Source organism: Rhodophyticola sp. SM2404, from assembly GCF_053570515.1.
Window position 1 is genome coordinate 110253 of record NZ_JBSEDL010000004.1, and the last position, 55781, is coordinate 166033.

Here is a 55781-nt window from a genome sequence, read left to right on the forward strand (position 1 = left end):
CGGGCGCTGGCTCTTGTGGACAGCGCCCGAGTTTTCGTATTTTTGGAAAGATGAAGGGCAGGGTCCCTTCAGGAGGAAAACGAGATGTATGATTTCGAATTCGTGAAACCCTCGAGCATCAGTGAGGCGGTTGCCGCTTTGGGCGGCGAGGAGGCGCAGGCTTTGGGCGGCGGGCAGACGCTTTTGCCCACGATGAAGCAGCGCCTTGCACAGCCCGGTGTTCTGGTGAGCCTCAATGGCATCGCCGAGATGCAAGGGGTTTGCGTCAATGATGCGGGCCATTTGTGCATTGGAGGCGCGACCACCCATGGGACGGTTGTGGCGGAGGCTGCGGCCCATTACCCCGCTTTGGCAGAGCTTGCAGGCCATATCGGTGACCCTGCGGTGCGCAACCGTGGCACGATTGGCGGCAGCCTTGCCAATAACGACCCCTCTGCCTGCTATCCAGCGGCGGCACTTGGGTCGGGGGCGATCATCAAGACCAATGCGAGAGAGATCGCAGCCGATGATTTCTTTGAGGGCATGTTCACTACGGCTTTGGAAGAAGGGGAGATTATCACGGAAGTGAAATTCCCGATCCCCGAGGCGGCGAATTATCAGAAATTCGTGCAACCCGCTTCGCGCTTTGCGCTGGTTGGCGTCTATGTTGCGAAATTTGCAGATGGCGTTCGGGTTGCGGTGACAGGCGCCTCCTCGGATGGGGTGTTCCGTTGGAGCGAGGCGGAAGCCGCTTTGTCGGCCGATTTCTCGGAAGCGGCTGTGGCGGGGCTGGCGGCCCCTTCGGCGGATGGCATGATTGCCGATCTACATGGCTCGGGCGCGTATCGGGCGCATCTGGTCAAGGTGATGACAGGCCGCGCGGTGGCGGCTGCTGGCTGAGCCTTTGGAACGACTTGAAAGAAGGGCCGCCGGAGAGGATCCGGCGGCCCTTTTTTATGCCTGTTTGCGGGCCTCCAGCGCATCAAGGGCCGCATTGAAGTTTTGCGCGCTTTGACCCTCGGCGAGGAAGCGGCGCATTAGGCCCGCTTGGGTTTCAGGGGCGAGGCCGCCAATCGGGGGATCGGTGTCGAGATTGGTGGGGAAGGAATATCCCTCAGCGGCGGCGGCAATCGCGGCATCAAGGGCGGCTCCCTGCAGCAGGCCTTGCGCCAAGACGGGGTAGAGCGCCTTGCACATGGCCGCGCGGTCAATCGTTTCCATCGCGCGCCCGAAGGGGGAGGAAATCTGCAACAGGTTTACAAAACGCTGCACATCCGTGGTGCGGTTCTCGCCTGCGGCATGGAACAGCGCGGGGCTGAAAAATAGCGCATCCCCTTTCTTCAGAGGCAGCTGGATATGGGCCTGCTCAAAGAAGGCGCGGAAATCGGGGCGACGCCATGCGGCATAGCCTGGCTTAAAGGCTTGGCTGAAGGGCAGGAGCTTGGTCGGGCCGCTTTCAAGCCGCATATCGCAATGCGCGATCCCGCCCTGTAGCGTCATCAGGGGCGATAGCTCATGCACATGGGCAGGGTATTGGGCCGAGACCTCGGCGCTTTGAAACCCCAGATGATAATCGCGATGCGCCTGCTGTGCCTGACCGCCCGGATGAACAAGATTGACCTGTGCGGTCATCTGGTAATTGGGGCCGAGCCATGCCTCGCAGATTGCATCAACCGCGGGGTTTGCAAAGCTGCGGGCGAAAATCTCGGGGGCTTCAAGGCACAGCTTTTGCAGCGAATTCCAGATGCGGTCATTGGCCCCTGCAGCGGCGAAATGATCGGCCTTGGTGGCGTTGGCGGCTTTTTCCTCGGCGATAATCTCGAGGTAATGGGCGGTGGCGGCATCAATTGCGGCCAGATCGGTGACGGCCTGTTTGATCACCACGATGCCTGCGCCCGAGAGCAAAACCTCGGCCCATTCGGCCATCAAGGCGCGGCGCGCGGCCTCATCTGCAAGGGCTGGCGCAATCGCGGCTGCGTCATAGATCGGCACATTCTTTTCGATCCGCGCGGCCTGTGGGACATCCCGCGCGCGCGTGGTTTGGGCGCAAAGCGTTTGGAAATCCGCAAGGTCGCAGGCCTGTTCCGAATAATAGCCTTTGGTGCTGTGAGACATATCTTTCATGGTGAACCCTCCCGTTCTTGAGGAACAGATTAGCGGCCAGCGGGCTTGCGGTCTGCCTTAAAACACATCAAAAACACCTCAATGACGCATCGCTTTCCAATCAAGGAGATTGCCGCCCAATCGGGGTTGGCGGCCGCCACGGTGGACCGTGTTTTGCACGCACGCCCCAATGTCAGCGCGCGGGCGCGGGCGCGGGTGGAAGCCGCCATAGAGGAGTTGAAAGCGCAAGAGGCTATGTTGGCCGCCAAGGGGCGCAGGCTGTTTGTCGATGTGGTGATCGAAGCGCCACGGCGCTTCTCGCGCGAGGTGCATCATGCAAGTCTGGCGGCTTTGCCCCAGATCAATGCCGCTGTGATCCGTCTGCATTTCACCGAAGCCGAGGTGATGGCACCTGCGCAAATTCTGGCGCATCTGGCGCGGATCGCCAAACGTGGCTCGCATGGGGTTTGCCTCAAATCCCGCGATCTACCTGAAATCCGTGCCGCGATTGCCGATCTGGAAAGGCGCGGCATCCCCGTGGTCACCATTTTCACCGATATCCCGAACTCGGCTCGGGTGGCTTATGCGGGGCTAGACAATACCGCGGCAGGGCGGACGGCGGGGTGGTTCATGGCGCGGATGCTTGGCGGGCCTGCGCGCGGCGTGGTGCTGACCACTAAAAGCAATGACCTTTTTGAGGGCGAAGATGCGCGGTTTCGCGGATTTTGCGAGGTGATGGAGCAGGATGCACCCCATCTGCAGATAAGGGATGTCTCGGGCGGGCAGGGGTTGAACGCCGATACGGCCCGCATGTTCGAGGCCATGATCGCCCCCGATGTGGTGGGCATTTATTCGATGGGGGGCGGGAACCGCGCCATTTTACAGGTGCTCGAGCGGGCGGGACTGCGCCCCGAGGTCTTCATTGCCCATGATCTGGATGAGGATAACCGCGCGCTGCTGCAATCGGGCGGGCTGACGCTGGTATTGGAACATGACCTGACCGAGGATATGCGCCGCGCCTTTTTGCACCTTCTGGCCTATCACCGACTGCTGCCCGATCAGGTGGCGCTGCCGGGCATGAGTGCAGTGCAGATTATCACACCGCGCAATATTCCAAAGGAGTGACGCGGCTGGAGGCATCAGGCGGGCGCGGGGCGAAAGAAAAAGGGCGCTTGGCCAGATGCCAGCGCCCCTTTTGGGATAGGTCAAATCGCTGTGGCTTACTTGGACGGCCCGATCATCATGATCATCTGGCGGCCTTCCATCTTCGGCATATTCTCGATCTTGCCGATGCCTTCGATCTCGGTCGCGACCCGCTCAAGCAGGTTGCGGCCCAATTCCTGATGCGCCATTTCGCGGCCACGGAAGCGCAAGGTGACCTTCACCTTATCGCCATTCTCGAGGAATTTCTTGGCATCGCGGACTTTGCGTTCAAAGTCATGATCATCGGTACCAGGCCGCATCTTGACCTCTTTGACCTCAATGATCTTTTGCTTCTTGCGGGCTTCGGCTTCGCGCTTTTGCTGTTCATATTTGAACTTGCCGAAATCCATGATCTTACACACGGGAGGTTCCGCATTCGGCGAAATCTCAACCAGATCAAGACCTGCTTCTTCGGCCATTTCCATGGCGCGGGCGGGTGTCACAACACCTACATTCTCGCCTTCTGCGCCGATCAGGCGAATTTCATTGGAACGAATGCGGTCGTTTACGCGCGGGCCAGTGTCACGAGGGGGCGGCGCGTTATGAGGTCTGCGGGCTATGGGTTTTGTCCTTTGATAGCTTTGCTTAACAAGTGCGCAACTTACGCGCGCAAGCCTGCTCTTTCAAGGCATTTGAAGCGGATAAATGCTGCATGGCAGCTATCTGCGCGTTTTCGGTTGTAGCAAGCCGTAAAGGCCGCTATCGCGCCTTTATTCATGAAATATTCCGTTGGGGGAAATATGGTACGTATTATCGTCTTCATCATCGCATTCGTCGCATTGGCCGTGGGGTTTGTTTATCTCAACCAATCGCCCGACGAGATGCCCGAGGCCGCAGCGTCCGAAGCACCAGCCGTCGAAGAGGCCGCGGAAGACGCGGTCGAAGAGGCCACAGACGTGGTTGAAGAAGCAACTGAGGCCGTTGAGGCCGCCGCTGATGCAGCATCTGAAGCGGTTGAAGAGGCCGTTGAAGCCACCGAAGAGGTCGCCTCTGACGCAATGGACGCGGTAGAGTCTGCGGCATCCGATGCCGTTGATGCTGCTACGGATGCGGCTGAAGAAGCGGTTGACGCCGCCACGGACGCGGTCAGTGGCGCAATAGATGCAGCCACCGAGACGGCAACTGACGCGATGGACAGCGCAACAGAAGCCGCGACCGACGCAACTGATGCAGCAGTCGAAGCAGGCGCGGAAGCGGCTGACACCGCTGCGGAAACGACTGAAGCCGCGACGGATGCCGCAACAGATGCCGCGACCGAGGCCACTGAGGCTGCAACTGAAACAGCAACCGAGGCCACCGAAGCCGCAACCGAGACCGCAACCGAAGCCGCTGATGCCACCGCCGATATGGCGACGGACGCGGTGGCAGAGGCGGGCCTTGGCGATATCCTGACCGTTGACGGCTTCAACGCTGATGCAGCGCTGGAAGCAATCGACGCCTCGGATCTGAGCCTGATGGTCAAAACAACCCTGCGCGGCGCGATCGAGCAAGCCCGCTCCAACCCCGATATGGTTGAAACGGTTGTCACGCAAGTTCGCGAGGCGCTTGGCCTCTAAGCCTCGAGCCACCCCGAAAACGAAAACCCGCGCCGGTCAGACCAGCGCGGGTTTTTCTTTTGGTGCGGCTGTTTTTTGGTTGGTTTTGAAATTCGGAGCGATCATTCGGCCTGTGAGGGGCGGTGACAAGCGGCTGCTTGAAAAACCATCCCATCCGCATCGAAGTAAAGTGTTTCGGTTGCCAGAATGCCTCTGCGATTCATATATGAGATCACAACCATTTCATAACCTTCGAACACATCCTGCACCGAAAATTTTAGATCTGGTTGTCGCTCCAAAGCTGCTGCCCAGTATTCTCTAAGCGCCTGCTTTCCATGGATTTCTCCGGAGCCAACCACCGGAATTGCCTTCAAGGACCGGAAAACAATATCGTCCCGGTAATGTCTCATAATGTCGTCAAGGTCGTGGCTATTCCACCCTTGCTCCCAGATTGTCGCGAAAGCCTCGCAGTTCATCTATGCACCACATTTTAAGGTCAATCTTGTTGACCTTAATGGCGGCAAAGGAAAATGCAACAAAGGGTGTTTCGGGCTTGCACGGCCAAACCAGATATCAGGCGATGGCTTTTCTCGGACGCAAATGGCCCTATCGGGCCTCAATCCAGAAACGCCTTTTCCACAACGTAATGCTGCGGGTTGGAATTGGCCCCTTCCACGAGCCCATAGGCTTCCAGCAGCTCTTTCAGTTCAAGGTTGAAGGCCAGATTGCCGCAAATCATTGCGCGATCTGTCTCGGGCGACAGGGCTGGCAGGCCGAGATCCTCAAACACCTCGCCCGAGCGCATCAAATCGGTGATCCGTCCCATTTTCGCGCTCTGCTCGCGCGTCGTGGTGGGGTAATAGCGCAGCTTATCGGCAAAGCCCGCCCCCATCAGCTCCGCCAACATCTCATCCTTGCGGATGCTTTCGATCAGATCATGCCCATAGGCCAGCTCGCCCGCCTCACGGCAGGTATGGGTGATGATGATTTCGTCATAATCCTCATAGGTCTGAGGGTCCCGCAACAGGCTGGCAAAGGGCGCAAACCCCGTTCCCGTGGCAAAAAACCAGATCCGCTTGCCGGGCAGCAGTGCATCATGCACCAGCGTGCCGACAGGTTTGGGGCGCAGGATAATCTCGTCCCCCTCCAAGATATTTTGCAATTTCGAAGTCAAAGGCCCGTCTGGCACCTTGATCGAATAAAACTCCAATTCGTCATCCCATGAGGGCGAGGCGATGGAATAGGCCCGCAAAAGCGGCTTGCCGTTATCGCCCATCAACCCGATCATCACAAACTCGCCCGACCGAAAGCGCATAGATGCGGGGCGCGTCACGCGGAAACTGAATAGCCGATCCGTCCAATGTTTTACAGAGGTGACCTTTTGCGCATCAGGCAGGGTCGGCGTGGCTTTCGGGGAGGGGGCGGATGTATCTGTCAAAATTCTCTGCTCGGTCATATCTGTCACTCTGCCCGCTTTGGGGCTGGTCTATCCATAGGCCCTGATCTCCTTCAGGGGAAGGGCGCGCTTAGCCGCGCAGTCGCGCTTGGTAGTCGTGATCCTGCCAATCGGCGCGCGCCAGCCATTGCGCCTCGCCCTGCCGCGCGGCCAATTCACCCGAGATTTCCACCTCGTCAAAGCCCGCCCGCCGCGCCATCGCATATTGATCCGCAATCACATGGCCCTTGGCCCGCAGCCGCCCCTGATAGCCCAGATTGCGCAAGCGTTTGGCTAGGGTAAAGCCGCGGCCATCGGCAAAACTGGGGAAATCAATGCGGATCATCGCGATCTCTCCCAAATGCTCCGCCAGCTGCGCCACATCTCCATCGGACGCCAGATCAAGCCCTGCAGCCGATCCCGCCTCAAACTCGGCCTGAAAACCGCCAAGCCAATCCTCGCGCGCAAAGCCCGCATCGCGGATGATCACAATCTCTGACATAACCGCTCCTTCATCTTTCCAAAAATACGAATATCCCGACCCGAGCCATCTCTCACGACGCTTTTGTCAGGGGGCCGCGCACCAGCTTGCCATCGATAAAATGGATGCCGCATTCCTCTTTCTCGGATCCACGCCACCGCCCCGAGCGGGCATCCTCGCCCTCGGCCACAGGCGAGGTGCAAGGCGCACAGCCGATCGAGGGGTACCCCTTGGCTACCAGTGGATGGCGGGGCAGGCGGTTATTGATCATATAGTCTTGCACATCGCGCGGGGCCCAATGGGCCAGCGGATTGATCTTGATGCGCAAATCCTCTTCCGCCTCGAAAAACTCCAACTCAGACCGCGTTTGCCCCTGAAAGCGTTTGCGCCCTGTAATCCAAGCATCAAAAGGGGCCAGCGCATGGTTCAGCGGCACGGTTTTGCGCAGGGCGCAGCAGGCATCGGTATCGCGTTTATGCAGGCCTCCATCACCGTCATGTTTGGCAATCAGCGTTTGGCTGGCCTGAACAATCCGCAGATCCTCCAGCCCCAGCCGTTCCGAGACCTCGCGCTGATATTCCAGCGTCTCGGGGAAGAGCATTTCGGTATCAATAAACAAGACAGGCGTACGCCGGTCGATCACCGAGACCATATGCAACAACACCACCGATTCCGCCCCGAAGGACGAGACCAGCGCCACCCGCCCCGTATCCTCATCGCGCAATGCATGTTCCAAAACAGCGGTTGCCGAATGATGGTGATACCGCGCGTTCAGCGCATCAACGCGCTGTGCAACGGGGCCGAAATTGTCACGCGGCATCACGCTTGGCCTCATCGGGGTAAAGGGCATGTTTGAAGGGCGTCATGCCAAGGCGGCGATAGGCGTCCAGAAAGCTCTCCTCGGGCCCCTCACGCAGAGCCAGATAGGCCTTCACGATCCGCTCAATGGCGGGAATGATCTGGTCATAGGCAAATCCCGGGCCTGTCCGCTCACCGATTACTGCATCTTCGCTACCAGTGCCGCCAAGGGTGATCTGGTAGTTTTCCACACCCGCGCGGTCGAGGCCCAAAATCCCGATATGGCCGACATGGTGATGCCCGCAGGCATTGATGCAGCCCGATATCTTGATCTTGAGCGGCCCGATATCATGCTCCAGCTTCAGCGCTTCGAAATGCGTGGCAATCTCTTGCGCCACGGGGATGGAGCGCGCGGTTGCCAAGGCGCAATAATCCATGCCGGGGCAGGCGATGATATCCGAGATCAGCCCGATATTGGCCGTAGCCAGATCGGCGGCGCGCAGCCTTTGATACAGATCGGGCAAGAAGGCGCGGGGGATATGGGGCAGGATGACATTCTGCTCATGGCTGATGCGCAATTCATCATGGCCGAATTCCTCCGCCAAATCCGCCATGACCCGCATCTGCTCGGCCGTTGCATCACCGGGGGTGGCCCCATGTTTTTTCAGCGAAATCGACACAATCGCGTAATCTTCGCGCTGGTGCTTATCCACATTTCTATCCACAAATGACCTGAAGGCGGGGTTTGTCGCATAAGTCTTATCAAAGCGGTCTGACTTTATCGATAGATAGTTAGGGCTATCGAAAGCATGTTCGATTTTGGACAGCACTTCCTGATCGACACCTTTGAAAAGCGGCTTTCGTGCAGCAAATTCTTCCCCAACCAAGCGGCGGATTTCGTCCAGCCCTGTTTCATGCACGGTGATCTTGATCCGCGCTTTGTACTTATTGTCGCGCCGCCCCAGCAGATTATAGACCGCGACGATGGCTTCCAGATAGGGCAGCAAATCTTCCCGAGGCAGGAACTCGGCCAACACCTTGCCGATCATCGGCGTGCGCCCAAGCCCGCCGCCGACCAGAACCTGATACCCGATCCGGCCCTCGCGGCGCAGGATACGCAGCCCGATATCATGGGCGGCTGTCACCGCGCGGTCATCGGGGCTGCCTGTTACGGCGACCTTGAATTTGCGGGGCAGGAACTGGAATTCGGGATGGTCGGTTGACCATTGGCGGATCAATTCCGCCACAGGGCGGGGATCGGCCACTTCATCGGCGCTGGCCCCTGCGAAATGATCGGCAGTGACATTGCGGATCGTGTTGCCGCTGGTCTGGATCGCATGCATGCCCACATCGGCCAAGGCCTCCAGCATGGCGGGCACATCCTCCAGTTTTGGCCAGTTATACTGGATATTCTGGCGCGTGGTGAAATGGCCATAGCCCTTATCCCACCGCTCCGCGATCATCGCCAATTGGCGCATCTGGCGGCTGTTCAACGTCCCATAGGGGATCGCCACGCGCAGCATATAGGCATGCAATTGCAGATAAAGCCCGTTCATCAAACGCAGCGGCTTGAACTCATCTTCCGTAAGCGAGCCATCAATCCGCCGCGCCACCTGAGCCGAGAATTGCGCCACGCGTTCGCGCAGAAAGGCTTCGTCAAAGTCATTATAGAGATACATCGCGCTCACCTCGACACAGGGTCAGACCTGTTCTTGTTTTCCATGGGGGTAATTTGACGGCCCGCGTGTGCGGAACACTTCGCGGAAATGGACCGGCTCAGGGCCGTTCGGCCCGTATCGGGCATCGGCCAGATAGACGCCCACAACCTCGTCACTGCGCGCCGAGGCGTCCAGCAGACGGATGGTGGCATGGGCCTCATCCTCCAGCAATTCGGCCTGCGCATGGTCGCGCACCCATCTGTCATCGATGCTCAGATAGACAACATCGCCTTCCAGCAAGGCATTGGCGGTCACGACTTTGGGGGTAAAACTACGCGCCATCAGGCATGGTCCTTTTGCAAAAGGGGAAGGGCTTGGCGCGCCATGCGCGGCGCGAGCCCGTAAAGCAGGATTGCAGGCCCACTGAGCTCTGCGGTCTCAAGATCGGCCGAGAGACGGGCAAGGCTTGTAGGGATCACACGCGCCGTGCTGCGCGAGGCATTCTCGACAATGCTCACAGGGGTGTCGGGGGCCGCCCCATGCATCAGCAAGCGCCCCTGAATAAAGCGCGCGCCCTTCTTGCCCATATAGATTGCGGCCACTTCGCCCGCGCGCGCCAATCCGCGCCAGTCATGCTCGGCAAAGCCTTTCACATCATGGCCCGTCAGAAAACGCAGCGCGCTGTTGCGGTCGCGCTTGGTCAGGCTTTGGCCGATCTGCGCCGCCGCCGCCGAGGCCGAGGTGATCCCCGGCACGATGGACCACTCGATCTCAGCCGCCTCCAGCGCGTCGATCTCTTCGTCCAGACGGCCATAAACGCCTGCATCCCCAGATTTCAGGCGCAACACATAGGCCCCTTGGGTGGCATGCTCGACAATCAGGCGGCAGATATCCTCTTGCGCCATGGCAGGGCCAAAACCCTGTTTGCCCGCATTGACCAGCACCGCTTCGCGGCGGGCCAGTTCAAGAATGTCTTTGGAAACAAGCCGGTCATAGATCACCACATCCGCCTCGTCCAAAGCGCGCCGTGCCTTTAAGGTCAACAATTCCGGATCACCGGGCCCCGCGCCCACGAGCGCCACACGGCCACGTTTGGGCGCGCTGTGCAGATGCTGTTCCAACAAGCCCTCAAGCGCGTCTTGCACGCCTGCCTCACCACCACGGGCCAATGCATCAGGCCCTGCCGAGGCATAATACTCGGCCCAGAACTCGCGCCGTTTTGCTCCGAAGGGCAGGGCATCCGCCGCCTTGCGAAACCCTTTGCCGATCCGCGCCAAAAGCCCCAGCGAGGCAGGCAGTTTCGCTTCAAGGTCGCGCTTGATCGCGCGCGCCAGAACAGGGGCGGCGCCCTCGGTGCCAATCGCCACCGTCACAGGGTCGCGATCCACGATGGCGGGGGTGATAAACTGGCTCTCGCCCAGATTATCCACCCAATTGGTCAGCGCGCCATCGGCCTGCGCCAGCTTGGTGACGCGGCGATCCTCAGGGGGATTATCATTGGCGGCGTAAAACAGCGCCGCACATAGCGCATCACCTGGCTCAAGGTTGCGCTGGCACCACGTGATCCGCCTCTCGCGCGCCCATTGTTCAATCTGGGCCTCGGCGTCTTGCGCAAACACCGTAATATGGGCCTCGGTCTTGAGCAGCAGCCGCAGCTTTGCCAAAGCCGCCTCGCCGCCGCCCGAGACAACAACACGCCGTCCGGCGAGATTGATAAAAATCGGAAAATGTTGCATGGGCCAGAACCTTGGGGAAGTTTGTGCCCCAATATGTAGAACAAATTCCCAAAAATTGGCAGATGCACCTTGCGAAAAGGGACGTATGTTCTGTATTGAGCGTGCACTACGTTACACTGTCCGCCCAATGATAAGGCCACACGAATGTCAGCGCAGATCGATGAGATGGATCGGAAAATCCTCGCAGCCCTACAGGAGGATGCGAGCCAATCCCTTGATGAAATTGCCAAGAAAGTGGGCTCCTCCAAGACCCCTGTCTGGAGCAGGATTCGCAAATTGAAGGAGGCAGGCGTCATCGGTCGCCAAACGGTCGAGCTTGATGCCGATGCTTTAGGGTTTGAGGCCTGTTTCTTCGTGCTGATCCGCACCGCCGAGCATGATGCCGAGTGGCAAAACAGCTTTTTGGCCGCCCTCCGCGCGCGACCCGAAGTCATGGAGGCGCATCGTCTGGCAGGTGAGATCGACTATATCCTGAAAGTCAGGGTCGCCAATGCGCGCGCCTATGATGTGTTCTATCAGGCGCTGATTTCCGAGGTGAAAATCTATAATGTGACGGCGCTTCTGTCGATGGAGGAGATCAAATCGACGACGCTTCTGCCTCTTCAACCAGCGAAGTAACCACTTTAGAACTGCGCTCCAAGCTTTTGTGAACAGGGCATTTATCCGCGATCTCCAACAGCTTTGCGCGCTGCGCTGCGTCCAGATCACCCTCCAGTCGGATATGGCGGGTAAACTCGTCCAAAGGGGCATTCATGCCTTCGGCGTCCTGCGCATGCACCCTGTTATGGCTCACATCAACACTGACATGGCGCAGTGCCCAAGCCTTGCGACGCGCATACATGCGGATCGTCATTGAGGTGCAGGCTCCCAAACCCGCTGAAAGGAATTGATAAGGCGTCATGCCCTGATTGGTGCCACCATAGCTCAGCGGCTCATCCGCCTTCACATGGTGATGCGGACCCGCTTGAACATCTTGCAAGAACCCATCTGCATCAGCCTCCGAGACACGCGTGATCCCCTCAGGCGCGCCGGGCGGCGGGGCAGGCGGGCGAAGCGCCACATAGCGCCCGATCCATGCGGCAATCACCTCGGCTGCATATTCCGCATCAGTGGCCCGCGTGATCAAATGATCGGCGCTGTCCAGCGTCACAAAGCTCTTGGGGTGGCGCGCGGCGGTGAAAATCTTCGTGGCATTCTCGATGCCCACAATATCATCTAGCGGCGCATGCATGACCAAAAGCGCTGCCTTCAAGTCCTTGATCGCAGGCGCAAGGTTCTCGGCACGCACATCATCGACAAACGCCTTCCCGATCCGCAAGGACCGCCCGCCAAGCTGCACATCGCCCGCGCCATCGCGCTCGATCTGCTCCAGCGCATCATGAAAATTATGGACCACATGGTCAGGATCAAAAGGCGCGCCAATGGTGGCCACAGCCTTGACCGAAGCGATGCCGCCTGCCGCCCGCAATACCGCCGCCCCGCCCAAGGAATGCCCAATCAGCAAGTCGGGCGCAAAGCCGCGCGCATCAAGCGCTGCCGCCGCCGCTTTGAGGTCATCCACATTGGAGGTGAAAGTGGTGTTCTCAAACTCGCCCCCTGAATGGCCAAGCCCCGTAAAATCAAAGCGCAACACCGCAAACCCCATCCCCGCCAAACGCGCCGAGATGCGCCGCGCGGCGGGTATGTCTTTGCCGCAGGTAAAGCAATGTGCCATCAAAGCGGTCGCAAGATGCGGCCCCTCAGGCAAATCCAGCCGCGCGGCCAGTTCATCGCCTGAATGGCCCGTGAAGTTGAAACGCTCTGTCGGCATGGCTTCTCTCTTTGCTGTGTCTGGACTGACAATGGCGAGGCGATGCGCCTGTCTCAACCCTCATGTCAGATTTGTCACGCCCTCGTGTGAAACCGTGCAGGCGGGGTGAGGGGCTTCATCTTTCCAAAAATACGAAATCTCCAAGGTTGCCTTTAGCGTATAACGCCTGCCTTGCGCTCCTTTCCATGATAGGTTTCAGTCAATTGGACTGCCGCCGAGGATAGAAAACAGCCCTGATGACGCCCGTTTTTCAACAAACCCTTCCCTATGCGCCATGGATGCATCCCGCCACGCGGCGGATGCCAGGGGTACAGCCGCTTGATCTGCGCGACTGGATCACCTGCGATGATGCCTATGGCGGCCAAATGGCGCTGCGGGATGCTTTGATCGGACAACGCCGCGGTGAGGTTTTTGCTTGCCTGCCCGAAGCCGAAGACGCCGCCGCCGAGACGCTCGCGCATATCCTCGCCCATTTGCCCCAAGGCTTCACACGCAGGGGGCAAAAAATCACCCGACCTGATGGGGTTGAAATCGATCTGGAGGCCGACCACCCTTTGATTATCGCAGGCCGTCTGGTGCAGCAGGATATCGCGCTTTTGATGAAAGAGCAGGGCGCGGCGGAACATCGGCTGGTCGGCGCAATTCTATGCTTCCCCGCAAGCTGGACGCTCGCAGAAAAACTTGGCCGCCCTTTGGCCGCAATCCATACACCCGTCAAACCCTATACTGGTGAGATGGCAACCCGCGTGCAGCGCCTCTTTGATATGGTGCGTGAGGACCGTCCTTTGTGGCGTCAAAACGCATTGCTCTATGGCAGCCCTGATCTGTTTCATCCCCGCTCGGAAGTGCAGCCTCGGGTCAAGGCCGAGATCAGGCCAGATTATCTGCGCTCAGAGCGGCAATGCATTTTGCGCCTGCCACAAACAGGCGCGGTGATTTTTTCGATCCACACCTATATCTTACGTTTTGCGGATCTATCGGCTGACCAAGTGGCCGCGCTTGAGCAACATCCAATCGACTATGCAGGGCGCAATCTATGAGCGCATCTGGTGACCCATCCGAAGCCTTCCCATATCCTGAGCGTGACCCCGCGCAGGAAACCAAGCGTTTGACCACGGGCTCACCCAGTCATCCCCTTGAAATCGATCACTATATTTTCGAGGGCAAGCGCGATTGGTCCAAGCCGATCCGTATTCTCGCAGCCGCTGGCGGCACGGGTGATGCCGTGATCCAAATGGCGCAAGTGCTCAGCTCCGCCAAAAAGCCCTATGAAATTACCTATCTCGATCCCTCCAAAACCGCCCGCGATATCGCCGAGGCACGTGCCGAGGCGCGCGGGCTGCAGGGGATTACCTTCAAAACAGGCTCTCTGCTTGAGGCCCGCAGATTAGGCCGTTTCGATTATATCGATTGCAGCGGGGGGGTGGCCGCCCTGCCAAAGCCGCAAGCGGGGTTCAATGCGCTGGCCAAAGCCTTGGTTCCGCGCGGCGGGATCGGGTTGATGCTGCCCGCTGATCTGGGCCGAGCGGGGGCCATGCCCTTGCGCGAGGTCTTCGGCGCGCTTCTTGATGGCCCGCCTGAATTTCAGCTCAGGAAAGCGCAAGCGATCTATGCGCGCCTTCCCGATGCCCACCCGATCAAACGCAACCCGATTTTGCGTGACCAGATTCAAAGTGATGCTGGGTTTTACGAACTTTTGCTGCGCGGGCAGGGGGTGGAGTTCTCAATCCGCCAGCTCCTTGCGGCGCTGCGCAGTGCGGGCCTGTCCTATGTCGGCAGCCCGCAATCGCATCTTTACAACCCCCTTCCGCTTTTGGGGGATGCGGCGCTGGTTCAGGGCATGGATAGGGTTGCGCGGATGGAATTGGCCGAGAATTTGCGGGGCACGATCAAGGCCCATATCCTATATGCCGCGCGTGAGGCCATGGGCCATGTCGCACAGGTGGAGGGAGAGGCGGTGCCGCATCTACGCGGTGTCAGCGGGCAAAGGCTGGCCCAAGTGGCCGCCAAAACAGGTGTGATCCCCGTGACCATTGCGGGCGAAAAGCTGGAAATCCCCGTATCGGGCATCACCGCCCGCGCCTTGGCGCAGATCACTGGCCGCGCCAGCCTAGCCGAAATCGCGCAAGCCGTGCATCTGGATTGGGACGCCTTCGCGCAGATGTGGCAGAGCCTATCTGACAGTTTGACAGGGCATGGCTTGCTCTATTATTCGCAGATATTGCGCTAAGGTCGCGCCCTTACATCTTGAAATGTTTAGAAAGTTTCAGGCCCTGACCCTGATAGTTCGACGCGATATCGCTGCCATAAAGCCTGTCTGGCGCGCTGGCCATCTTCTCATAGACCAAACGCCCCACGACTTGACCATGCTCCAGCACAAAGGGTGCCTCATGGCAGCGCACTTCCAAGACGCCGCGTGCTGGCACGCCATGCCCGAATCCGGGATCGAAGAAGCCTGCGTAATGCACGCGGAATTCCCCCACCATCGCCAGATAGGGTGACATCTCGGCGGCGCAATCAGGCGGAATGGCCACGGCCTCGCGGCTGACAAGAATATAAAAGGCACCCGGGTCGAGGATGATACGCCCTTCGGTGGTGCGGATTTCTTCCCAGAAATCGGCAGGGTCATAGCCCGCGATATTGTTCAGATCGATAACGCCTGTATGGGGTTTGGCGCGGTATCCGACCAGATCGCTGCCATCAGGGCGCAGATCGACGGAAAAGCCCAAACCCTCATCAATCACAGCCGCCTCGCCTGAAACCAGCGGGTGCTTGGCATGGCGGGCGCGCAATTCATCATCGTCCAAAACCGCTTGGCCCGCGCGGAAGCGAATCTGGTTCAGCCGCATTCCGGGCCGAACAAGCACAGAGAAAGACCGCGGGCAAATCTCGGCATATAGCGGGCCGCGATATCCTGGTGCGATACGGTCAAATTCGGTGCCGCCATCGGTGATCGTGCGCGTCAGCAGGTCCAGCCGCCCTGTCGAGCTTTTGGCATTGGCGACGGCTTGCACGCCTTGGGGCAGGGCCAAGCCTTCCATCAAGGGCACGACATAGACGCAGCCCTTTTCAAGAACGGCCCCCTCGCTGAGGTCAACGCGGTGCATCTCGAACTCAGACAGACGATCGGCCACGCTTGCGCCATGGCCCGAAAGAAAGGAGGCGCGCACGCGATACGCCACCGATCCGAGCCGCAGATCAAGACTGGCAGGTTGCACCTGATCATCGGTTACGGGCTGGGTCAGCGTGATCTGGCCCTGATCGATCATCTGGTGAATGGCATGGTCTGGCAAAACGCCTGCGCCTGTCATTGTCATCTTGCTCTTCCTCTCTCGGCTCACTGCCTAAGAAAAAACCGCCCCGCCCGCGAGGGCAAGAGCGGTTTTCAATGGTCGGGCTAGCAGGACTCGAACCTGCGACCTTCCGTCCCCCAGACGGACGCGCTACCAGGCTGCGCCATAGCCCGACGTGGAGGCTCTTCTAGCGATTTTCCGCACAGGCGCAAGGGGCTTGCGTAAAAAGCCACGCCCTTATTCTGAGCCGCCCGCCCGCAACCGCTCCTGCAGCTTTTCCAAACGGGTGATATGGGGCCTGAGCGCTTTTCTGGTGGCGCGATTCTTGGGGAATTCCGGCGCCATTTGGGCCAGTTCCGCAAGGCCATCGGCAAAGCGTTCATGTATAGGGCCAGTGGTGTCGGGGACAGGTTCGGCGGGTGTTTCATCAATAAGGTGTAGCTGGGTCATCTGCTCGTCTGGCTTGGTGTCGCTCTCTTGATCTGCCTCGGGAGCCGTCTCGGCAGCTTCCTCAGCGGATGTTTCGGCGTCTTCCTCAGGGTTCGTCTCGGCGGCCGCCTCAGAAGCTTCCTCAGGCACTGTCTCTGGGGCTGCCTCTGGGGTGGGGCCTGCATCTTCTGTGGCGGCAGGTGTTTCTTCAGCTGCGGTGGTCTCATCGGCCATCGCTGGTGCCGAATCCTGCATCTCAGCCGCTTGGGGGGCGGTGATTTCTGCGTCCTCACCGGGCAATGGCGGCGCAAGGGCGGACACACTGGCCACGCCATCATCGCGGATCATGCGCTGCACGGCCCGTATCGTCTGGCCCTTATCATGCAGCAGCACCTTGATACCGCCCACTAGCGCCATGTCTTCGGGGCGGTAATAGCGACGCCCGCCCGCGCGTTTCACAGGCTTGATCTGCGTGAATTTGCTTTCCCAGAACCGCAACACATGTGCTGCCACGCCAAGCCAATCAGCCACCTCGCGGATGGTACGAAATGCTTGGGCGGATTTAGCCATCTAGCGGGGTCCTATTTCTTGTTTCCGGCTGCAACGCGATCTTTCATCAGATGCGAAGGGCGGAATGTCAGAACCCGACGTGGAAGGATTGGAACTTCCTGACCTGTCTTTGGGTTGCGGCCAATGCGGGCTGTCTTGGAGCGCACCGAAAATGTGCCGAAAGATGAGATTTTGACCTGCTCGCCCTCGGCAATCGCATCGGACATCAAATCAAGAACCCGTTCGACCAATTGGGCACTCTCGTTTCGAGACAGACCAACTTCGCTAAAGACCGCTTCGGACAAGTCCATCCGCGTCAGTGTTTTACCAGCCATAAATAACCATCCCCGTTCGGTTTTACGCGAGAATGAGTGATGGCATTTCTCAAGTCAATATCAATGCCTTGCGGTGGGGACGATAGGCAGACGCTGTTGCTTTACCAGCGAAGAACCACCGAGCCCCAAGCAAGGCCGCCACCGATCGCTTCGGTGACCAGCAAATCGCCCTGTTTGATCTGCCCGCGCGCCACCCCGACCGAGAGGGCGAGAGGAATAGAGGCGGCAGATGTATTGCCGTGATCCTGAACGGTTACGACCACGCGGTCCATCTCGACACCCATCTTTTGCGCGGTGCGCGAGATGATCCGAAGATTGGCCTGATGGGGCACGATCCAATCCACATCGCTTGGCTCCAGCCCTGCGGCGGCAAGCGATGTATGGGCAGTTTCTGCAAGTTTTTCAACGGCATGACGGAAAACTTCACGGCCCTCCATGCGCAGCACACCCGTGGTTTGCGTCTTGGAGACACCGCCATCCACATAGAGCAGATCACGGAATTGGCCGTCGGAATTCAGGTCAACCGCAAGGATGCCCCGATCACTGGAGGTACCCTCCTGTTCCTCACCCTCGAGGATAAGCGCGCCTGCACCATCTCCAAACAGAACAGAGGTGGTGCGGTCTTCCCAGTCAAGGATACGGCTGAAGGTTTCCGCGCCGATCACCAGCATGCGCTTGGCTTGGCCGCTGGTGATAAATGCATTCGCGGTCGAGAGGGCAAATACGAATCCCGCGCATACCGCTTGCACGTCAAAGGCGAATCCCCCCCGCATTTCCAGCCCCGCCTGAACCATGGTCGCGGTGGAGGGGAAGGTCAGATCAGGGGTGGAGGTTGCAACAACCACACCGTCGATATCCTGCGCCGAGAGGCCCGCCATTTCCAAAGCTTTCAACGAGGCTTGGATCGCCATCTGGCTGGTTGTTTCGCCTTCGGCTGCGAAATGGCGTTGCTCGATCCCCGAGCGGCTTTTGATCCATTCGTCGGAGGTGTCGATCGTTTCGGCGAATTGGGCATTGGTCACAACCCGCTCAGGCAGGTAATGGCCGATTCCCTTTGCAACAGCGCGGATCGTCATACCGATTTTTCCTCTGCATCGTGAAGCGCCTCATTGGCGGCCATTTCGGCATCGGCGATGCGAGTGGCCAAGCGCTCGGTGAAATCGGAGGCGGCAAGCCGCGCTGCCAATTTGATGGCGGCTGCAACACCCGTGGCATCTGCCGAGCCATGTGATTTTACCACAGTCCCGTTGAGGCCCAGAAACACACCGCCATTCACGCGGCGCGGGTCAATGCGCTTTTGCAAGCGTTTGAGCGAGGGCATCGCCAAAAGCGCCGCAACTCGGGAAAGGGGCGAATACTGGAAAGAAGCCCGCAGCAATTCGCGGATCAATGTCGCCGTGCCTTCGCCCGTCTTGAGCGCTGTATTACCCGTGAACCCGTCGGTGACGATCACATCAACAGCATCCGATGCGATATCGCCGCCCTCAACGAAGCCTTTAAAGTCGTAATTGGCAACAGGGGCCAAGCGCTGAACAAGGTCATGGGCGACCTTTAGCTCGGCGCGGCCTTTATGTTCTTCGGTGCCCACATTCAGGATGCCAACGCGGGGGCGGGCCAGATCAAGACCATTGCGGGCATAGCTGACCCCCATCAGGGCGTATTGCAGCAAATCCTCGGAATCGGCGCGCACATCGGCCCCGACATCCAGCATCACATTAAAGCCTGATGGATTGCGCGATGGCCAAAGCACTGCGATCGCGGGGCGGTTCACGCCTTCGATCTTGCGAAGACGCACCATCGAGACGGCCATCAATGCGCCCGTATTGCCGCAAGATACCACCGCCTTGGCCTTGCCCTTCTTGACCGAGTCAATCGCCGACCACATCGAGCTGCCCTTGCCATTGCGCATCACATAGGAGGGCTTGGCATCCATCGTGACGACATCAGCGGCATGCACAACAGTGCAACGCCCGACAAGCTTTTGCTTGCGGGCGATAAGGCGATCAAGTTTATCCTTGTCGCCATGCACGATGAATTGAAGATCGGGGTTCTTGGAGGCCGCTTTGGCCATCCCGCCGATCACAGCAGAAGGGCCGGCATCCCCGCCCATTGCATCTATTGACAGGATTGTCCCGGGAACTGTGCCACCAGTCAAAGCTGTCGATGCTGCCATGAACGGCCTACCTATCTTCCTGAACGTCTAGGGCGCGGCTTATGCCGCGTCGTCGTCCAGATCGATTTCGTCGGCCTGAGCGATCACTTCACGGTCGTTATAAGTGCCGCAGGACGGGCAGACGTGATGTGGGCGCTTCAGCTCACCGCAGCTTGGGCATTCATTTGGATTGCCAGCGGTCAGAGCGTCATGCGAACGGCGCTGGTTGCGGCGCGAGCGCGTGATTTTATTCTGTGGGACAGCCATGTCTCAACCTCGGTTTTAAGAGGGGCCGGCCAAACCGTATGCCCCAAGTGTCTCGTTTCGTGTCTCTGTCACATCTTTTTCACCCTGAGGCAACCGGCAGTTGCGACCGGACCGGGCGTGCCCAAACGGGAACGACAATCCTAAGGGCGGATAAGGCGCGGAACATACAAAGATTTTGGGGTCATGCAACCCCAATAATGCGCCGATTTGCCTGCAAAGTGACGTCTAATTCTCATCATCATTTTGATCGGATGATCCAAGCTTGTCGCGCAAACCTGCCAATCCTGCAAAGGGTTTCACGGTCTCTTCGGTAATTGGCTTGGCTCCGGGCGGGATCGCTTCGATCTGGGCGGGTTCAATACCATCGGCCCGCGGGTAGAGTGGCAAATGCAGCGCAAGCGCCTCCACCATCACCTCGACAAGATCGAGAGTGGCGGGCAATGGCTCGCTCAGATCATCCTCGGGCATCTCGACCTCTTCCAGATCGGGCTCGTCCATCTCGCTGAGATAGCGGCGCAGAATTGGGGTATCGATTCTGGTTGTGACAGGCTCCAAACTGACCACACAGGGCTGCGTGACGGTCGCGCCCAGTTTCGCCTCAAGACGCCAGTCGCGCTTGCCTTCGGGCAGGATTTCCCCCTCGAACCGCAATTTGCGCAAGCCCGTGATGCCCAATTCTTCGCTGATGGTGCGCAGCACAGGTGGTGGTGGCACAATCTCGAAGCTGCGGGTCGCGCCCTTTGGCAGTTCTGCCAAGCGCAAGATCTCTTGCGGCAGGGGGGAGGGGGTGGGATCTGTCATGGTTCCTCCTTGGGGTTTTGACGCTTGCCATTGCGGCCCATGCTTGCTCTGATCGCTTGGGTAAGTTAAGCGGTTAGACAGGAACAACCAGCCTTGCAAGAGCTGGTGCGGCAACAAGATGGCCCATTGGGGCCAACGGGTGGGTCAAAGAGGGCGGCGATGATGACTGGGCGGATGACCTCGATGGGGAAAAAGCTGAAACTTGCAGGGATGCTGGCGGGTGCGATGCTATTGGCCGCCTGTTCGGCCACCTTCCAGAACCATGGCTATGTCCCCCCTCCCGAAGAAGTCGCGATGATCGTGCCGGGCGTGGATACCCGCGAAAGCGTTGAGGAAACCCTTGGCCGTCCTGCCGCATCGGGTGTGATGCGCGACGAGGCGTGGTTCTATACCGCCTATCAAATCCGCAACTACGCCTATCGCGCGCCCGAGATTATCGAGCGCGAGATTTTGGCCGTATCCTTTGCCGAAAACGGGACCGTCGCCAATATCGAGGAATTCGGTCTGGAAGACGGGCAGGTCGTGCAATTCTCACGCCGCGTTACCGAAAGCACCGTGCGTGACCTGAGCTTCTTCACCCAGCTGATCGGCAATTTCGGACGTATCAATATCGGCGACGCGCTTGCGGGCAACTGACAGGGGCTTTGGCACTCTGCCTGACATTTTTGTCGCCGTTTCGTCATCTTGCTATGCTATCCTTGATCTGACGAGACAGCGGGGTCGGGGATGAATGATCTTATGAATAAGGGCCGCTATCTGGTGCGCTTTGCCCATACCGAGCATGATTTGGCCCAAGCGCAGGCGCTGCGATATCTGGCCTTCCGTGCAGGCTCGGATGCACAAGACACGTCCCCCAAAAGCGATGCCGATCCCTTTGATGCCGATTGCCGCCATGTGCTGGTGGAAGATGCTGAAACTGGCACGCTTGTATGCTGTTTCCGCTTGCTGCATCTGGCTGCAGGAGACGAGATTTCGCGCAGCTATTCCGCCCAATTCTACGAATTATCGGCGCTTCGCGATTTCAAAGGCCCCATGGTCGAGATGGGGCGGTTTTGCATCCATCCCGAGTGGCAGGATCCTGACATTCTGCGGATCGCTTGGGGCGCAATGACGGCCTATGTCGATCAAGAAGGGGTGGAGATGCTGTTTGGCTGCTCCTCCTTCCACGGGATCGAGGCAAAGGAATATTACGATGCCTTTGCGCTGCTGCGTGACCGCCATATCGCGCCAAAGCGCTGGTTGCCGCGGGTGAAAGCGCCGAAAGTGTTCAAATTCGCATCACGGCTGCGCCGCAAGCCTAATCTCAAGCTGGCGCAGGCCAAGATGCCGCCTTTGCTCAGAACCTATCTCTTGATGGGGGGCTGGGTCAGCGATCATGCGGTGATCGACCCTGATCTCAACACATTACATGTGTTCACAGGGCTTGAGATCAGCGCCGTGCCACCCTCGCGGGCAAGGCTTTTGCGTGCTGTCGCAGGCGCGGGCTAAGGGGCGCGGGCCAAGGGGCGCGGGCAGAGGCCAGCCTAGGCTGCCCCCTCCGCAATTTTATCATTCAGCCAAGGATCACCAGCGCATGGCGCTTTTTGCCTGCGCTCAGCTTGATCGGCTCGGCCAGATCAGCGGCGGTGATCATCAAGCCCGCATCGCCAAGCGGCGCGTCATTCATCCGCGCGCCATTCTCAGAAATCAGGCGCTTGGCCTCCTTGCCCGAACCCGCAAGGCCTGAGCGCGTGATCAATTGCACGATCGAGATGCCACCATCGGCCAGATCCGCCGCCGACACAGTCAGGGTGGGCAAATCCTCACCCGTGCCGCCCCGCTCGAAGACTTCGCGCGCGGTGGCCTCGGCTGCTTTAGCGGCCTCGCCCCCATGCAAAAGCGTCGTGACCTCATTGGCCAAGACGATCTTGGCTTCATTGATCTCTGAGCCTGCCAATGCGCCAAGCCGCTCGCATTCCTCCACCGGCATTTCGGTGAAAAGTTTGAGGAAACGACCCACATCGGCATCGGTGGTGTTGCGCCAGAATTGCCAGAACTCATAGGGGCTGAGCATCTCCGCATCGAGCCAGATCGCACCGCCTTGCGACTTGCCCATCTTGCGCCCGTCCGATGTGGTCAGAAGCGGCGTGGTTAAACCGTAAATCTCATGGTCCAGCACGCGGCGCGTCAGGTCGATGCCATTGACGATATTGCCCCATTGATCCGACCCGCCCATCTGCAAAAGACAGCCATAGCGGCGGTTCAACTCGAGGAAGTCATAGGCCTGCAGGATCATATAGTTAAACTCAAGGAAGGAGAGCGATTGCTCGCGATCCAGCCGTGATTTCACCGACTCGAAGGACAACATGCGGTTGACCGAGAAATGCCGCCCGATATCGCGCAGGAAATCGAGATAGTTCAGCTCATCCAGCCATTCGGCATTATTAAGCATCACGGCCTTGTTCTTGGCCGCGTCATAATCGAGATATTTGGCAAATACCCGCTGCATGCCCGCGATATTGGCGTCGATCTGCTCAGGTCCCAGAAGCGGGCGCTCATCCGAGCGGAAAGACGGATCGCCCACTTTGGTCGTGCCGCCGCCCATCAAGGTGATGGGCTGGTGCCCCGTTTTTTGCAGCCAGCGCAGCACCATGATATTCATCAGATGGCCCACATGCAGCGATTTGGCTGTCGCATCATAACCGATATAGGCCGTGACCATGCCCCCGTTCAACGCATCGTCCAGCGCCTGATAATCGGTACAATCGGCCAGAAAGCCGCGTTCGATCATCACATGTAAAAAATCGGATTTGGGGTGGTAGGTCATCGTGATCCAGTCCATTTATTTCAGGGCTGACAGCGCAGGGCTGTAGCCATTCGGTCTATAACGGGGGGAAGCGTGAAGGAAAAGGGTCAAGCAGCCGAGGTTTTGCGCGTTGCAGGCACAATGTCGGGCACCTCGCTCGATGGGGTCGATATTGCCGTGATCGAGACGGATGGCCATAAAATCCACGGCTTTGGCGAAACCCGCTACCGCCCCTATAGCGATCCCGAGCGCGAGGTCTTGCGCGCCGCCCTCGGGAAATGGCCTGGTGAGGCTGGCGTGGATGAGGCGGCCCGCATCGTGGAAGACGCCCATATCGAGGTTTTGGCTGATTTGGATGAGGTCGATCTGATTGGGTTTCATGGCCAGACCTTGGCCCATGCCCCCGAATTGGCGCGCACCCATCAGGCGGGCTGCGGCGAGATTTTGGCCGATAAGCTCGGCATTCCCGTGGTTTGGGATTTCCGCACGCTGGATATGCGCATGGGCGGGCAGGGCGCGCCTTTGGCCCCGTTCTACCATTGGGCCTGCGCCATGCATATCGGCGCGACCGATCCTGTGGCCTTCCTCAATCTGGGCGGGGTGGGCAACCTGACTTGGATTGACCCCAGCAAGGGCAAACCTGACGCCAAGGGGGCGCTGATCGCCTTTGACACGGGGCCTGCCAATGCGCCGATGGATGATCTAATGTTTCGCAAACTGGGCCATCGCTTTGACAAGGATGGCCAATTGGCGGGGCTGGGTGCGCTGGATCAACCCGTGCTGAACGCGTTTCTCAAACGGCCCTATTTCTCGAAAATACCGCCCAAATCGTTGGATCGGGATGCTTTTGCCGATCTGGTTGATCTGGTGGGCGTGCTATCTGTGGAAGATGCGATGGCCACGCTTGCGGCTTGCGCGGCGGGCTCGGTCGCGCGCGGCTTTGAACATCTGCCCCAACCCCCCGCCTTTATGCTGGTGGGCGGGGGCGGGCGGAAAAACCCCATCTTGATGGAGATGATCGCAGCCCTTGTCGATATTCCCGTGCTTCCCGTGGAAGAGGCGGGTTTTGACGGAGATGCCTTGGAAGCGCAGGCCTTCGCGCATCTGGCGATGCGGGTTCGCATGGCGCTTCCCACCAGCGCACCCGGGACCACGGGCGTGCGGGCCGCTGTTGGCTCGGGGCAGCTGGCCGAGCCGATGTAAGGTCGGGATTATCCGCGCGGGATGTCGAATTCTGGCGCGGCCAGCGTAAAGCCGTCAAAGGAAAATCCGGGCGAGACGGTGCAAGATACCAAGCTATAGGCCCCCGTGCTGCGCGCGGCCTGCCAATGATGTTCAGGCACGATGATTTGCGGCGCCCCTTTTGTCAGATCAGGCGTGAGAAGATGATCGGTTGCAGGGCCATGATCATCGGCGCTGAGTGATAGGATCAAAGGTGCGCCTGCGTGATAGAACCAGATTTCGGTCGCATCGACCTTATGCCAATGGCTGGCCTCGCCTTCCTTCAGCAGAAAATAAATCGCCGTGCCCGTGGCGCGCCCTTCATTCTTGGCGATCCATGTCTGGCGATAATACCCGCCTTCGGGATGGGGCTGCAACTCGAGATGGGCGATGATCTCATCTGCGGTCATGGGGCTTTGCCTTTGGTTTGCTTGGGTCTTGAGCGGCCAATCTAGCGCGGATGGCGCGGCAGGACCAGCTGTGCCTCCAAGCCGCCACGCGCCTTATTGGTCAGGGTAAAAGCCCCCTCGGTCTGTTCGGCAAAGCCCAGAACCATCGGCAGCCCGAGGCCTGAGCCTTTGCCAATGGGTTTGGTTGTGAAAAACGGGGTCAATACCTCGGCGCTCAACTCCTCGGGAATGCCAGGCCCCGTATCGCAGACCGAGATCGCACAATATGGGCCAGATAGCACAGTGCCATCCTGCCTGCGCGGCGGTGTTGCCGTCAGCCCCGGATAGGTGACAGGCCGCGCGAATACGAGGATTTGGCCTTTCTCGCCCATGGCATCACGCGCATTGATCACAAGGTTCAACATCGCCGAGGCCAATTGGTTGCGATCAGCATGGCAGGTTAATCCCGCAGGGGCGTCATCAATCCGCAGGGTCACGGTTTCGGGCAACACGCGGTCAAACATCGTGCCGAGGCTGCTCAGAAATTCTTGCAGATCAATGGTTTCGGGGTTGAGCTGCGCACGGCGCGAAAAGCTCAGCAATTGCGAGGTCAGCGTGGCCCCGCGCTCGGCGGCGGCAAAGGCCTCTCTGATCACGAAATCCCGATCAGCCTTGTTTTCAAGCTCGTGATAAAGGTCCAGATTGCCGATCACCACAGTCAGAATATTGTTGAAATCATGCGCCACACCACCCGTTAGCCGCCCCACGGCCTCCATTTTCTGGGCCTCCGCGCGCATTTCTTTGGCGGTTCTAAGCCGTGTTCTGAGCTTGGAGATGCCAAGGTAATTCATGCCGTAATAGAGCAGCAAGGTCACCGCCCCCACACCGATCAAGATATCGTCAATCACGTTCGAGACATCTCTTACCGTGGTCCAAAGCAGCACAATCGTACCCGCCATGATCTGGATGAAATCCCATACCGCCAGATGGATCAGCCCGCGATGGCGCAACAGACTATGCAGGCACATCGCCAGAAAGCCGCAAATGGCAATAAAGCGCAGCGAGGAGACATCCGAGGTCATCAGATAGATCGGCATGGCGATGAACAGGCCCGAGGTGGTCCAACTCAACATCAAGGCGGTGATGAATTGTGTTCGATCCACGGGTGAGGCAAGCGATGCCAGATAGCGCAGATAGCTTCGATCCATGAGCAGATAGACCGCCCCCCAGATCGCGAATAAATACCGACCCGTGGCAAAGGTCAGGCTGATGGCCGCCAGCATGACCAGTGACCATCGCCATAGGATTTCAACCCGAGCGGAGGTGTCCGCCGACACGATCGGTGCGATATAGTCCCAATAGTCTTTTCGCCGTTTCGCGTTTGGGGGATCGCCCCATTGCGTGCTGTCGATTTCGCTGACCATGGATCGCTCCCCTGCAGCCCCCGAGTCCGCTCCAGCTTATCGAAAGATGAAAAAAGATCACCCTTTCGATCAATAAAAAAGCCCCCGGCCTGAGCCGAGGGCTAAATAGTCACAGTTTTTAGCGCGGTTTAGCGCAGGATCGAGCGGCCCGCAAAGATCGCGGTTTCGCCCAGTTCTTCCTCAATACGGATCAATTGGTTGTATTTCGCCAGCCGGTCCGAGCGCGCCAGCGAGCCTGTTTTGATCTGCCCGCAATTGGTGGCCACAGCCAGATCGGCGATGGTGGCGTCCTCGGTCTCGCCCGAGCGGTGGCTCATCACGCAGGTCATGCGATTGCGATGCGCCATCTCCACGGCGTCCAACGTCTCGGACAGGGTGCCGATCTGGTTCACCTTGACCAGCAGCGAATTGGCACAGCCTTTTTCGATGCCTTGGGCCAGACGCTCGGGGTTTGTGACGAACAGATCGTCGCCCACCAACTGGACCTTGTCGCCAATCGCATCTGTCAGCAGTTTCCAACCATCCCAGTCATCCTCGGAACAGCCATCCTCGATCGAGATGATCGGGTAATCCGCACAGAGCGCTTCCAGATAGGCGACATTCTCGGCGGGGGTCAGGGATTTGCCTTCGCCCGCAAAGACATATTTGCCATCTTTGAAATACTCGGTCGCGGCACAATCGAGCGCGAGATAGATATCCTCACCCGCTTTGTAGCCCGCTTTCTCGATGGATTTCAGAATGAAATCAAGCGCATCACGGGTGGAGCTGAGATGGGGCGCAAAGCCGCCCTCATCGCCGATCCCTGTGGACAGGCCGGCGGCCGACAACTCTTTCTTGAGGGTGTGGAACACCTCAGAGCCCATGCGCACGGCCTCGGCAATCGAGGTGGCGGAGACGGGCATGATCATGAATTCCTGAATATCAATCGGGTTATCGGCATGCTCGCCGCCATTGATGATATTCATCATCGGCACAGGCAGAACCCGCGCCTGCGTGCCGCCGATATAGCGGTAAAGCGGCTGCGAGGTGTAATCAGCGGCCGCTTTGGCCACCGCCATGGAAACGCCCAAGATCGCATTCGCGCCAAGACGGCCCTTATTGTCGGTGCCGTCAATTTCGATCATCGCGGCGTCAATCGCGGCCTGCTCGGTGGCGTCAAAACCCACCAACGCCTCGGCCAATTCGCCGTTCACGCAAGCCACCGCATCGCGCACGCCCTTGCCCATATAGCGCGATTTGTCGCCATCACGCTTTTCAACCGCTTCGTAAGCCCCTGTCGAGGCACCCGAGGGAACAGCGGCGCGGCCAAGCGTGCCGTCTTCGAGGATCACATCAACCTCGACTGTCGGGTTGCCACGGCTGTCCAAAATCTCGCGGGCGTGAATGTCGATAATCGTGCTCATGGGAGGGTTCCTTTAAAAGGTGAGAAGCAATTTCGTGGGCGTTTTAACGCCCTGTGGGCTGGGAAGGAAGGCCTCTTTGACGTTGCGACAGATGTGCCTCGCGCAAAATGGTGAAAAGACCCGACCCGATGATCAAAGCAGCCCCCGCTAAGGTCCAGCCATCGGGGCGCTCGGCAAAGAAAAACACCCCCAAAGCCATGGTGAAAATCAGCCGCGTATAGCGAAAGGGTGTGACCACTGCGATCTCGCCCACACGCATGGCGGCTGTGATCGCGTAGTAGCCCGCCATGCCGACAACCAGCGCGCCAAGCACGGTCAGCATCGCGCTTTGGTCGGGAACATTCGCACCGCCAAACAGCGCCAGCAGGATCAGACCCGCAGGGATACAGGCCGCAAAGCCGTAACAGGCCAATTGCAGCGATTTGATCTCGGGCGGGACAAGGCGGGTGGAAAGATCACGGATCGCCATCAAGATCACGGCAATCGCGGCCAGAAGCGAGCCCAGATCAAAAGCCCCCGTTCCAGGCCGCAGGATCATCAGAACCCCCACAAACCCCACCCCGATCGCAGTCCATCTGCGCCAGCCCACAGGCGCGCCAAGGAAGATCGCGGCTCCCAAGGTCACGGCCAATGGCGTGGCTTGCAGGATCGCGGCCACCGTCGAGATCGGCGCCAGCACAAGGGCTGTCACAAAGAACATCGCGGCCACCATCTCGGAGATATTGCGGATCATCACCGCGCGGTTGAGCAAGGCTTTGGAGATGACCGGCTCGCCACGCGCCTTCAGCATCAGCGCAAAGGCCACTGATCCGCCAATGCCCAAAACCAGCAAAATCTGGCCCGCTGGCATCGACGCGCTGGAGGCCTTGATAAAGGCGTCCTCCATCGCAAAACCTGCCATGGCAGCGATCATCAGGGCAATGCCGCGAAGGTTATCCATAAGCGTTCCGATCAGGCTGGGTGTATAACCCGCTTACGCCGATTGGAGGGATATGGAAAGCCGTGTCACGGGAAGGGGGCAGGCTCAGCCCTTCTTGATGGGCGAGCCGTAAAGTTCAAGCTTATGGCCCTTCAGCGTATAGCCGAGCTTGGCTGCGATCTTTTCCTGCAAGGCTTCGATATCGGGATCGACGAATTCGATCACCTCGCCTGTATGCATATCGATCAGATGGTCGTGATGTTCCCGCTCGGCATCTTCATAGCGCGCGCGGCCATCGCCGAATTCCAACCGCTCGATAATGCCTGCCTCCTCGAACAGCTTGACCGTGCGATAGACCGTGGCAATCGAGATGCGCGGATCACGTGCCGAGGCGCGGGCATAAAGCTCTTCGACATCGGGGTGATCGTCAGCCTCATCCAAGACCTGCGCAATCACGCGCCGCTGTTCGGTCATTCTCAGGCTGCGCGCCTCGCAGCGCATTTCGATTGTCTCGGCCATGCGTCTTCCAGTCGATCCTCTTCGCGAAACCTTCTAGACCAAGCAAGCCGCGGCGAAAAGTCAGAACAGGGGCAGGGCGGAACCGCTGCAGTCTGATACCGACACGGCATTGACAGCCCGCATGCAAAGGTCCACCCCATGCGGACCAAAAACGGAGCGGCCCCCCATGGATCGAAAAACACAGATGGACGCCTTTGGCGTGATCGCGATGACGGGTTTTGCCGTGCTTCTGGCCTTTAACCAAGTGGTGATCCGCGTCACGAATGAAGGGCTGCAACCGATCTTTTTCGCAGGCCTCAGATCGCTTGGCGGGGCTGTGTTGATCGCATTATGGATGAAGGCACGTGGCATCCGGATCGAGATTGCGGCTGGAACCGTGCCCGCAGGCCTGATGATAGGCACAATTTTCGCGGTGGAATTCATATGCCTTTTCGTGGCGCTTGACCTGACCACCGTGACCCGCAGCTCGGTGATTTTCTACACCATGCCCTTCTGGCTGGCGATTGGTGCGCATTTTCTGATCCCCGATGACAAGATCACCCCGCGCAAAGCTTTTGGAATGAGTCTGGCCTTTGCAGGTGTGGCTTGGGCGATCATCAATCAGGGCGGGCCCGAGGGCGAGGCCTCGTTGTTGGGGGATCTTATGGCACTTGGAGGCGCGGTGGGATGGGCAGGGATTGCGCTTTGTGCGCGTGGCACCCGCCTGCGTGAAGTCAGACCCGAGATGCAGTTGCTATGGCAGCTTTCAGTCTCGGCCCCTTTGCTGTTGATCGCGGCCTTTGCTTTCGGCCCTTTCCTGCGGGACCCAAGTTTCATTCATTGGGCGGGGCTGGCCTTTCAGATCGTGGTTGTCGTTTCGGCCGCGTTTTTGTTCTGGCTCTGGCTGTTGTCGATCTACCCTGCCTCCTCCATCGCATCCTTCAGCTTTTTGTCGCCGATCTTTGGTGTCGGGTTGGGCTGGTTGTTATTGGGGGAACATGTCGGCCCTGAGATTGGCGTGGCCTTGGCGCTGGTTTGCGCAGGCCTGATCATCATTAATCGCCCGCCAAAGCCTCGCGCTGAATGACGGCCTGACCCGAAGCGCCCTTAGGTGCCGCAAAAGGTGCGGGTGACGCGTTCATGATCCTCGGGCGGGTCTTGATAGGCGGCATGCGCGGCTTGCGCGTCAAAGGGGCGCGACAACACCTCGTTCAACCTGTGAAACGGCGCGTAATCGCCTGTGAGGGCGGCTTGGATCACCTCTTCCACGCGGTGATTGCGCGGAATGAAGGCAGGATTGGCCGCTTGCATGGCGGTGATGCGCGCCTCATCTGTGCGAGCCTCCTGCGCCAGCCGTGCCTGCCATTGGGCCAACCAGTCATCCAAACGGATGGGGTCCGTGAAATAGGCACGCGCGCGGGCAGGATCATCTGAGGAGAGCGCGCGGAAAGTCAGGGTAAAATCGGCTTGGCCCCCTGCCATGCGGGCCAGCAGGTCAAAGGCCAGCGCGGCATCGCCCTCATGCGGCTCTGCCAGCCCCAATTTGGCGCGCAGCACCGCTTCCCATGCCGTGTTGAATGCATCCGAGAAACCATTGACCACGTCGGTCAATTCTTCAATCGCGGCATCTCTGTCGGGCATCAGCGGCAAAAGGGGTGTCGCCAGTTGCGCGATATTCCAGACCGCGATTTGGGGTTGGTTGCCAAAGGCATAGCGCCCGAATTGGTCGATGGAGGAGAAGACCTTTTCGGGGTGATAGGCATCAAGGAAGGCGGCAGGGCCGTAATCAATCGTCTCGCCCGAGATGGTCATATTATCGGTATTCATCACCCCATGGATAAAGCCCACCCCCATCCATGCGGCGATCAACTGCGCCTGCGCCCCGATCACGGCTTTGAGCAAGCCCACAGGCCCCTCTGCCTGCGGGTAATGGCGCGCGATGGCGTAATCGCAAAGTATTTGCAGAGCTTCGACATCCTGTTTGGCTGCGAAAAACTGGAAACTACCTACGCGGAGATGGCTGGCGGCCACGCGGGTGAAAACAGCGCCTGGAAGGCGGGTTTCGCGCAGCACGATATCGCCCGTTTCCACCGCTGCCAGCGCGCGGGTTGTGGGGATGCCAAGCGCATGCATCGCCTCGGACAGGATATATTCGCGCAAGACAGGCCCCAGCCATGCCCTGCCATCGCCTGAGCGGGAATAAGGCGTGCGGCCCGCCCCTTTAAGCTGGATATCCCGTCGCTGCCCGTCTTGGTCCAAAACCTCGCCCAAAAGAACCGCGCGGCCATCGCCAAGCTGGGGCACCCATCCGCCGAATTGATGCCCCGCATAGGCCTGCGCCAAAGGCTCGGAGCCCTCGGTAATCTCATTGCCCGCAAAAATACGCGCAATCGCGTCGTCATCTTCGGGCAGGGTGATGCCCAATTCAGCCGCCAGATCACGGTTGAGCGCGATCAGGCGCGGGGCCGAGACAGGCTCGGGCGCTTGCCGCGCAAAAAAGCGGTCGGGCAGGCGGGCATAGGAATTGTCAAAGGGGATCGAGAAGGTCATGGGATGGAATATGTGCCAGCAGGGCCGCCTTTACCAGTGGGCCGCGCGCAATTCACGCTAAAGCCCCCATGACATGGCGTGCATATCCTCGCGCAGGCGGAACCCCATGCGTTTGAACAGCCGTGCCACAGCCTCGCCCTGTGCAGGAATATCAAGATGCAGCGCAACCAGCCCCGCCTCGCGCAATTGCGGCAGCAGCGCTGCAAGCGTGTCACCCCCCATGCCGCGCCCGCGGATTTTCTCGCGGATGAAGAAATCGGTGATCCTGCCCTCCATCCCGCCCCGCGCGATGGACCAACCAAAGGACAGCGCGATATAGCCCACAGGCGCTTGGCGCGGGCCGATCAGCCAGATCGCCCCAAGCGGGTTGCCATCAAGCAAGGGCTGCATGGCGGCCTCGCGGGCCTCAACGCTCATTGTAATGGCTTGGCTTTCGTGGAAGCGTTCGATCAAGGGCAGCAGGCGCGCGGCATCTTGGGCGGTGGCAAGATGGACAAGCTGGCTCATAACCGCGCCAAACGCTCGGTCAGAAGGGCAAAGAACCCCTCTGCATTCAGCTCGCCCATGAACATCGCATTGGCCTCACGCCCCGAGACGCGCCACCAATCGGCCACCGTCATGCCCAAGGTCAACTCCGATCCTGTCTCGATCTCCACATTCACATAGCGGCCCTTGAACAGATGCGGGGCCAGCAAATAGGCAATCACACAAGGATCATGCAAAGGCGCGCCTTCCGAGCCGTATTTCTCCTTATCGAAGCGTTCAAAGAAATCGGTCCATTCGGCCACCATGCGGCCCACTTCGCTGCCCATCTCGCGAAAGGCTTCAACGCGGGGGCGTGTGGTCAGCGCCTGATGGGTGACATCCAGCGGCATCACCGTGATCGGTACGCCAGATTTGAACACGATTTCAGCGGCTTCTGGGTCCACATAGATGTTGAACTCGGCCGCGGGCGTGATGTTGCCTACCTCGAAATAGGCCCCGCCCATCAGCACGATTTCCTGCACCCGTTCAATGATATCGGGGGCGCGTTGAAAGGCTGTGGCGATATTGGTGAGCGGGCCCAAAGGGCAGAGCGTTACCGATTTGGGGGTATGCTCACGCAGGGAACGGATAATGAAATCAACCCCGTCTTCATCCTGCAATTCCATCACCGGATCAGGCAATTGCGGCCCGTCCAGCCCCGTTTTGCCATGCACATGTTCCGCCGTGACCAGCTTGCGTGCCAGCGGCGCGGCACAGCCTTTGAACACGGGGGTTTCGGGCTTGCCTGCCAATTCACACACGATGCGGGCGTTTTTCTCGGTCAGATCAAGCGGGACATTGCCTGCGACGGCCACAACCCCCAGAACATCCAACTGCTCAGGGCTGGCCAAGGCCAGAAGGATTGCCACGGCGTCATCTTGTCCGGGGTCTGTGTCGATGATGATCTTGCGTGTCATCTTTGATCCTATCGTGCTGCCTGTTTCGCCCGCAGCCTGACCCGAGCGCCGCTATGATGCAACGCAATTTCGGCGCGTAAGGCGAAGCTTTGCCACTGCCGCCCTCACAAATCAAAAAGGCCGCCCCAAAGAGGCGGCCTGAATTTTGATGAACTATGCTGGAGTGGTTCAGCGGTTCTCGATATCGACATAGTCGCGATAGGTCGCACCGGTATAGAGCTGGCGCGGGCGGCCGATTTTGCCTGCCGGATCGGCGATCATCTCTTTCCATTGTGCAATCCAGCCCACGGTGCGGGACACCGCGAAAACTGGTGTGAACATGGAGGTCGGGAACCCCATCGCATCAAGGATAATGCCCGAATAGAAATCGACATTCGGGTAGAGTTTCTTATCCGCGAAATAGGAATCTTCCAGCGCGATCCGCTCAAGCTCCTTGGCGACTTGCAGGGTGGGGTTGTTTTCAACACCCAGCAATTCAAGCACCTCATCCGCCGATTCCTTCATCACCTTGGCGCGGGGATCGAAGTTTTTATAAACGCGGTGGCCAAAGCCCATCAGGCGGAACGGGTCGGCCTTATCCTTAGCGCGGGCGATATATTCAGGGATGCGGTCAACCGAGCCGATTTCGCGCAGCATCTCGAGGCAGGCTTGGTTCGCACCACCATGGGCAGGGCCCCAAAGGCAGGCAATACCGGCTGCGATACAGGCAAAGGGGTTGGCCCCCGAAGAGCCCGCCAAACGCACGGTCGAGGTCGAGGCGTTCTGCTCATGATCGGCATGCAGCGTGAAGATACGGTCCATTGCGCGGCTCAGGATCGGATCGGGCTGGTATTCCTCGGCGGGCACAGCAAAGCACATGCGCAGGAAGTTTGTCGCGTAATCCAGATCATTGCGTGGATAAACGAAAGGCTGCCCGATCGAATATTTATAGGCCATTGCCGCAATCGTCGGCATCTTGGCGATCATGCGGATCGAGGCCACTTCGCGCTGCCACGGATCGGAAATATCGGTGCTGTCGTGGTAGAAGGCCGACATCGCGCCCACAACGCCAACCATTGTGGCCATTGGGTGTGCATCACGGCGGAACCCACGGAAGAAGTTATGCATCTGCTCGTGGATCATGGTGTGATTGGTCACACGCGCCTCGAAATCCTCCAGCACGGTCGCGCTTGGCAATTCGCCGTAAAGCAGCAGGTAGCATACTTCGAGGAAATGCGAGTTCTTCGCCAATTGATCGATCGGGTAGCCACGATGCAGCAATTCGCCCTTTTCGCCATCAATAAAGGTAATCGCGCTTTCACAGGCCGAGGTGGAGGTGAAGCCGGGATCATGGGTGAACACATCGGCCTGACCATAGAGCTTGCCAATGTCGATGACATCAGGGCCAGCGCTTGGTGAATGCATTGGCAATTCAAAGGTTTTGCCATTAAAGCTCAAGCTTGCTGTTTTATTTTCTGCCATCTCGTTCCCTTTCTATGTGACCCAAACGCAGATGCGGAGATCTGGGCTTGGGGAAACTTGTAGTCAGGCATCTTTAAAGACGCCCTAAAATCTTACCGGCGGGGCTGTTCACTCCGCGCTTGGGGCTGCGTCTTGCAATCGGGCAATGGTCTCCTCCCGCCCGATCACCAGCATCATATCGAAAACGCTCGGGCTGACGGAGCGGCCTGACAGCGCGGCCCTCAAAGGGCCAGCCAGCTTGCCAAGCTTCGTTTCATGCGCCTCGGCGACCTGTGAAACGACCGCCTCCAGCGTGTCTCGCGTCCAGCTAGCATTTTGCAGGTGCGGCGTCAATTCTTTCAGTATACCACGGGATACATCGTCAAGTGCTTTTGCCGCTTTTTCCTCGGGAATTAAGGGCCTTTCCTGCAGAACAAACACGGCTTTTTCCATCAGGTCGGGCAAAGTCTTGGCTCGCTCCTTGAGGCAATACATCGCTTTGGTCAGCCCATCTTTCTGCGACTGCGAAAGCGCGGTCTGATCTGTTTGCGACACATATCCTTCGATTTGTGAAACAAGATCGGCATCCTCCATCTGGGAGATATGCCAAGAGGACACATTATCAAGTTTCTTGAAATCGAGCCGTGCGGGCGATTTGCCGATCCCTGCAAGATCGAACCAGTCGCGCGCCTGTTCATCGAGGAACAATTCGTCATCGCCATGGCTCCAGCCAAGCCGCGCAAGGTAGTTGCGCATGGCAGCCGCTGGATAGCCCATGGCGGCATATTCCTCGACCCCGAGCGCGCCGTGGCGTTTCGACAATTTCTTGCCATCAGGGCCATGGATCAGCGGGATATGCGCAAAGACAGGCAGGTCCCAACCCATGGCAAGATAGATTTGCGCCTGACGTGCAGCGTTATTGAGGTGATCATCGCCGCGAATGGCATGGGTCACGCCCATATCATGGTCATCCACCACAACCGCCAGCATATAGGTCGGCGTCCCGTCCGAGCGCAGCAGCACCATGTCATCCAACTGGTCATTGCGGAAGGTCACTTGGCCCTGAACGGCATCCTCGATCACGGTTTGACCATCGCGCGGCGCTTTCAGGCGCACCACGAAAGGCGCATCGGGATGCTCCGCTGCGGGCGTGTCGCGCCACGGGCTGAGATACAGCGTCGAGCGGCCCTCTTCCTTGGCCTGATCGCGGAAGCTCTGGATTTCGTCCTGCGTGGCAAAACACTTATACGCTGTGCCTGCATCCAGCATGGCATGGGCCACCTCGGCATGGCGCGCGGCGCGCTCGAACTGGCTGATCGCCTCGCCATCCCAATCAAGCCCCAACCATGTCAGCCCGTTCAAAATGGCCTCGGTCGCCTCGGAGGTGGAGCGTTCGCGATCCGTATCCTCAATGCGCAGCAGGAACTTTCCACCTCGCCCGCGGGCATAGAGCCAGTTGAACAACGCGGTGCGTGCGCCGCCAATGTGAAGAAAGCCCGTGGGGGAGGGGGCGAAACGGGTGACTACCTCGGTCATGAAATCTCCTTGAGGGTCAAACGCGATTCTCCTTCACAGAGGCGACGCGCGTTAACCATTCTCTAACCATGTTACGGCTTGATGACGCTTGCGTTTTAGGGAAGCCCGAGTGGGGAGACAAGAGTGCCGCACCTGTCATGGCTCAGATCCCGAATGGAGTGCCAGACAAAGGGCTGGGTCCATGCGCTGATCAATGGCCAAAGGGGCGCGCTGATGCCTTGGGCGCCGGTCTGTGTCGGGGCAGGGGTGGCGCTCTATTTTGGCCTGAAATTCGAACCTGACATGCTGACCTATAGCCTTGTCTTGGTGGCGGGTCTTATCGCGCTGGCCCTATCGCGCCTTGCCCCTTTGCGTGAGGGATATGGCCCTTTTTTCATGGGGGTAACTCTCATTCTTGCGGGGTTTTTACTGGCGGGTGCGCGCGCCCATCATGTCAGCGGGCCTGTTCTTGATTTCCGCTATTACGGCCCGATTGAGGGGCGGGTGGTGGCGATTGACCGATCGGCCTCGGACGCGTTGCGCCTGACCTTGGACCACGTGGTGCTGTCGCGCATCCCGCGCGAGCAGACGCCGCTGCGCGTGCGTGTCTCGCTGCATGGCGAGCAAATCTGGCTTGATCCTTCCCCAGGTGATCTGGTGATGATGACAGGGCATCTTTTGCCCCCCGAAGGCGCGGCAGAGCCCGGTGGCTTTGATTTCCAGCGCCATGCTTGGTTTTTGACGCTTGGCGCGCTTGGCTATACGCGCACGCCTGCGCTGTTGTTGGAGCCGCGCGCGCCCCGTTCCGCGCCGATCACCCATATGCGCCTGCGCCTATCCGCCGCCATCCAGAGCAGGATTGACGGGCAGGCTGGGGCTTTCGCGGCGGCGGTTCTGACGGGTGATAGATCGGGCCTGAATGCGACCTCGATCGAGAATATGCGCGCCACGAATATCGCGCATCTTTTGGCAATTTCGGGGCTGCATATGGGGCTTCTGACAGGGTTTATCTATGCCGCCCTGCGCTATGGCTTGGCGCTGAGCCAGACCCTTGCGCTGCGCTACCCGATCCGAAAATGGGCCGCGATGGCCGCACTGCTTGCAGGCGCGTTCTATCTGGCCTTGTCAGGCGGCAATGTCGCGACCGAGCGGGCCTTTATTCAGGTGGGCGTGATGTTTACGGCTGTCATGCTCGACAGGCGGGCCGTGACGCTGCGCTCGGTTGCGATTGCGGCATTGATCGTGCTGGCCCGCCGCCCCGAGACACTACTGTCACCCGGTTTCCAGATGTCCTTTGCCGCCACGGTGGCACTGGTGGCAGTGTTCAATGCCTTGCGCGGGCGCGAGTGGCTCAGACGTCAACCCAAATGGGCCAAAGGCTTTTCTGCATTGGTGATCTCCTCCGTGGTGGCAGGGGCCGCGACGGCCCCTTTTGCGGCGGCGCATTTCAACCAGATGGCAAGCTATGGCTTGCTGGCCAATCTTTTATCGGTGCCGGTCATGGGCTCGGTCGTTATCCCCTTCGCGGTGTTGGCAGGGCTGCTATGGCCCTTGGGTCTGGATTGGCTGCCCTTTTGGGTGATGGAGCAGGGCCTGATCTGGATATTGAGCGTCGCGGCGCATATCGCGGATTGGCCCTCGGCCGCGCGTTTGGTGCAGGTGCCCCAGCCTTGGGTCCTGCCGCTGCTGAGCATGGGCGCACTGCTTGTTATAATCTGGCAAGGAAGGGCGCGGTTTATCGGGGTTTTGCCGATGCTTATCGGCCTTGTGATGTGGCAAGGGGCCGCGCGGCCTGAGCTGCTGGTTTCTCCCTCGGGCGGGATTGCGGGGCTTTTGACGCCTGAGGGGCGAGCGCTGTCGCGGGATAGGGGCGATGGGTTTGTTGCTGGTATCTGGCTTGAAAATGACGGGGACGGGGCCGATCAGGCACAAGCCGCCGCCCGATCGGGCTGGCGCGAGGATGGCGCGGGGCATAGCGTGGTCTTGGCAGGGCGTTCGATCTGGCATGGCCGCGGTGCGCAAGCGGCGCGTGAGGCCGACGCGGCCTGCGCCCGCCACCGCATCGTCGTCATCGCCACACCGCCCGAGACCGAGCGCATCGCCTCAATGCCTGATGCGGCGGGGAATGTTTTGCCAAGCCCCCTCCAAGGGGCGGCGCATGCGCATGGGCCGTCCGAGGCCTGCGTGTTCCTGACGCCAGAAAGCTTCCGCCGCACAGGGGCAATTGCCTTTACGCTGGATCAAGACAGGCTTGTCGCGGTGACCTCCGCTCAAATTCAGGGCCGCCGCCTCTGGTCGCGGCAATAAAAAAGCACGCCCCAACGGGAGCGCGCTTTTTGAATTTCCATTGGCAGAATTGTCAGGGCAGGGCCCTGTCTGGGTCTCAATACGTCCGGATCAGTCCGACAAGACGCCCCTGCACCTTCACCTGATCTTCCGGCAGAACGCGGGTTTCATAGGCGGGGTTGGCGGCTTCCAGCGCGATCATGCCTGCCTTGCGGCGGAACCGTTTCAGCGTGGCCTCATAGCCTTCGACCAAAGCGACAACGATATCCCCGTTATCGGCTGTGGAGCCTTCCTCGATCACGACGATATCCCCTTCATTGATGCCCGCCTCGATCATCGAGTCGCCCTTCACCTCAAGCGCGTAATGGCTTTTGCCAGTACCAAGCATCTGATGGGGCACCGCGACATGGCTGGCCACTTCGGCTAATGCCTCAATCGGGGTGCCTGCCGCGATGCGGCCCATCACGGGCAACTCAATCGCGGCGGCGCTTTCCACAGGGATCGCATCGCGGGGCGGATCAACCTTGTCACCCTCAATCACGCGTGGCGAAAATCCGGTTGCGCCTGCCAGTTTTTGCTCCAGCGCTTCGGGCAATTTCACAACCTCCAAGGCGCGGGCCTTATGGGCGAGCCTGCGGATGAAGCCGCGTTCTTCCAATGCGGTGATCAGGCGGTGGATGCCCGATTTGGAGCGCAGATCCAGCGCCTCTTTCATCTCGTCAAAAGAGGGCGGCACACCATCACGCTGCACGCGTTTATGAATGAATTCCAACAGATCGAGCTGTTTTTTGGTCAGCATGTTCAATATTCCCCGTTTGGGCCACATCACTGCTCGGGCCGGGTTGTTCGGGTTATGTTCTACCCTTGTTCGCCCATTGTGTCAACAATTTGTGAAAACGCAGCGCTAAAGGGTGAGGTAGTCGACCATGCTGCCCGCTTTGAGCGCCTCTTGATGGGGCGGGCGGATCATCAGCGCGCCTGCCTGCGAGAAGACGCTGAGCAAGGCGCTGTCTTGCCGTGTGAAAGGCGTGATCTCGGGCAGGGGGTGGCTGTGATGCTCCAGCGTGGCGCGCATGTAATGCTCACGCGGGCCATTGGGGGGCAGATCAACCGCGAGCCGCGCCTGAAACCGTTGCGGGGCTGTGGCGGGCAGGCCCAAAAACCCATGCAGCATCGGCACCAGAAACAAATGCCCGCAGACCATAGCCGAAACAGGATTTCCAGGCAGGCCAAGCATGGCGGATTTGCCCAAGCGGCCCGCCATCAGGGGTTTGCCCGGCCGCATCGCGATTTTGTAGAAGGCGCGCTCCAGCCCCATATCTTGGGCCACTTGCCCCACCAGATCATGATCGCCAACCGAAGCCCCGCCGATGGTCACGATCAGATCAGCGCTTGAGGCGAGATCAAACACCGTCTCAAGGCTTTCACGGGTGTCACGTGCAATCGGCAAAAGGCGCGCATGGCCGCCCTCGGCCTCGATCATCGCTTTCAGCCCGAAGGTGTTCGAGGCGATGATCTGATCGGGTGCGGGGCTGCTGCCTGGCATCACAAGCTCATCCCCCGTGGCGATCAGCGCGACCTCGGGCTTGCGCGTGACCTGCAGGCGCGGCGCATTCATCGAGGCGGCAAGCGCCAGATCTTGCGGCCGCAAACGCCGCGGGGCCTCCAAGCGGTCGCCAATGCGGAAATCATTTCCCGCGGCACGGATATGGGGGCCTTCATCAAACCCGTCCTTCAGGGTGATCACATCGCCGTCACGGGTGATATCTTCCTGAATGATGATCCTGTCCGCACCCTCGGGCAGGGGGGCGCCTGTGAAAATGCGCAGTGCCTCGCCATCTTGCAGGACGCCTGTCCACATATGGCCCGCAGGCGCTTCACCCACGACACGGAACTGTGCGCCAGCGCTGGCTTGCGCGGCCTTCAGCGCATAGCCATCCATCGCAGAGGCCGCAAAGGGCGGCTGGTCCCGCATTGCAGTGACGGGGGCGGCCAAGACCCGCCCCAACCCGTCTTGCAAGGCGATCTCCTCGGACGAGAGGGGGGTTGTCAGGGCCAGACAGGCCTCAAGCGCTTGCGCGACGGAGATCATTCCGCCTCATAGCGGCCCGATTTGCCGCCATCCTTCAAGACAACCCGTAGACCGCCGATCTCCATGCCGCGATCCACGGCTTTGAGCATGTCATAGACCGTCAGCGCCGCCGTGGAGGCCGCGCTGAGCGCTTCCATCTCGACACCCGTCTGACCCGAGGTTTTGACCGTGGCTTCGATCCGCACACCCGGCAGGCTGGTATCAGGCTGCAAATCAAGCGAGACTTTGGTGATCGGCAGAGGATGGCAGAGCGGGATCAGATCGGCCGTCTTCTTGGCCCCCATGATGCCTGCCAGCCGTGCAATCCCCAGAACATCGCCTTTCTTGGCGCTGCCTTCTTGAAGGATATCAAAGGTTTCGGGCAGCATCTTGACCCATGCTTGAGCGGTCGCGATGCGGTCGGTCACAGCCTTCTCCGAGACATCGACCATATGGGCCTGCCCCGCGCCGTCGAAATGGGTCAGCTTGCCGCCCGACATCAGGCCATTCCTGTCATCGGTTTATCCAGCAGTGCGCGGGTTGCGGCGGCAACATCATCCTGCCGCATCAGGCTTTCCCCAATCAAGAAGCACCGCGCGCCATAGCGGGCCATATCGGCCAGATCGGCAGGGATGAACAACCCGCTTTCCGAAATTATCAAGCGGTTCTCAGGGGCCACGCGCACAAGGCGGCGGGTGGTGTCCAAAGTGGTCTCGAAGGTGTTGAGATCGCGGTTATTGATCCCCAAGAGCCGCGATTTGAGGCGCGAGGCGCGCTCAAGCTCTTCCTCGTTATGCACTTCGATCAGCGCATCCATGCCCCATTCTTCGGCGGCTTTCTCAAGCTCATCGGCTTGGGCATCGCTGACCGAGGCCATGATAATCAGGATACAATCCGCCCCCCAAGCGCGCGCTTGCGCGACCTGATAGGTGTCATACATGAAATCCTTGCGCAAAACGGGCAGATCGCAGGCCTCGCGCGCGGCGATCATGTAGTCGGGCGCGCCTTGGAAGCTGGGTCCATCGGTCAGCACCGACAGGCAGGTCGCCCCGCCATCGGCATAGGCCTTGGCCAAAGCGGGCGGATCGAAATCGGCGCGGATCAGACCTTTGGAGGGGCTGGCCTTCTTGATCTCGGCGATCAGACCATAGCCTTGCTGGCTGGCTTGTTGCAGCGCATCGCCAAAGGGGCGCACGGGCGAGGCCGCGCGGGCCTCGGCGCAGATATCCTCATAGGAGGTCTCGGCGCGGTCTGCGGCGATTTCCTCAAGCTTATAGGCTTTGATCTTTTCAAGGATGGTTGGGGTGCTCATGCGGCAGCCTCCGATGTGATGCGGGCCAAGGTCTCAACCGCGCGTTTCGCGGCACCTGAATCGATGCTTTCGCGTGCCATTTCAACGCCTTGTTTCAGGTCACTGGCTTTATCCGCCACAACCAGCGCCGCCGCTGCATTCAGCAAAACCGCGTCACGATAGGCGCTTTGCGCGCCCTCCAGCAGGGCCTTGAAAGCCACGCCATTTTCTTCGGGTGTGCCGCCAAGAATGTCACGGAAAGGATGCACGGGCAGGCCTGCATCCTCAGGGTGAACCTCAAGCCCCGTGATCTTGCCATCTGCCAGAACCGCGATATCGGTCTTGCCTGTGATGGTGATCTCGTCAGTGCCATCCGAGCCATGCACCAGCCAAGCTTTCTCGGAGCCGAGGTCCTTCAGGGTCTCGGCCATCGGGAAAATCAGATCAATCGCGAAAGCGCCCGTCAATTGGCGTTTGACGCCTGCGGGGTTGGTCAGCGGCCCGAGGATGTTGAAGATGGTCTTGCAGCCAAGCTCGGTGCGCACGGGCATCACATGCTTGATCGCAGGGTGATGCATGGGGGCCATCATAAAGCCGATCCCCGCCTCGGAAATGGCGCGCTCGACCACATCGGCGCCGACCATGACATTGATGCCCATCACCCCAAGCGCATCTGCCGCGCCTGATTTGGAACTCAGATTGCGATTGCCATGTTTGGCCACGGGCACACCAGCGCCCGCCACAACAAAGGCTGTCGCGGTCGAGATATTCAGCGTGCCTTTGCCATCACCGCCTGTGCCGACGATATCCATCGCGCCCTCAGGCGCGTTCACTGAAACACATTTGGCGCGCATCACGGCGGCGGCAGCAGCATATTCGGCCACAGATTCGCCACGCGCCCGCATCGCCATCAACAGCCCGCCCATTTGTGCGGGGGTGGCTGTGCCCTCAAACAGATGGGTGAAGGCCTCCTCGGCCTGCGCGCGTGAAAGCGGCCCCTCGGAGGCGGCGTAGATCAGGGGTTTCATTGCATCTGAAGCGCTCATGCGGGTTCTGCCGTTTTTGCCATATCAAGAAAATTCTTCAGCATCGCATGCCCATGCTCGGAGCGGATGCTTTCGGGGTGGAATTGAACCCCTTCAATGGGCAGCGTTTTATGACGCAGGCCCATGATGTTGCCATCGGGCAATTCTGCCGTGATTTCGAGCTCATCAGGCAGGCTGTCGCGATCCACCACAAGGCTGTGATAGCGCGTGCCCAAAAGCGGCGAGGGCAGCCCCGCAAACACGCCTTTGCCCTGATGGTGAATCTCTCCCATCTTGCCATGCACGATCTCGTTGCAGCGCACCACCTTGCCGCCAAAAGCCTCACCAATGGTTTGATGGCCCAGACAGACCCCCATCAAAGGCACGCGCGCGGTGGCTGCGGCCTTGGTCAGGCTTAGGCAAATTCCTGCCTGTGCAGGGTCACGCGGGCCTGGCGAGAGCAAAATCGCCTCGGGTTTTAGCCCGAGCGCGTCCTGCACACTTAGTGCATCATTGCGGACAACCTTCACATCCGCGCCCAATTCGCCCAAATAATGGACAAGGTTATATGTAAAACTGTCGTAATTATCGATCAGTAGCAGCATGTTGCCTGCCCTCGTGAATAGGGGGTGAAGCGAGCGCGCGCTCGGGGTATACATGTTCAGAGCCGCGCGGCATGGTCAAGGGATCGGGCGGGATAAACAACTATAGAGCAATCGTTAAAGCGGGTGGGCTGAAATGATACGGGGCATTTTGACGGGTGGAATTCTAGGGGCGGTGGTTTCAGGTCTGGGACTGGGGCTTGTATCGCTCAGTGTGCCATTGCCAGATCGAAGCGGACCAGCTTCGGTATTGACGGCTCCCGACCCGACGGAAACCCTCGAAGATACGCAACAGGATGCGTCGCAAGACCTGCCGCAGGAGGCGCAAGACCCTGCCCCCGAGCAGGACAGCGCGCCCCAATCCGCGCCGAATGACAGCGCGCCTGTGGTTGAGGAACCTTTCAACCAAATCGAGCCTGAACCCCAGACCGAGCTGAGCCCCGACGCCCCCGCCCCAACCGCGTTTGGCGCGCCCGAGGCCCCGATTGCGGCCGCCCCCGCCATGCCATCGGTGAGCGAGACCGAAACAGCCCCGCGCCCCGATCCAACAGCGGATATTGCGCGGCCAAGCATCGCTTTCCCGACCATCGGCGGCGAGGATGAAACCACGGCCCCCGATACGGCCAATGATCCTTTGGCCCCGCCCGCCGAGCTGCAACCCGCCCCGATGACCCCGCCTGATGCAGGCCAATCGCCCGAGACGGTCGATCAAACTGTCGAAGAAGACACCTCCGCGCCGCTCGCCCCCTCCATCGCGCAGCCTGCGCCGCCACCCCCCGCTTTGGGCGGCGGCTCAGATCTGACACCTGCGCAACCCTCCGAAGGGGCCGATACATCCGCGCCAGCGCCTGCCATCGCGGGTGTCGCGCCGCCACCCCCAGCCCTTGGGGCTGAGCCTGCCACTGGCACACAAACCGCTGCCGCTCCTAATCCCGCCGCCTCAGAAGAGGCAATAAGCATTGCCCCTCCTGCGCGCGTCAGGCCACAGGAAGACGACACGCAGGAGATGGCTATGGCCGAGCCTGTCGCCCCTGTTTTGCCAAGCGTCACAGCGCAGCCCTCGGGCAATTCATTGGTCGCGCCCGAGCCGCCTGAACAGGATGCCGAGCCTGCCGCGACGCCTGAGCCAGACACAGCCATGCCAGCCGCACCCGACTTATCGCGGGCGATCGAAGCTTATGCCGCCAGCTTTGATCCAACCGAGACCCGTCCGCTGATGTCGGTCATCTTGATCGACGATCCCGAGGAGGAGTTGGACCGCGCCTCGGTGATCAGCCTTGGTCTGCCTGTGACCATCGCCATCGACCCGATGCGCGAGGATGCGGCTGAGGTTGCCGCCCTCTACCGCGAGGCAGGGTTCGAGCTTGCGCTTCTGGCCACGATTTTCCCCGAAGGCGCGGAAGCCTCGGATGTCGAGGTCGCGCTGACCTCAGCCGAGGAAACACTGCCTGAAACGGTGGCCATTCTCGACACGGTTGATGGGCGCATTCAAGGCGACCGCGCGGTGCTGGATGCGGTTGTGGCCGCAATCGGCGAAAGCGGGCATGGTTTGGTGGCCTTCCCGCAAGGCTTGAACGCAGCCGAGGCCAGCGCCACGCGCGAAGAGGTGCCTGCCGCCACGCTTTTCCGCGAGTTGGATGACGAACGGGAACGCGCCACAGTGATCAGCCGTTTTCTGGATCGCGCGGCCTTTGCCGCAGCGCAAGAAGGCTCGGTGATTGTCTTGGGGCACACCTATTCGGAAACGGTCACGGCGCTTTATTCATGGGCGCTGGGTTCACGCTCCGAAAGCGTGGCGCTTGCGCCTCTCTCGGCTGTGTTGCTGCGGGAAGAATAACGACCGTTTCAGCTATTGCCAGATCCGCTAAACAGCCCTGCATCCTCGGCGGCTTTTTTGATGGCGCGGGATTTGTTCACGGTTTCCATGAATTCGGCCTCGGGGTCGCTGTCATAGACCACGCCGCCGCCTGCTTGGATATAAAGCTTGCCATCCTTGATCACGGCCGTGCGCAGCGCGATGCACATATCCATATCGCCGCCCGCGCTGAAATAGCCAACGCCGCCGCCATAGACGCCGCGCTTTTCGGGCTCCAATTCATCGATGATTTCCATCGCGCGAACCTTAGGGGCGCCTGAAACCGTTCCTGCGGGAAGTCCCGCCAAAAGGGCCGATAGCGCGTCATGCTCGTCGGATAGCTCGCCCACCACATTCGAGACGATATGCATCACATGGCTGTAGCGCTCGACAATGAATTCCTCGGTCGGGCGCACAGTGCCGATCTTGGCGACGCGCCCAACATCATTGCGGCCCAGATCCAGCAGCATCAGATGCTCGGCCAGTTCTTTTTGATCCGCAAGGAGGTCCTCCTCCAAGGCGCGGTCTTCTTCAGGTGACGCACCGCGGGGGCGGGTGCCCGCAATCGGGCGGATTGTGATCTCGCCCTCAAAAGCGCGCACCAAAATCTCGGGGCTGGCACCCACGACTTGGAAACCGTCGAAATTGAAGAAAAACATGAAAGGCGATGGGTTGGTGCGCCGTAAGGCGCGGTAAAGCGCAAAGGGCGGCTCGGGGAAGTCCTGCGTCCAGCGCTGCGAGGGGACGACCTGAAAAATATCGCCCGCGCGGATATATTCCTTGGCGGTCTCGACGGCGGCCTTATAGCCCTCCCGCGTGAAATTCGACACGGGTTCGCCTTTTTGATGCACTTCGCCCATCTCGCGGCTGGCGGTTGTGGGCGCGCGTTCCAGATCGCGCAGCGCATCCGAGACCCGCTCGGCGGCTTGGGCATAGGCCGCGCGCGCCGACAGCCCCGAGGAGACCCAAGCAGGAGAGACAATCGTGACCTCGCCCTTCACACCATCGAGCACTGCAATCACCGAGGGGCGCATCAGCACCGCATCGGGCAGGCCAAGCGTGTCGGGGTTGATATCGGGCAGATGCTCGACCAGACGGATCATGTCATAGCCGAGATAGCCGAACAGGCCCGCACTTGCGGCTGGCAGATCGGCGGGCAGATCAATGGCGCTTTCTGCAAGAATGGCGCGCACCGTCTCAAGCGGGGGATGATCGCAGGTTTGGAAGCTCTCGCGATCATAGCGCGCGGCGCGGTTGATGCGGCTTTGGGTGCCGTTGCATTCCCAGATCAGATCGGGCTTGAGGCCGATGATCGAATAGCGCCCGCGCACTTCACCGCCTGTCACCGATTCCAGAATAAAGCTGTCGCGCCCTGCATCGGCCAGCTTCAGCATCACCGAGACAGGCGTGTCGAGATCAGCCGCAAGGCGGGTATAGACCACCTGATTTTTGCCTGTGTTCCAGTTTTTCTCGAACGCCTCATATGTCGGGATCATGGCCATCGGATCAGGGGAAACTGGCGTGGACCTGATTGACCACGGATTGGTTGAAACTGATCCCCGCATCGGCCTGCATGGCCTGACCGAAGCTCTCGAACATGTCACCTGCCAGCGATTGCGCGATTTGTGCGGTCACAATCTCGAGCAGCAATTCGGTATCAGGCTCGGCGCGATTGGCAGCATTGATACGATCAAGCCGCGCGATATAGGCCGCTTCCGAGGCAGGCACGACAACAGTGTCGCCAGTGCTGTCCAGCAAGAAAACCTGCGCCACCAAGGTCGGGGGCGTATCGGGGATGAAATCCTGACGGCGGATCTGAACCTCTTGGGCGAGGCTGCCCAAATCCTCAAGCTGTGCGCCTGTCACCAGATCCTCGACAAGGGTATTGGCATAGTCAGCCAGCGCTGCGCGCACAGCGCCCAAGCGCCAATCGGCCAGAACCTCGTCGCGCACCTCATCGAAGGGGGGCAGGGCGGGGGGCACGATCTCGTCAAGGCGCAGCGTAAACAGGCCGCCATCCGACAGGTCCAACACTTCGGGGAAATCGCCTTCCTGTGCGGCAAAGGCTGCGTCGCGGAAATTATCATAGCCCGCGATGCCGTCCTCGGATGCAGGGCTGAATTCGATCTCGCCCAATTCCAGAAGGGTTTCGTCAGCCACTTCTTCCACGGTCGCGCCCGAGGCGAGAAGGTCATCGACGGCCTCGCGCAGATCAAGAATGGTGCGGCGCGCAGCCTCGACGGCCAATTCGGCACGCAGATCGATCTCGGCCTCTTCAAAGCTGGTGGTTTGCGCATCCAGAACCGCGTTGATGCGGAACAGCGCTGGCCCGAAGGCCGATTCCACAGGGCCGATGATTTCGCTATCTGTATCGGCAAAGATAATCTGCGCGGCCGCTTCGCTGAGATCGTCGCGCTGTACATCACCCATATCCACATCCGTCAGGGTCAGGCCGCGATCTTCCACCAGTTGGTCGAAATCAGTCTCGCCTGCTTCAATCGCATCAAAGGCGGTCTGCGCCTCATCGGTGGAGGGGAAGACCAAGCGTTCCAACAGGCGACGCTCGGGCTGGTTGTAGATCTCAGCCCGCTGTTCATAGAGCGTGCGCAAAGCGTCTTCCGAGATTTCCATATCATCCATGATCGCCGAGGGCGTGACCCACGCATAGGTGATGCGGCGCTGCTCGGAGCGGGTGAAGCGCTGTGCGTTCTCATCAAAATGGGCCTGCAAGGTGGCGTCATCGGCATCGGCCACAGGTGTGGGCAGATCGCCCTCCGTCACTTCAAGGATCGAGAAATCGCGGGTTTCGCCCTGATAGGCGAGAACGGTTTCGGCATAGACCGCAGGGGCTGTGATGCCGCCAACCACAGCAAATTGCAGGATCGAGCGGCTGGCGTCTTGGCGGACATCTTCCTCGAACTCGCCCGCATCCAGACCAAGCTGGCTGAGGTAGAATTCATAGGCCTGACGGTCAAAATTGCCATCCACAAGCTGGAAGTTGGGGGTTTCAAGAATTTGGTTCGCGACTTCTTCATCGCCCACGGACAGGCCCATATTACGGGCCTCGTTTTCCAATGCGGCGCGGGCAAACAGGCTTTGGCGGACGGCCGCGTCAAGATTATTGGCGCGCAGATCGGCCAGATTGACGGGGGTGCCGCTCTCGCTCTGGCGGGCGCGGATTTCGGCTTGCAGCGCATTGGCATAATCGCGCGCGGAGATTTCGACATCGCCGACCGAGCCCAATCGGCTTGCGCCGCCGCTAAAGCCGCCAATGCCAAATCCGGCAAGGGCCACCAAGAGCAAGCCCATGATAATCCAGACAAAGAAATTCGAGGCTTTCTTACCGACGCTTTTGGCCATGTCCTGCAGTCTCCGAGTAATTTTGATGCGGTTCTTGCCGCAGTTCAGAGCGATTTACGCGCTCAAGGCTGGGGGGGCAAGGGCCGCGCTAGAGTGTGATATGCTCCAGCCGCGAAACCATCTCGGCAATTCCACTGGCATCGGCATTGGCAAAGGCGATCCGAAGGGTAGCTTCGGCCTGTCCATCACCGCCATCCGCGCGCAAGGGGCCAAACATCGTACCGGGCAAAACCAGCAGGCTGGCCTCATCCACCAAGCGTTTGGCGACCTCATCCGAAGGCAGATCAAACGGGTGGCGGACATAGGCGAAATAGGCCCCGCAGCCCAGAACCTGCCAATCGGGCAGGCGTTGGAAATTGGCGATCACGGCATCGCGGCGCGCAAGGATTTCAAGACGCTCGCCTGCCAGCCAATCGCCCAAATTCTGCATCCCCCAAAGCGCGCCGATCTGGCCGATCTGGGGCGGGCAAATCGAGACCGTATCAAGAAATTTCTCCACCTCGAAAAGCCGCATGCGCGAGGCCATGACAGCCCCCACACGATGCCCCGTCAGGCGGTAAGCCTTTGAGAAGGAATAAAGATGTATGAAAGTCTCGTCCCAATCGGCATCATGGAACAGATCATGGGGGGGTGCATCGCTGGAATGGAAATCGCGATAGGTCTCATCCACGATCAGCGCGATATTTCTGGCCTTGGCCAAATCGTAAAAGGCGCGGATCAGCGCGGGCGGATATTCAACGCCGCACGGGTTATTGGGCGAGATCAGGATGATCGCCTTGACGCTGTCATCAATCAAAGCGGCGCAGGCTTCGACATCGGGCAGCAAGCTGTCATCTGTCTTGAGATAGCGGCTTTCGACGCCCGCCATATCCAGCCACATCTTATGGTTGAAATAATAAGGCACGGGCAGGATCACCGCATCACCCGGCCCTGCAAGGGTGGACATCACGGCAGTGAAGGCCTGATTGCAGCCTGCGGTGACAGCGACCTGCTCGGGCGAGATATCGCCTTTATACGAGGCGCTCCATTGGGTGGCCAATTCCTCGCGCAGGGCGGGCAGGCCAAGCACGGGGCCGTAGAGATGGCTTTCAGGGCTGGAGACCAGCGCATCGGCCATGGCGCGAGCCAAGGCGTCTGGCGGGGGATCGACGGGGGCGGCTTGGCTCAGCGCGATCAGCGGGCGATCCTCGGGAAAGCTCTTGCCCTCAATCCAGCGCCGCGCCTCCATCACAGGAGGGGGGAAGGTGCCGTGAATATTCGGATTGATCGGACCCATTGCCGTGCCACCCCATCGTGAAAGGGCCGCAATGCCCTTTGGTCATTTCTTGGTTCTTTGGATGCCAAAAAGGTAAACGGCACCCCGCTTTTGCAGGATGCCGATGAATGGTCTCAGAAGGGGATTTCATCATCCATGTCATTTCCACCGGGGCCGCCTGCGCCACCGGCGGGGCCGGATGGTCCGCCACGATCATCAGGGTAGCCACCGCCGCGATCATCGCCATAACCGCCACCGCCGCCACCATAACCGCCGCCACCGCCGCTGCCGCCATTTTCGCCGCGACCATCCAGCATGGTCAGGGTGCTGTTATAGGGGCGCAGCACAACTTCGGTGCTGTAACGATCCGCGCCGCTTTGATCCTGCCATTTGCGGGTTTCAAGCTGGCCCTCAATATAGACCTTGGAGCCTTTGCGCAGATATTGCTCGGCAACGCGGGCAAGCGGTTCCGAGAAGATCGCCACGCTATGCCACTCGGTGCGCTCTTTACGCTCGCCCGTGGTGCGGTCCTTCCAAGTCTCGGAGGTGGCGATGCGCAGGTTGCATACCTTGCCACCATTCTGAAAGCTGCGCACCTCAGGGTCGCGGCCCAGATTACCTATGATGATTACCTTATTTACCGAACCGGCCATGTCTACTCCCCGGGGTCTATCGCTTGATGCGAATCTCAATTCTTGGACAGATGTTAGACCATCTGAAATTGGTTAATGAAACCACAATCCTCGCGAAACTATGGGCAAGCTGTGCCGTGAAACGCTGGCGCTTGGGTGCAAAACCCCTATATTGCGCGTCATATTGAGTGGATTTTTCGAGGTCACCCGTTTGAAACCCCTGCTTTCGCGTGTTTTCTTTCGCCGCAGCCTTGCCGTGAGTTTGGGGTGTTTCCTCCTGTCGGCGCTGATATCGGCGCCTGTTTTCGCCGATCGTCTGGAACGGTTTTCCTCGGCCACACGGCTTTTGGATAGCCGCGGCGCATCGCAATACGCCAATTCCATCCGCCTGACCCCGAATTACGACCCGAGCGGCAGCAATCTTCCCAGCTATCGCGGCGCATATGATGGGCCCTATCTTGAAGTGGCGCGTGCGGCGGCCCGCAGGCATGGGGTGCCCGAGGATTTGTTCCTGCGCCTTGTCACACAGGAATCGGCGTGGAACCCCAATGCTGTCAGCCATGCAGGCGCGATCGGGTTGGCGCAGTTGATGCCGGGAACGGCTGCCATGTTGGGGGTCAATCCGCGCGATCCGATGCAGAACCTTGAAGGCGGCGCGCGCTATCTGGCCGCGCAATATCGCACCTTCGGGTCATGGCGTCTGGCCTTGGCGGCTTATAACGCAGGGCCCGAGGCGGTGCAGCGCCATGATGGCATCCCGCCCTATGAGGAAACGCAGAATTACGTCCGCATCATCTTGGGCGGTGCGTGATCACGGATCAGGTTCGGCCCCGTAGGCGACCAGTTGCGCGCGAATATCCGCGGCCTCCGCAAGCCCTGCTTCCAAAGCGAAAACATAGGCATGGGTCAGGTAAAAGGCCGATGCGGCATCATCTTGCGCGCCTTGTGACGCCTTGAGGTAGAGCCGCACCAATTCGGCATGATCCCCGCGTTCATGCGCGGCAAGCAGGCCTGCATCCAGCGCGGATTTATCCATCTTCGCCAAGGGCCTCCATCCGGCCTGCCACCCAAGCGTGGAACAAATGCGTGGGGCCGTCCATCGCGGGGGCAAAGCGCCCCCCATCAAAGCCCGAGGCCCGCCGCCCGCGCATCATGCCCTCAACCACGAAAATATCTTCTTCAAAGACATCTTTCCATTGTTTGGCATTGCGCGCGCGCAGATCGGGGTCGGTCTGGGGCGCGGCGTAGTAGATATGCACATGCTCGCGCGTTTGCGTGTTCGAGACAGGCTCCAGAATAATCGCGAAACTATGGTCACGATGCACGCCAAGCAGCAGATTGGGGTAGAGCGTGATATATTCCGCGCCCGTCTCCCAGAACTCGGATAGGCCTTCGAAATCGGGCAGGCGCTGGCCATCTTCGCTTGTCAGTTGGCGATAGACATAGCTGCCTTGCCCCGAATACCTGCCCTGCGCCTCGATATGGTAATGATCTTCCAAGCGGGAATAGCTGTTCAGGCCAGGATGGACCCAAGGCAGATGGTAGCTTTCGCAATAATTCTCGACCGCCAGTTTCCAATTGGTCTGCACCTCAAGGGTAAAGCGGCTGTCATCGCCGCCATGATAAAGCGGTTTGTCGAACTCGCGCCAGCGGGCCAGCACATCGCTATGCACCTCCTCAAAAGGGGCTGCATCGCCCGAGAGGTTGATGAAGACCACATCCATCCAGATATGGCTGCGCACCTCCACCAAGCCAAGCGTGGCGCGGTCAATGCCTTCATGCTGGTTCTGCCCCGCGCCACCGACATGGGGCGTGGCCACCAAGCGGCCCGTTTTGGCATAGCACCATGAATGATAGGGGCAGCGGATCGCGCCTTCGATCTTGCGGGGTGCCTCGACCAAAATCATCCCGCGATGGCGGCAGATATTGAAAAACACCCGCACCACGCCTTGGTCATCGCGCAGCAACAGCAGCGGCTGGCCCAAGAAGTCCAGCGGTTTGGCATCACCATTTTCGGGCACATCCGCGCCAACGGCCAAGGCGGTCCATGTGGTCTCCAACACCGCATTGTTTTCGCGCGCGATGGTGTCGGGATCGGTGTAATGGCTGTTGGGCAGGCCGCGCGCATGGGTGATCGGGGCCTGAACATCGGCCAGATAAGTGGAACGAATATCGTCAGGCATTCCCGAGCCTCCCCGCGCGCTATCTTGGTGCGCTAGGGTCGCGCTTGTGCCCGCCCGCCGTCTGACCTGCAAACGACCATTTGATGTCGCGTTTGGGCAGGCAGAGGTCAGAGCCCCAGAAGATGGGTGACGGGTGTATCGGGGGGCAGATCAAACCTTGCACAAAGTGCCGCCCGCCCGCGTGACAATCGGGAGGTCACAGTGCCAAGCGGCAACCCTGTCAAGGCGGCGATTTCGGTGTAATTCTTGCCCTCGATGCCTCGCATCCGCAGGATTTGCGCCTGCTCGGGCGGGAGGGCATCAAGCGCGCTCATGGCGCTGGCGAAAATCAGGCGGGTCTCGCCGATGGGGGCGCATGAGGCCTCGGGCATGTCCTCGGTCACTGTTTCCTCGCGCATCGAGCGGGTTTTGAAGGCGGCTTTGCGCAAAATGGCATGAGCATAGGCGCGGGGGTTGTCGACATCGGGTTTGGCGCTGTCTTCCAGCCGCCGCCACAGCATCAGGGCTGTTTCCTGCACCAGATCATCGGGTTCAACACCCGCGCGCGCCATGCGGCGTGCCGCGCGTGTCAATTCGGGAAGAAGCGCGGCCAGATCGCCTGCGCGATCAGGGCCTTGGCCTGAGAACTGCTCCATGAGGTCCGATCCTTGGATTGCGTGTTGCCCACAGCCTCGGCCCGCGCGGGGCCTGCTTCAATCGCGCGTGGGGTGGCATGGCCGCTTGGGCGTTGGCTTGCGCAGATCGCTGGGGTGCATCGGCAAGCGATCGCGTGGGTGCGGACATGCAGTTTGCACAGGCGTTGTTTCGCCGCTCGATCCCGCACCTTTTGGCCAAGCCTTGCTGAGCGCGCGCGCTCCGCCCCGTGGCGTGGACGAAAGCACAGGCGTGCCGCCTCTTACCAAGTGAGCGTCACAAACGACCCGACGCTTTTCACGACCAATCAAGGAGAAAGACCTATGACGATCAGCTTTACATCGCGTCCGCAGGGCAATCGCCGTGTAACCCCTATCGCACTTGCCAGCCTCGCAACCCTGATGGGGGCCGTGGTTGCCAGTTATGCAATGGGGCAGGGCATGGCCATGGACAGTGATGGCGATGGCCTTGTGTCCTATACCGAGCTTCTCGTGATCCTGCCCGAAGTGACGGGCGAGGAGTTCGCAGCGATGGATGTGGATGGCTCAGGCGCGTTGGACGAAGCCGAGCTGGCCGCGGCCCAAGATAGCGGCATGCTACCCGCAACCTGAGGGCGGAGCCGCTTTTGCGCGGTTTGATCCCGAGTTCCGATCCCCAGTGATCAACCCCGCATGGGGGCGGCGCGACAGGCATCCCGCTGTCGCGCCGTCCTTGTTTGGTGTGAAATCAGGTGCCGCGGGAAATGGCGGCCACGCCTGTGCGCGCCACTTCCAAAAGGCCAAGCGGGCGCATCAGATCGGCAAAGGCTTCAATCTTTTCAGGGGTGCCCGTGATCTCGAAGACAAAGCTTTCCAAGGTCGAATCCACCACATTGGCGCGGAAAATCTCGGCCGTGCGCAGGGCCTCAACGCGGTGATCGCCCTTGCCTTGCACCTTGAACAACGCCAATTCGCGGCTGACATGGGGGCCTTCCACTGTCAGGTCATGCACCTCATGCACTGGCACCATACGGTCCAGCTGCATCTTGATCTGGTGGATCACCTGCGGTGTGCCCGATGTAACAATCGTGATGCGCGAGCGGTGGCCCTGATGGTCCACCTCGGCCACCGTGAGGCTTTCGATATTATAGCCGCGCCCCGAGAACAGCCCGATCACACGCGCCAGCACACCTGCCTCGTTTTGGACCAATACCGCCAGGGTATGGGTCTCGATCGCGTCGGACATATGGCTGCGCAGGTCGTAGGCGGAATGGCTCGAAGAGCCTTTGTCGATTTTTAGAGGGGACATGATGTCGTCCTTTTCCTTTATCTTTTTGCGGCCAATCAGACCAGAACACTGCCTTTGGCGTCGATGACGCCTTGGGTGTCGGCCTCGCCCAGAAGCATTTCGTTATGCGCCTTGCCCGAGGGGATCATCGGGAAGCAGTTCTCGTGCTTTTCCACCAGACAATCGAAGATTACAGGCCCGTCATAGGCCAGCATTTCCTTGATCGCCTCATCCAGATCATCGGGGTTGTCGCATTTGATCCCCTTGCAGCCGAAGGCCTCGGCCAGTTTCACGAAATCGGGAAGGGCCTCGGACCAGCTATGGGAATAGCGCTCGCCATGGAGCAATTCCTGCCATTGCCGCACCATGCCGAGACGCTCGTTATTCATGATGAATTGTTTGACGGGCAGGCGGTATTGAACGGCGGTGCCCATTTCCTGCATGTTCATCAACCACGAGGCCTCGCCCGCGACATTGATCACCAAGGCATCGCGATGGGCAACCTGCACGCCAATCGATGCAGGCGTGCCATAGCCCATGGTGCCCAGACCGCCCGATGTCATCCAGCGGTTCGGATCCTCAAACCCCAGATATTGCGCGGCCCACATCTGGTGCTGGCCCACCTCGGTGGTGATATAGCGGTCATAGCCTTTGGTCAGGGCCTCAAGGCGCTGCAGGGCATATTGCGGTTTGATGGTCTTTTCCGAATTTTTGAAGCCAAGGCAGTTGATCGCGCGCCAATCGGCAATCTGGCTCCACCAATTTTTCACGGCACCTTTGTTGGTCTTGCTGCCGCGTGCCTTCCAGATGCGCAGGATATCTTCCAACACATGGCCCACATCCCCGATGATCGGGAAATCGGCATGGATCACCTTATTGATCGAGGAAGGGTCGATATCGACATGCGCTTTGAGCGAGTTCGGGCTGAAATCGGCAATCCGGCCTGTGATACGGTCATCGAAACGTGCGCCGATATTGATCATCAGATCACAGCCATGCATCGCGAGATTGGCCTCATAAAGACCATGCATCCCCAACATGCCGAGCCATTTCTCACCCGAGGCAGGATAAGCCCCAAGCCCCATCAGCGTCGAGGTGATTGGAAAACCCGTTTGATCAACCAATTCGCGCAGCAGTCCGCTGGCGGCTGGGCCTGAATTGATCACACCGCC

The 55781-nt window shown here is 59.6% G+C and carries 58 protein-coding genes and 1 tRNA gene (1 of these 59 only partly in view); 14 read left to right on the plus strand and 45 right to left on the minus strand.

Annotated features, from left to right (window positions below; translation table 11 throughout):
• Window positions 1-84: 84 nt before the first annotated feature.
• A complete protein-coding gene (locus ACTYEO_RS07555; protein ID WP_449323118.1) occupies window positions 85-879 on the plus strand; it encodes an FAD binding domain-containing protein in 795 nt (264 codons plus the stop codon).
• A gap of 54 nt (window positions 880-933) precedes the next feature.
• Here the strand turns inward: ACTYEO_RS07555 and ACTYEO_RS07560 are convergent, their stop codons facing one another.
• On the minus strand, window positions 934-2103 hold the full coding sequence (locus ACTYEO_RS07560) for a phytanoyl-CoA dioxygenase family protein (RefSeq protein WP_449323119.1): 1170 nt from the start codon (window positions 2101-2103) through the stop codon (window positions 934-936).
• 81 nt (window positions 2104-2184) lie between these two features.
• Here ACTYEO_RS07560 and ACTYEO_RS07565 point away from each other — a divergent pair, with 81 nt between their 5' ends.
• Complete coding sequence (locus tag ACTYEO_RS07565) at window positions 2185-3207, plus strand: LacI family DNA-binding transcriptional regulator (RefSeq protein ID WP_449323120.1); 1023 nt, start codon at window positions 2185-2187, stop codon at window positions 3205-3207.
• A gap of 95 nt (window positions 3208-3302) precedes the next feature.
• On the opposite strand, the gene infC is transcribed toward ACTYEO_RS07565, so the two are convergent.
• Window positions 3303-3845, minus strand: a complete 543-nt coding sequence (gene infC / locus ACTYEO_RS07570; RefSeq protein ID WP_449323344.1) for a translation initiation factor IF-3 — start codon at window positions 3843-3845, stop codon at window positions 3303-3305.
• Window positions 3846-4025: 180 nt separating this feature from the next.
• Here infC and ACTYEO_RS07575 point away from each other — a divergent pair, with 180 nt between their 5' ends.
• Entirely contained in the window at window positions 4026-4841 is an 816-nt protein-coding gene (locus ACTYEO_RS07575) for a hypothetical protein (RefSeq protein WP_449323121.1), read from the plus strand.
• Between the two features lie 101 nt (window positions 4842-4942).
• On the opposite strand, the gene ACTYEO_RS07580 is transcribed toward ACTYEO_RS07575, so the two are convergent.
• The 7 genes from ACTYEO_RS07580 to cysG all read right to left on the minus strand — a co-directional run bounded on the left by ACTYEO_RS07580 (window position 4943) and on the right by cysG (window position 10928).
• Window positions 4943-5296, minus strand: coding sequence for a nuclear transport factor 2 family protein (locus ACTYEO_RS07580; RefSeq protein ID WP_449323122.1), 354 nt, complete (start codon window positions 5294-5296; stop codon window positions 4943-4945).
• A 140-nt stretch (window positions 5297-5436) separates the two neighbouring features.
• The gene (locus tag ACTYEO_RS07585) at window positions 5437-6276 is read right to left on the minus strand and encodes a ferredoxin--NADP reductase (protein WP_449323123.1); all 840 of its coding nucleotides are present in this window, start codon (window positions 6274-6276) and stop codon (window positions 5437-5439) included.
• A 70-nt stretch (window positions 6277-6346) separates the two neighbouring features.
• Entirely contained in the window at window positions 6347-6757 is a 411-nt protein-coding gene (locus tag ACTYEO_RS07590) for a DUF934 domain-containing protein (protein WP_449323124.1), read from the minus strand.
• A gap of 52 nt (window positions 6758-6809) precedes the next feature.
• The gene (locus ACTYEO_RS07595; protein ID WP_449323125.1) at window positions 6810-7556 is read right to left on the minus strand and encodes a phosphoadenylyl-sulfate reductase; all 747 of its coding nucleotides are present in this window, start codon (window positions 7554-7556) and stop codon (window positions 6810-6812) included.
• Window positions 7546-9213 carry a nitrite/sulfite reductase gene (locus tag ACTYEO_RS07600; RefSeq protein ID WP_449323126.1) on the minus strand — a complete coding sequence of 556 codons (1668 nt, stop codon included), beginning with the start codon at window positions 9211-9213 and terminating at the stop codon, window positions 7546-7548. Before ACTYEO_RS07600 ends, ACTYEO_RS07595 begins: the two co-directional genes overlap by 11 nt.
• A gap of 21 nt (window positions 9214-9234) precedes the next feature.
• Entirely contained in the window at window positions 9235-9534 is a 300-nt protein-coding gene (locus ACTYEO_RS07605) for a DUF2849 domain-containing protein (RefSeq protein ID WP_449323127.1), read from the minus strand.
• Complete coding sequence (gene cysG / locus ACTYEO_RS07610) at window positions 9534-10928, minus strand: siroheme synthase CysG (protein WP_449323128.1); 1395 nt, start codon at window positions 10926-10928, stop codon at window positions 9534-9536. The genes ACTYEO_RS07605 and cysG overlap by 1 nt, the downstream gene beginning before the upstream one ends.
• A gap of 144 nt (window positions 10929-11072) precedes the next feature.
• On the opposite strand from cysG, the gene ACTYEO_RS07615 reads away from it, so the two are divergent.
• A complete protein-coding gene (locus ACTYEO_RS07615) occupies window positions 11073-11546 on the plus strand; it encodes an Lrp/AsnC family transcriptional regulator (protein ID WP_449323129.1) in 474 nt (157 codons plus the stop codon).
• On the opposite strand, the gene ACTYEO_RS07620 is transcribed toward ACTYEO_RS07615, so the two are convergent.
• Entirely contained in the window at window positions 11506-12738 is a 1233-nt protein-coding gene (locus ACTYEO_RS07620) for a bifunctional alpha/beta hydrolase/OsmC family protein (protein ID WP_449323130.1), read from the minus strand. The genes ACTYEO_RS07615 and ACTYEO_RS07620 overlap by 41 nt on opposite strands.
• A gap of 236 nt (window positions 12739-12974) precedes the next feature.
• Between ACTYEO_RS07620 and ACTYEO_RS07625 the strand changes: the two genes are divergently transcribed.
• Together ACTYEO_RS07625 and ACTYEO_RS07630 are read left to right on the plus strand one after the other, a co-directional pair.
• Complete coding sequence (locus ACTYEO_RS07625; RefSeq protein WP_449323131.1) at window positions 12975-13778, plus strand: heme-dependent oxidative N-demethylase family protein; 804 nt, start codon at window positions 12975-12977, stop codon at window positions 13776-13778.
• Window positions 13775-14968, plus strand: coding sequence for a class I SAM-dependent methyltransferase (locus ACTYEO_RS07630; protein ID WP_449323132.1), 1194 nt, complete (start codon window positions 13775-13777; stop codon window positions 14966-14968). The genes ACTYEO_RS07625 and ACTYEO_RS07630 overlap by 4 nt, the downstream gene beginning before the upstream one ends.
• A gap of 10 nt (window positions 14969-14978) precedes the next feature.
• On the opposite strand, the gene ACTYEO_RS07635 is transcribed toward ACTYEO_RS07630, so the two are convergent.
• The 8 genes from ACTYEO_RS07635 to ACTYEO_RS07670 all read right to left on the minus strand — a co-directional run bounded on the left by ACTYEO_RS07635 (window position 14979) and on the right by ACTYEO_RS07670 (window position 20564).
• Window positions 14979-16055, minus strand: coding sequence for a 2'-deoxycytidine 5'-triphosphate deaminase (locus tag ACTYEO_RS07635; RefSeq protein WP_449323133.1), 1077 nt, complete (start codon window positions 16053-16055; stop codon window positions 14979-14981).
• 72 nt (window positions 16056-16127) lie between these two features.
• Window positions 16128-16204 (minus strand) — tRNA-Pro (locus ACTYEO_RS07640).
• Window positions 16205-16268: 64 nt separating this feature from the next.
• The gene (locus ACTYEO_RS07645; RefSeq protein ID WP_449323134.1) at window positions 16269-17030 is read right to left on the minus strand and encodes a MerR family transcriptional regulator; all 762 of its coding nucleotides are present in this window, start codon (window positions 17028-17030) and stop codon (window positions 16269-16271) included.
• 11 nt (window positions 17031-17041) lie between these two features.
• Window positions 17042-17344, minus strand: coding sequence for an integration host factor subunit alpha (gene ihfA, locus ACTYEO_RS07650; protein ID WP_449323135.1), 303 nt, complete (start codon window positions 17342-17344; stop codon window positions 17042-17044).
• A 101-nt stretch (window positions 17345-17445) separates the two neighbouring features.
• Window positions 17446-18420: a beta-ketoacyl-ACP synthase III gene (locus ACTYEO_RS07655; protein ID WP_449323136.1), complete on the minus strand. Its 975-nt coding sequence runs from the start codon at window positions 18418-18420 to the stop codon at window positions 17446-17448.
• The gene (gene plsX / locus ACTYEO_RS07660) at window positions 18417-19517 is read right to left on the minus strand and encodes a phosphate acyltransferase PlsX (RefSeq protein ID WP_449323137.1); all 1101 of its coding nucleotides are present in this window, start codon (window positions 19515-19517) and stop codon (window positions 18417-18419) included. The genes ACTYEO_RS07655 and plsX overlap by 4 nt, the downstream gene beginning before the upstream one ends.
• A gap of 39 nt (window positions 19518-19556) precedes the next feature.
• Window positions 19557-19763, minus strand: a complete 207-nt coding sequence (rpmF, locus tag ACTYEO_RS07665) for a 50S ribosomal protein L32 (RefSeq protein ID WP_449323138.1) — start codon at window positions 19761-19763, stop codon at window positions 19557-19559.
• A gap of 225 nt (window positions 19764-19988) precedes the next feature.
• The gene (locus ACTYEO_RS07670) at window positions 19989-20564 is read right to left on the minus strand and encodes a YceD family protein (RefSeq protein ID WP_449323139.1); all 576 of its coding nucleotides are present in this window, start codon (window positions 20562-20564) and stop codon (window positions 19989-19991) included.
• 159 nt (window positions 20565-20723) lie between these two features.
• On the opposite strand from ACTYEO_RS07670, the gene ACTYEO_RS07675 reads away from it, so the two are divergent.
• Window positions 20724-21200 carry an outer membrane protein assembly factor BamE gene (locus ACTYEO_RS07675; protein WP_449323140.1) on the plus strand — a complete coding sequence of 159 codons (477 nt, stop codon included), beginning with the start codon at window positions 20724-20726 and terminating at the stop codon, window positions 21198-21200.
• Between the two features lie 90 nt (window positions 21201-21290).
• Window positions 21291-22052, plus strand: coding sequence for a GNAT family N-acetyltransferase (locus ACTYEO_RS07680; RefSeq protein ID WP_449323141.1), 762 nt, complete (start codon window positions 21291-21293; stop codon window positions 22050-22052).
• Window positions 22053-22116: 64 nt separating this feature from the next.
• Here the strand turns inward: ACTYEO_RS07680 and tyrS are convergent, their stop codons facing one another.
• Window positions 22117-23370: a tyrosine--tRNA ligase gene (gene tyrS, locus ACTYEO_RS07685; protein WP_449323345.1), complete on the minus strand. Its 1254-nt coding sequence runs from the start codon at window positions 23368-23370 to the stop codon at window positions 22117-22119.
• Window positions 23371-23442: 72 nt separating this feature from the next.
• Here tyrS and ACTYEO_RS07690 point away from each other — a divergent pair, with 72 nt between their 5' ends.
• Window positions 23443-24552 carry an anhydro-N-acetylmuramic acid kinase gene (locus ACTYEO_RS07690; RefSeq protein WP_449323142.1) on the plus strand — a complete coding sequence of 370 codons (1110 nt, stop codon included), beginning with the start codon at window positions 23443-23445 and terminating at the stop codon, window positions 24550-24552.
• Window positions 24553-24560: 8 nt separating this feature from the next.
• On the opposite strand, the gene ACTYEO_RS07695 is transcribed toward ACTYEO_RS07690, so the two are convergent.
• From ACTYEO_RS07695 to ACTYEO_RS07715, 5 genes are all read right to left on the minus strand, one after another.
• Entirely contained in the window at window positions 24561-24980 is a 420-nt protein-coding gene (locus ACTYEO_RS07695; protein WP_449323143.1) for a cupin domain-containing protein, read from the minus strand.
• Between the two features lie 41 nt (window positions 24981-25021).
• Window positions 25022-26383 carry an ATP-binding protein gene (locus ACTYEO_RS07700; protein WP_449323144.1) on the minus strand — a complete coding sequence of 454 codons (1362 nt, stop codon included), beginning with the start codon at window positions 26381-26383 and terminating at the stop codon, window positions 25022-25024.
• A gap of 128 nt (window positions 26384-26511) precedes the next feature.
• Window positions 26512-27786 (minus strand): phosphopyruvate hydratase, encoded by a 1275-nt coding sequence (gene eno, locus ACTYEO_RS07705; protein WP_449323145.1) that lies wholly within the window; start codon window positions 27784-27786, stop codon window positions 26512-26514.
• A gap of 43 nt (window positions 27787-27829) precedes the next feature.
• Window positions 27830-28726: a DMT family transporter gene (locus ACTYEO_RS07710; RefSeq protein WP_449323146.1), complete on the minus strand. Its 897-nt coding sequence runs from the start codon at window positions 28724-28726 to the stop codon at window positions 27830-27832.
• A gap of 84 nt (window positions 28727-28810) precedes the next feature.
• Complete coding sequence (locus ACTYEO_RS07715; protein WP_449323147.1) at window positions 28811-29224, minus strand: Fur family transcriptional regulator; 414 nt, start codon at window positions 29222-29224, stop codon at window positions 28811-28813.
• 166 nt (window positions 29225-29390) lie between these two features.
• On the opposite strand from ACTYEO_RS07715, the gene ACTYEO_RS07720 reads away from it, so the two are divergent.
• The gene (locus tag ACTYEO_RS07720; protein ID WP_449323148.1) at window positions 29391-30290 is read left to right on the plus strand and encodes a DMT family transporter; all 900 of its coding nucleotides are present in this window, start codon (window positions 29391-29393) and stop codon (window positions 30288-30290) included.
• A gap of 20 nt (window positions 30291-30310) precedes the next feature.
• On the opposite strand, the gene ACTYEO_RS07725 is transcribed toward ACTYEO_RS07720, so the two are convergent.
• The 5 genes from ACTYEO_RS07725 to gltX form a co-directional block, all read right to left on the minus strand.
• Window positions 30311-31753 carry a protein adenylyltransferase SelO gene (locus tag ACTYEO_RS07725; RefSeq protein WP_449323149.1) on the minus strand — a complete coding sequence of 481 codons (1443 nt, stop codon included), beginning with the start codon at window positions 31751-31753 and terminating at the stop codon, window positions 30311-30313.
• A 57-nt stretch (window positions 31754-31810) separates the two neighbouring features.
• Complete coding sequence (locus ACTYEO_RS07730; protein ID WP_449323150.1) at window positions 31811-32260, minus strand: N-acetyltransferase family protein; 450 nt, start codon at window positions 32258-32260, stop codon at window positions 31811-31813.
• Window positions 32257-33195, minus strand: a complete 939-nt coding sequence (locus tag ACTYEO_RS07735) for a nucleoside hydrolase (RefSeq protein WP_449323151.1) — start codon at window positions 33193-33195, stop codon at window positions 32257-32259. Before ACTYEO_RS07735 ends, ACTYEO_RS07730 begins: the two co-directional genes overlap by 4 nt.
• 168 nt (window positions 33196-33363) lie before the next feature.
• Entirely contained in the window at window positions 33364-34656 is a 1293-nt protein-coding gene (gene gltA / locus ACTYEO_RS07740; protein WP_449323152.1) for a citrate synthase, read from the minus strand.
• A 108-nt stretch (window positions 34657-34764) separates the two neighbouring features.
• Entirely contained in the window at window positions 34765-36171 is a 1407-nt protein-coding gene (gene gltX, locus ACTYEO_RS07745) for a glutamate--tRNA ligase (protein WP_449323153.1), read from the minus strand.
• A 213-nt stretch (window positions 36172-36384) separates the two neighbouring features.
• Between gltX and ACTYEO_RS07750 the strand changes: the two genes are divergently transcribed.
• Window positions 36385-38457 (plus strand): ComEC/Rec2 family competence protein, encoded by a 2073-nt coding sequence (locus ACTYEO_RS07750; protein WP_449323154.1) that lies wholly within the window; start codon window positions 36385-36387, stop codon window positions 38455-38457.
• Window positions 38458-38533: 76 nt separating this feature from the next.
• Here ACTYEO_RS07750 and lexA read toward each other — a convergent pair whose 3' ends face one another.
• The 6 genes from lexA to ACTYEO_RS07780 all read right to left on the minus strand — a co-directional run bounded on the left by lexA (window position 38534) and on the right by ACTYEO_RS07780 (window position 43428).
• On the minus strand, window positions 38534-39235 hold the full coding sequence (gene lexA / locus ACTYEO_RS07755) for a transcriptional repressor LexA (RefSeq protein WP_449323155.1): 702 nt from the start codon (window positions 39233-39235) through the stop codon (window positions 38534-38536).
• A gap of 105 nt (window positions 39236-39340) precedes the next feature.
• Window positions 39341-40528, minus strand: coding sequence for a molybdopterin molybdotransferase MoeA (locus ACTYEO_RS07760; RefSeq protein ID WP_449323156.1), 1188 nt, complete (start codon window positions 40526-40528; stop codon window positions 39341-39343).
• Window positions 40525-41007 (minus strand): cyclic pyranopterin monophosphate synthase MoaC, encoded by a 483-nt coding sequence (gene moaC, locus ACTYEO_RS07765; protein ID WP_449323157.1) that lies wholly within the window; start codon window positions 41005-41007, stop codon window positions 40525-40527. Before moaC ends, ACTYEO_RS07760 begins: the two co-directional genes overlap by 4 nt.
• Window positions 41007-41819: an indole-3-glycerol phosphate synthase TrpC gene (gene trpC, locus ACTYEO_RS07770; RefSeq protein ID WP_449323158.1), complete on the minus strand. Its 813-nt coding sequence runs from the start codon at window positions 41817-41819 to the stop codon at window positions 41007-41009. The genes moaC and trpC overlap by 1 nt, the downstream gene beginning before the upstream one ends.
• Window positions 41816-42844, minus strand: a complete 1029-nt coding sequence (gene trpD, locus ACTYEO_RS07775) for an anthranilate phosphoribosyltransferase (protein ID WP_449323159.1) — start codon at window positions 42842-42844, stop codon at window positions 41816-41818. Before trpD ends, trpC begins: the two co-directional genes overlap by 4 nt.
• Window positions 42841-43428, minus strand: a complete 588-nt coding sequence (locus tag ACTYEO_RS07780) for an anthranilate synthase component II (protein WP_449323160.1) — start codon at window positions 43426-43428, stop codon at window positions 42841-42843. Before ACTYEO_RS07780 ends, trpD begins: the two co-directional genes overlap by 4 nt.
• A 133-nt stretch (window positions 43429-43561) precedes the next feature.
• Between ACTYEO_RS07780 and ACTYEO_RS07785 the strand changes: the two genes are divergently transcribed.
• Window positions 43562-45262 (plus strand): divergent polysaccharide deacetylase family protein, encoded by a 1701-nt coding sequence (locus tag ACTYEO_RS07785; protein WP_449323161.1) that lies wholly within the window; start codon window positions 43562-43564, stop codon window positions 45260-45262.
• 8 nt (window positions 45263-45270) lie between these two features.
• Here the strand turns inward: ACTYEO_RS07785 and trpE are convergent, their stop codons facing one another.
• From trpE to ssb, 4 genes are all read right to left on the minus strand, one after another.
• The gene (gene trpE, locus ACTYEO_RS07790) at window positions 45271-46782 is read right to left on the minus strand and encodes an anthranilate synthase component I (protein WP_449323162.1); all 1512 of its coding nucleotides are present in this window, start codon (window positions 46780-46782) and stop codon (window positions 45271-45273) included.
• A 4-nt stretch (window positions 46783-46786) separates the two neighbouring features.
• On the minus strand, window positions 46787-48640 hold the full coding sequence (locus ACTYEO_RS07795; RefSeq protein WP_449323163.1) for a SurA N-terminal domain-containing protein: 1854 nt from the start codon (window positions 48638-48640) through the stop codon (window positions 46787-46789).
• An 88-nt stretch (window positions 48641-48728) separates the two neighbouring features.
• Complete coding sequence (locus ACTYEO_RS07800; protein ID WP_449323164.1) at window positions 48729-49916, minus strand: aminotransferase; 1188 nt, start codon at window positions 49914-49916, stop codon at window positions 48729-48731.
• A 113-nt stretch (window positions 49917-50029) separates the two neighbouring features.
• Window positions 50030-50548, minus strand: coding sequence for a single-stranded DNA-binding protein (gene ssb / locus ACTYEO_RS07805; protein WP_449323165.1), 519 nt, complete (start codon window positions 50546-50548; stop codon window positions 50030-50032).
• A gap of 256 nt (window positions 50549-50804) precedes the next feature.
• On the opposite strand from ssb, the gene ACTYEO_RS07810 reads away from it, so the two are divergent.
• On the plus strand, window positions 50805-51338 hold the full coding sequence (locus ACTYEO_RS07810) for a lytic transglycosylase domain-containing protein (RefSeq protein WP_449323346.1): 534 nt from the start codon (window positions 50805-50807) through the stop codon (window positions 51336-51338).
• Here ACTYEO_RS07810 and ACTYEO_RS07815 read toward each other — a convergent pair whose 3' ends face one another.
• From ACTYEO_RS07815 to ACTYEO_RS07830, 4 genes are all read right to left on the minus strand, one after another.
• Window positions 51339-51563 (minus strand): hypothetical protein, encoded by a 225-nt coding sequence (locus tag ACTYEO_RS07815; RefSeq protein WP_449323166.1) that lies wholly within the window; start codon window positions 51561-51563, stop codon window positions 51339-51341.
• Window positions 51556-52710 carry an aromatic ring-hydroxylating oxygenase subunit alpha gene (locus ACTYEO_RS07820; RefSeq protein ID WP_449323167.1) on the minus strand — a complete coding sequence of 385 codons (1155 nt, stop codon included), beginning with the start codon at window positions 52708-52710 and terminating at the stop codon, window positions 51556-51558. Before ACTYEO_RS07820 ends, ACTYEO_RS07815 begins: the two co-directional genes overlap by 8 nt.
• 107 nt (window positions 52711-52817) lie before the next feature.
• Window positions 52818-53345: an RNA polymerase sigma factor gene (locus ACTYEO_RS07825; protein WP_449323168.1), complete on the minus strand. Its 528-nt coding sequence runs from the start codon at window positions 53343-53345 to the stop codon at window positions 52818-52820.
• Window positions 53279-53533, minus strand: coding sequence for a hypothetical protein (locus ACTYEO_RS07830; RefSeq protein ID WP_449323169.1), 255 nt, complete (start codon window positions 53531-53533; stop codon window positions 53279-53281). The genes ACTYEO_RS07825 and ACTYEO_RS07830 overlap by 67 nt, the downstream gene beginning before the upstream one ends.
• A gap of 133 nt (window positions 53534-53666) precedes the next feature.
• On the opposite strand from ACTYEO_RS07830, the gene ACTYEO_RS07835 reads away from it, so the two are divergent.
• Complete coding sequence (locus tag ACTYEO_RS07835; protein WP_449323170.1) at window positions 53667-53954, plus strand: hypothetical protein; 288 nt, start codon at window positions 53667-53669, stop codon at window positions 53952-53954.
• Window positions 53955-54069: 115 nt separating this feature from the next.
• Here ACTYEO_RS07835 and ilvN read toward each other — a convergent pair whose 3' ends face one another.
• On the minus strand, window positions 54070-54630 hold the full coding sequence (ilvN, locus tag ACTYEO_RS07840) for an acetolactate synthase small subunit (protein WP_449323171.1): 561 nt from the start codon (window positions 54628-54630) through the stop codon (window positions 54070-54072).
• 35 nt (window positions 54631-54665) lie between these two features.
• Window positions 54666-55781 carry the 3' portion of an acetolactate synthase 3 large subunit gene (locus tag ACTYEO_RS07845; RefSeq protein WP_449323172.1) on the minus strand. It continues 639 nt past the right edge of the window, so 1116 of the gene's 1755 nt are visible here — the last part of the coding sequence; the start codon falls outside the window, past its right edge; the stop codon is at window positions 54666-54668.

Coding starts and splice junctions, on each gene's coding strand:
- ACTYEO_RS07555 (WP_449323118.1), top strand. CDS start 85: ATGTATGATTTCGAATTCGTGAAACCCTCGAGCATCAGTGAGGCGGTT.
- ACTYEO_RS07560 (WP_449323119.1), bottom strand. CDS start 2,103: ATGAAAGATATGTCTCACAGCACCAAAGGCTATTATTCGGAACAGGCC.
- ACTYEO_RS07565 (WP_449323120.1), top strand. CDS start 2,185: ATGACGCATCGCTTTCCAATCAAGGAGATTGCCGCCCAATCGGGGTTG.
- ACTYEO_RS07575 (WP_449323121.1), top strand. CDS start 4,026: ATGGTACGTATTATCGTCTTCATCATCGCATTCGTCGCATTGGCCGTG.
- ACTYEO_RS07580 (WP_449323122.1), bottom strand. CDS start 5,296: ATGAACTGCGAGGCTTTCGCGACAATCTGGGAGCAAGGGTGGAATAGC.
- ACTYEO_RS07585 (WP_449323123.1), bottom strand. CDS start 6,276: ATGACCGAGCAGAGAATTTTGACAGATACATCCGCCCCCTCCCCGAAA.
- ACTYEO_RS07590 (WP_449323124.1), bottom strand. CDS start 6,757: ATGTCAGAGATTGTGATCATCCGCGATGCGGGCTTTGCGCGCGAGGAT.
- ACTYEO_RS07595 (WP_449323125.1), bottom strand. CDS start 7,556: ATGCCGCGTGACAATTTCGGCCCCGTTGCACAGCGCGTTGATGCGCTG.
- ACTYEO_RS07600 (WP_449323126.1), bottom strand. CDS start 9,213: ATGTATCTCTATAATGACTTTGACGAAGCCTTTCTGCGCGAACGCGTG.
- ACTYEO_RS07605 (WP_449323127.1), bottom strand. CDS start 9,534: ATGGCGCGTAGTTTTACCCCCAAAGTCGTGACCGCCAATGCCTTGCTG.
- cysG (WP_449323128.1), bottom strand. CDS start 10,928: ATGCAACATTTTCCGATTTTTATCAATCTCGCCGGACGGCGTGTTGTT.
- ACTYEO_RS07615 (WP_449323129.1), top strand. CDS start 11,073: ATGTCAGCGCAGATCGATGAGATGGATCGGAAAATCCTCGCAGCCCTA.
- ACTYEO_RS07620 (WP_449323130.1), bottom strand. CDS start 12,738: ATGCCGACAGAGCGTTTCAACTTCACGGGCCATTCAGGCGATGAACTG.
- ACTYEO_RS07625 (WP_449323131.1), top strand. CDS start 12,975: ATGACGCCCGTTTTTCAACAAACCCTTCCCTATGCGCCATGGATGCAT.
- ACTYEO_RS07630 (WP_449323132.1), top strand. CDS start 13,775: ATGAGCGCATCTGGTGACCCATCCGAAGCCTTCCCATATCCTGAGCGT.
- ACTYEO_RS07635 (WP_449323133.1), bottom strand. CDS start 16,055: ATGACAATGACAGGCGCAGGCGTTTTGCCAGACCATGCCATTCACCAG.
- ACTYEO_RS07645 (WP_449323134.1), bottom strand. CDS start 17,030: ATGGCTAAATCCGCCCAAGCATTTCGTACCATCCGCGAGGTGGCTGAT.
- ihfA (WP_449323135.1), bottom strand. CDS start 17,344: ATGGCTGGTAAAACACTGACGCGGATGGACTTGTCCGAAGCGGTCTTT.
- ACTYEO_RS07655 (WP_449323136.1), bottom strand. CDS start 18,420: ATGACGATCCGCGCTGTTGCAAAGGGAATCGGCCATTACCTGCCTGAG.
- plsX (WP_449323137.1), bottom strand. CDS start 19,517: ATGGCAGCATCGACAGCTTTGACTGGTGGCACAGTTCCCGGGACAATC.
- rpmF (WP_449323138.1), bottom strand. CDS start 19,763: ATGGCTGTCCCACAGAATAAAATCACGCGCTCGCGCCGCAACCAGCGC.
- ACTYEO_RS07670 (WP_449323139.1), bottom strand. CDS start 20,564: ATGACAGATCCCACCCCCTCCCCCCTGCCGCAAGAGATCTTGCGCTTG.
- ACTYEO_RS07675 (WP_449323140.1), top strand. CDS start 20,724: ATGATGACTGGGCGGATGACCTCGATGGGGAAAAAGCTGAAACTTGCA.
- ACTYEO_RS07680 (WP_449323141.1), top strand. CDS start 21,291: ATGAATGATCTTATGAATAAGGGCCGCTATCTGGTGCGCTTTGCCCAT.
- tyrS (WP_449323345.1), bottom strand. CDS start 23,370: ATGACCTACCACCCCAAATCCGATTTTTTACATGTGATGATCGAACGC.
- ACTYEO_RS07695 (WP_449323143.1), bottom strand. CDS start 24,980: ATGACCGCAGATGAGATCATCGCCCATCTCGAGTTGCAGCCCCATCCC.
- ACTYEO_RS07700 (WP_449323144.1), bottom strand. CDS start 26,383: ATGGTCAGCGAAATCGACAGCACGCAATGGGGCGATCCCCCAAACGCG.
- eno (WP_449323145.1), bottom strand. CDS start 27,786: ATGAGCACGATTATCGACATTCACGCCCGCGAGATTTTGGACAGCCGT.
- ACTYEO_RS07710 (WP_449323146.1), bottom strand. CDS start 28,726: ATGGATAACCTTCGCGGCATTGCCCTGATGATCGCTGCCATGGCAGGT.
- ACTYEO_RS07715 (WP_449323147.1), bottom strand. CDS start 29,224: ATGGCCGAGACAATCGAAATGCGCTGCGAGGCGCGCAGCCTGAGAATG.
- ACTYEO_RS07720 (WP_449323148.1), top strand. CDS start 29,391: ATGGATCGAAAAACACAGATGGACGCCTTTGGCGTGATCGCGATGACG.
- ACTYEO_RS07725 (WP_449323149.1), bottom strand. CDS start 31,753: ATGACCTTCTCGATCCCCTTTGACAATTCCTATGCCCGCCTGCCCGAC.
- ACTYEO_RS07730 (WP_449323150.1), bottom strand. CDS start 32,260: ATGAGCCAGCTTGTCCATCTTGCCACCGCCCAAGATGCCGCGCGCCTG.
- ACTYEO_RS07735 (WP_449323151.1), bottom strand. CDS start 33,195: ATGACACGCAAGATCATCATCGACACAGACCCCGGACAAGATGACGCC.
- gltA (WP_449323152.1), bottom strand. CDS start 34,656: ATGGCAGAAAATAAAACAGCAAGCTTGAGCTTTAATGGCAAAACCTTT.
- gltX (WP_449323153.1), bottom strand. CDS start 36,171: ATGACCGAGGTAGTCACCCGTTTCGCCCCCTCCCCCACGGGCTTTCTT.
- ACTYEO_RS07750 (WP_449323154.1), top strand. CDS start 36,385: ATGCCTTGGGCGCCGGTCTGTGTCGGGGCAGGGGTGGCGCTCTATTTT.
- lexA (WP_449323155.1), bottom strand. CDS start 39,235: ATGCTGACCAAAAAACAGCTCGATCTGTTGGAATTCATTCATAAACGC.
- ACTYEO_RS07760 (WP_449323156.1), bottom strand. CDS start 40,528: ATGATCTCCGTCGCGCAAGCGCTTGAGGCCTGTCTGGCCCTGACAACC.
- moaC (WP_449323157.1), bottom strand. CDS start 41,007: ATGTCGGGCGGCAAGCTGACCCATTTCGACGGCGCGGGGCAGGCCCAT.
- trpC (WP_449323158.1), bottom strand. CDS start 41,819: ATGAGCACCCCAACCATCCTTGAAAAGATCAAAGCCTATAAGCTTGAG.
- trpD (WP_449323159.1), bottom strand. CDS start 42,844: ATGAGCGCTTCAGATGCAATGAAACCCCTGATCTACGCCGCCTCCGAG.
- ACTYEO_RS07780 (WP_449323160.1), bottom strand. CDS start 43,428: ATGCTGCTACTGATCGATAATTACGACAGTTTTACATATAACCTTGTC.
- ACTYEO_RS07785 (WP_449323161.1), top strand. CDS start 43,562: ATGATACGGGGCATTTTGACGGGTGGAATTCTAGGGGCGGTGGTTTCA.
- trpE (WP_449323162.1), bottom strand. CDS start 46,782: ATGGCCATGATCCCGACATATGAGGCGTTCGAGAAAAACTGGAACACA.
- ACTYEO_RS07795 (WP_449323163.1), bottom strand. CDS start 48,640: ATGGCCAAAAGCGTCGGTAAGAAAGCCTCGAATTTCTTTGTCTGGATT.
- ACTYEO_RS07800 (WP_449323164.1), bottom strand. CDS start 49,916: ATGGGTCCGATCAATCCGAATATTCACGGCACCTTCCCCCCTCCTGTG.
- ssb (WP_449323165.1), bottom strand. CDS start 50,548: ATGGCCGGTTCGGTAAATAAGGTAATCATCATAGGTAATCTGGGCCGC.
- ACTYEO_RS07815 (WP_449323166.1), bottom strand. CDS start 51,563: ATGGATAAATCCGCGCTGGATGCAGGCCTGCTTGCCGCGCATGAACGC.
- ACTYEO_RS07820 (WP_449323167.1), bottom strand. CDS start 52,710: ATGCCTGACGATATTCGTTCCACTTATCTGGCCGATGTTCAGGCCCCG.
- ACTYEO_RS07825 (WP_449323168.1), bottom strand. CDS start 53,345: ATGGAGCAGTTCTCAGGCCAAGGCCCTGATCGCGCAGGCGATCTGGCC.
- ACTYEO_RS07835 (WP_449323170.1), top strand. CDS start 53,667: ATGACGATCAGCTTTACATCGCGTCCGCAGGGCAATCGCCGTGTAACC.
- ilvN (WP_449323171.1), bottom strand. CDS start 54,630: ATGTCCCCTCTAAAAATCGACAAAGGCTCTTCGAGCCATTCCGCCTAC.